Annotated in this window: 32 protein-coding genes (1 of these 32 running past the window's edge); 20 read left to right on the top strand and 12 right to left on the bottom strand. The window is 58.1% G+C overall.

Annotation, left to right across the window (positions count from 1 at the left end):
• Positions 1–67: 67 nt before the first annotated feature.
• The gene (locus H1B37_RS21865) at positions 68–1,312 is read right to left on the bottom strand and encodes a hypothetical protein (RefSeq protein WP_182868796.1); all 1,245 of its coding nucleotides are present in this window, start codon (positions 1,310–1,312) and stop codon (positions 68–70) included.
• Between the two features lie 533 nt (positions 1,313–1,845).
• Here H1B37_RS21865 and H1B37_RS21860 point away from each other — a divergent pair.
• The 5 genes from H1B37_RS21860 to H1B37_RS21840 all read left to right on the top strand — a co-directional run bounded on the left by H1B37_RS21860 (position 1,846) and on the right by H1B37_RS21840 (position 10,772).
• Entirely contained in the window at positions 1,846–2,412 is a 567-nt protein-coding gene (locus tag H1B37_RS21860; RefSeq protein WP_182868795.1) for a sigma-70 family RNA polymerase sigma factor, read from the top strand.
• Positions 2,405–7,351 (top strand): protein kinase domain-containing protein, encoded by a 4,947-nt coding sequence (locus H1B37_RS21855; RefSeq protein WP_182868794.1) that lies wholly within the window; start codon positions 2,405–2,407, stop codon positions 7,349–7,351. The genes H1B37_RS21860 and H1B37_RS21855 overlap by 8 nt, the downstream gene beginning before the upstream one ends.
• A gap of 128 nt (positions 7,352–7,479) precedes the next feature.
• Positions 7,480–7,962 carry a Re/Si-specific NAD(P)(+) transhydrogenase subunit beta gene (locus H1B37_RS21850; RefSeq protein WP_182868793.1) on the top strand — a complete coding sequence of 161 codons (483 nt, stop codon included), beginning with the start codon at positions 7,480–7,482 and terminating at the stop codon, positions 7,960–7,962.
• 198 nt (positions 7,963–8,160) lie between these two features.
• Complete coding sequence (locus tag H1B37_RS21845) at positions 8,161–8,460, top strand: hypothetical protein (protein ID WP_182868792.1); 300 nt, start codon at positions 8,161–8,163, stop codon at positions 8,458–8,460.
• Positions 8,461–8,468: 8 nt separating this feature from the next.
• A complete protein-coding gene (locus tag H1B37_RS21840) occupies positions 8,469–10,772 on the top strand; it encodes a HEAT repeat domain-containing protein (RefSeq protein WP_182868791.1) in 2,304 nt (767 codons plus the stop codon).
• An 18-nt stretch (positions 10,773–10,790) separates the two neighbouring features.
• Here the strand turns inward: H1B37_RS21840 and H1B37_RS21835 are convergent, their stop codons facing one another.
• From H1B37_RS21835 to H1B37_RS21815, 5 genes are all read right to left on the bottom strand, one after another.
• Positions 10,791–12,467 (bottom strand): WD40 repeat domain-containing protein, encoded by a 1,677-nt coding sequence (locus tag H1B37_RS21835; protein ID WP_286178011.1) that lies wholly within the window; start codon positions 12,465–12,467, stop codon positions 10,791–10,793.
• A complete protein-coding gene (locus H1B37_RS33995) occupies positions 12,464–13,162 on the bottom strand; it encodes a hypothetical protein (RefSeq protein ID WP_286178010.1) in 699 nt (232 codons plus the stop codon). Before H1B37_RS33995 ends, H1B37_RS21835 begins: the two co-directional genes overlap by 4 nt.
• Before the next feature lie 1,078 nt (positions 13,163–14,240).
• Entirely contained in the window at positions 14,241–15,518 is a 1,278-nt protein-coding gene (locus H1B37_RS21825; protein ID WP_182868789.1) for a transaldolase family protein, read from the bottom strand.
• 95 nt (positions 15,519–15,613) lie between these two features.
• The gene (locus H1B37_RS21820) at positions 15,614–16,228 is read right to left on the bottom strand and encodes a DedA family protein (RefSeq protein WP_182868788.1); all 615 of its coding nucleotides are present in this window, start codon (positions 16,226–16,228) and stop codon (positions 15,614–15,616) included.
• 318 nt (positions 16,229–16,546) lie between these two features.
• The gene (locus H1B37_RS21815) at positions 16,547–16,735 is read right to left on the bottom strand and encodes a YqaE/Pmp3 family membrane protein (protein WP_182868787.1); all 189 of its coding nucleotides are present in this window, start codon (positions 16,733–16,735) and stop codon (positions 16,547–16,549) included.
• 402 nt (positions 16,736–17,137) lie between these two features.
• On the opposite strand from H1B37_RS21815, the gene H1B37_RS21810 reads away from it, so the two are divergent.
• Positions 17,138–17,935: a secretin GspD/PilQ domain-containing protein gene (locus H1B37_RS21810; RefSeq protein WP_220498312.1), complete on the top strand. Its 798-nt coding sequence runs from the start codon at positions 17,138–17,140 to the stop codon at positions 17,933–17,935.
• 78 nt (positions 17,936–18,013) lie between these two features.
• Positions 18,014–20,173, top strand: a complete 2,160-nt coding sequence (locus H1B37_RS21805; protein WP_182868785.1) for a WD40 repeat domain-containing protein — start codon at positions 18,014–18,016, stop codon at positions 20,171–20,173.
• A 198-nt stretch (positions 20,174–20,371) separates the two neighbouring features.
• Here the strand turns inward: H1B37_RS21805 and H1B37_RS21800 are convergent, their stop codons facing one another.
• Entirely contained in the window at positions 20,372–21,877 is a 1,506-nt protein-coding gene (locus H1B37_RS21800) for a CoA-acylating methylmalonate-semialdehyde dehydrogenase (RefSeq protein ID WP_220498311.1), read from the bottom strand.
• A gap of 282 nt (positions 21,878–22,159) precedes the next feature.
• Here H1B37_RS21800 and H1B37_RS21795 point away from each other — a divergent pair, with 282 nt between their 5' ends.
• From H1B37_RS21795 to preA, 5 genes are all read left to right on the top strand, one after another.
• Positions 22,160–23,032 carry a nitrilase-related carbon-nitrogen hydrolase gene (locus H1B37_RS21795; RefSeq protein ID WP_182868784.1) on the top strand — a complete coding sequence of 291 codons (873 nt, stop codon included), beginning with the start codon at positions 22,160–22,162 and terminating at the stop codon, positions 23,030–23,032.
• 316 nt (positions 23,033–23,348) lie between these two features.
• The gene (locus H1B37_RS21790; RefSeq protein WP_353620884.1) at positions 23,349–23,987 is read left to right on the top strand and encodes a hypothetical protein; all 639 of its coding nucleotides are present in this window, start codon (positions 23,349–23,351) and stop codon (positions 23,985–23,987) included.
• Positions 23,988–24,199: 212 nt separating this feature from the next.
• Positions 24,200–25,609, top strand: coding sequence for a uracil-xanthine permease family protein (locus H1B37_RS21785; protein ID WP_182868782.1), 1,410 nt, complete (start codon positions 24,200–24,202; stop codon positions 25,607–25,609).
• A complete protein-coding gene (locus tag H1B37_RS21780; protein ID WP_182868781.1) occupies positions 25,609–27,000 on the top strand; it encodes an aspartate aminotransferase family protein in 1,392 nt (463 codons plus the stop codon). The genes H1B37_RS21785 and H1B37_RS21780 overlap by 1 nt, the downstream gene beginning before the upstream one ends.
• Positions 27,001–27,081: 81 nt before the next feature.
• Complete coding sequence (preA, locus tag H1B37_RS21775; protein ID WP_182868780.1) at positions 27,082–28,209, top strand: NAD-dependent dihydropyrimidine dehydrogenase subunit PreA; 1,128 nt, start codon at positions 27,082–27,084, stop codon at positions 28,207–28,209.
• On the opposite strand, the gene H1B37_RS21770 is transcribed toward preA, so the two are convergent.
• A complete protein-coding gene (locus H1B37_RS21770) occupies positions 28,181–28,948 on the bottom strand; it encodes a carbon storage regulator (RefSeq protein WP_182868779.1) in 768 nt (255 codons plus the stop codon). The genes preA and H1B37_RS21770 overlap by 29 nt on opposite strands.
• A gap of 210 nt (positions 28,949–29,158) precedes the next feature.
• Between H1B37_RS21770 and H1B37_RS21765 the strand changes: the two genes are divergently transcribed.
• Positions 29,159–29,920 carry a DUF2306 domain-containing protein gene (locus H1B37_RS21765; RefSeq protein ID WP_182868778.1) on the top strand — a complete coding sequence of 254 codons (762 nt, stop codon included), beginning with the start codon at positions 29,159–29,161 and terminating at the stop codon, positions 29,918–29,920.
• An 81-nt stretch (positions 29,921–30,001) separates the two neighbouring features.
• Positions 30,002–31,192: a DUF1559 domain-containing protein gene (locus H1B37_RS21760; protein WP_182868777.1), complete on the top strand. Its 1,191-nt coding sequence runs from the start codon at positions 30,002–30,004 to the stop codon at positions 31,190–31,192.
• Positions 31,193–31,532: 340 nt separating this feature from the next.
• Here the strand turns inward: H1B37_RS21760 and H1B37_RS21755 are convergent, their stop codons facing one another.
• Positions 31,533–32,369, bottom strand: coding sequence for a hypothetical protein (locus H1B37_RS21755; protein ID WP_182868776.1), 837 nt, complete (start codon positions 32,367–32,369; stop codon positions 31,533–31,535).
• Between the two features lie 216 nt (positions 32,370–32,585).
• On the opposite strand from H1B37_RS21755, the gene H1B37_RS21750 reads away from it, so the two are divergent.
• Positions 32,586–34,454: a DUF4139 domain-containing protein gene (locus tag H1B37_RS21750; protein ID WP_182868775.1), complete on the top strand. Its 1,869-nt coding sequence runs from the start codon at positions 32,586–32,588 to the stop codon at positions 34,452–34,454.
• Between the two features lie 105 nt (positions 34,455–34,559).
• Here the strand turns inward: H1B37_RS21750 and H1B37_RS21745 are convergent, their stop codons facing one another.
• The 3 genes from H1B37_RS21745 to H1B37_RS21735 form a co-directional block, all read right to left on the bottom strand.
• Positions 34,560–35,678: a carboxylate-amine ligase gene (locus H1B37_RS21745; RefSeq protein ID WP_182868774.1), complete on the bottom strand. Its 1,119-nt coding sequence runs from the start codon at positions 35,676–35,678 to the stop codon at positions 34,560–34,562.
• Entirely contained in the window at positions 35,675–36,910 is a 1,236-nt protein-coding gene (locus H1B37_RS21740) for an amidohydrolase (RefSeq protein WP_182868773.1), read from the bottom strand. The genes H1B37_RS21745 and H1B37_RS21740 overlap by 4 nt, the downstream gene beginning before the upstream one ends.
• A 493-nt stretch (positions 36,911–37,403) precedes the next feature.
• The gene (locus tag H1B37_RS21735; protein WP_353620883.1) at positions 37,404–38,747 is read right to left on the bottom strand and encodes an NAD(P)/FAD-dependent oxidoreductase; all 1,344 of its coding nucleotides are present in this window, start codon (positions 38,745–38,747) and stop codon (positions 37,404–37,406) included.
• Between the two features lie 346 nt (positions 38,748–39,093).
• Here H1B37_RS21735 and H1B37_RS21730 point away from each other — a divergent pair, with 346 nt between their 5' ends.
• The 5 genes from H1B37_RS21730 to H1B37_RS21710 all read left to right on the top strand — a co-directional run.
• Positions 39,094–40,143, top strand: coding sequence for an NAD-dependent epimerase/dehydratase family protein (locus tag H1B37_RS21730; RefSeq protein ID WP_182868772.1), 1,050 nt, complete (start codon positions 39,094–39,096; stop codon positions 40,141–40,143).
• A 147-nt stretch (positions 40,144–40,290) separates the two neighbouring features.
• Positions 40,291–40,728, top strand: coding sequence for a PilZ domain-containing protein (locus H1B37_RS21725; protein ID WP_182868771.1), 438 nt, complete (start codon positions 40,291–40,293; stop codon positions 40,726–40,728).
• Positions 40,729–40,900: 172 nt separating this feature from the next.
• Positions 40,901–41,608, top strand: coding sequence for a 3-keto-disaccharide hydrolase (locus tag H1B37_RS21720; protein ID WP_182868770.1), 708 nt, complete (start codon positions 40,901–40,903; stop codon positions 41,606–41,608).
• Positions 41,609–41,743: 135 nt separating this feature from the next.
• Positions 41,744–42,454 (top strand): sigma-70 family RNA polymerase sigma factor, encoded by a 711-nt coding sequence (locus H1B37_RS21715; RefSeq protein WP_182868769.1) that lies wholly within the window; start codon positions 41,744–41,746, stop codon positions 42,452–42,454.
• 50 nt (positions 42,455–42,504) lie between these two features.
• Positions 42,505–42,544, top strand: the beginning of a protein-coding gene (locus H1B37_RS21710) for a serine/threonine-protein kinase (protein WP_182868799.1). It continues 1,550 nt past the right edge of the window; 40 of the gene's 1,590 nt are visible here — the first part of the coding sequence; it begins with the start codon at positions 42,505–42,507; its stop codon lies beyond the right edge, outside the window.

Genomic DNA, 42,544 nt, shown 5'->3' with positions numbered 1-42,544 from the left:
TGGAAGAACCCCGCAAAGTAGGGCGAGTTGTTGAAAAGTCATAAAATCAAATTGATTACGAAGATGCTCACAATACAAATCCAAGCAAGAACGTGGTCAAGTTGGCCAGTAGCGACGCCCGTAAGGCGATTGACCATGGCAGCCGCGACGTCCTGTCGGACGTGGTGAGAACGCCGCGATAAAAAACCGCTTCAATCAGGAATGCCATTGCCTCGAGTCCAAGAAATGTAGCGGTCCCCCACCAGAATCCAAACCGAAATATGAACTCACCACCGAAAAACCAAACCAATGGCAGCGTGAGCAGATTCACGAGAAGACACACGCGGATCAATCGAGTTTTGCGGTAGGCGCGCCCGGTCGCTTGCCCGTCATCGGTTGTGCGACTCACACATACGACCCAAATGACGATGAAGCATTCCACCATCAGTGTGATCAGCATCGCCTTCCAAAAATCGAGACGCTGCCAGAACGGGATAAGGAGGCTGTCCAGGATTCCCGATCCGCTAGAGCTTAGCTCGGCTCGCATTAACGCGAGGTGCTGCCCGGGGCTGGCGGGAGATGTCACGTAGAGACGTTCGGTCCGAGGATCGTACACAGCCAATCGAACGATCTTCGGGAGTCCTTGGATCGGTGGATCGCTCAATCTGTAGTCCCAAAAGCCGCTAAATGTCACGCCCCCCTTCTGAACGTCTCCTCCCCAGAGATAAGCGGCGTAGTTCCATTGTTCTCCCTCCTCATCCTGCCAAGGAACGACAAGTCCTGGAACTCGTTCTGCAGCATTGACCGGAGCGTCCGTCGACCAGGGTGAAGGGGCGAGCAAGGCGGCCTTCGCGCCATCGGGCAGCGATCGGCCATCGAGATGTACGTCGATGCGGACATTGGTCATCAATTTCAGCCCGAAGTCTGCGTCGGCAGACTGAGCCGTCCCAAGCAGAACCAGCAAGGGCAGAACAATGACACGACACGCAGCATTAGATCGATTCTCGGAACGGCATCTCTTTTGATGCCGCCGACGACCAATACGAAAACCTGCGATGGCGCCCGTAACGAATCCTGCCAACAGGCAAGGCATCGCATACATCGTCGCGATGACACCGGCGGCCCAAGCATCGATCGGATCGCCAGATCGCTGTGGCTTTGGTCCAGCGAACTGTTCCGCAGGTGCACTCCAACCCTTGTACGCCAACCCAAACAGGATGTACGCCAGGGCCGTTCCCAGGACCGCTCCAGCCGCAGTCCAGATGCCGACCCACAGCAGTGACTTCAGTTTGTCTGCTATCTTCGGCTCGACAGACGTTTGATCAAAAGGCATAAGGGTCTCTCGCTCGCCAACGCTTCCGATTCATTCTGCAACGTTCCAAATGTGCACCTCACCGCCCCTCAAAAAATCGCCTCCACCGGCGACGAGAAGTCGTCCGTTCGGACTGAATTCGATTGCTGGTTCAGCCTATCACGATAAGCGTGAACCAAGCCGACTGATGACGGCGAAATGATTCGTTCGTATGATTCAATTCTTCGTGATGTCCGAGACGAGGCAACGCTAAGCATTATGATGCAGTACCCATGCTCCAAAAGTTGTCAGGGCCAAACCGAAGCTTCGGCTGCTTGTTTGGACGCGATGTCGCATTCTCGATTGTGGTTGCCGTCACGGTTGTCAACGGGATCATGCTGCAACAAGGCAACGGATTTTGACACTTCTCGCTACACGCCATCGGTCGACGCTGTAAGCAACTTGTTCACATGAAGCTGCTGTGGTGATGGCGACTGGCGATAAGTTTTGAAATTTTCTTTTGTTTTTTGCGTCATGTGCCGTTTGCGGGGCCGCTTACTGTCTAGAGGAACCTTATGTCCGACGATCAGGCCGACGACGCTGAACAATACCGCGAATACCTGGGGCTGCTTGGACGTCTACAGTTGGATCAGCAGTTGGTCGGGAAGGTGGATATTTCCGGCGTAGTGCAGGTGACGTTGCTGGAGGCTTGCGAGGCGAATTGGTCCGAGCTTAACGAGAAAGAGCGATTGCCGTGGCTGCGTCGCGTTTTCGCCAACAATTTGCTGGACGAAATTCGCAAGTTCCGCACCCAGGCTCGAGATGTCGGTCGCGAGCAGTCTCTCCGGCAAGCTCTGGAACAGTCGGCTTCGAGGATCAGTTTTTTGCTTGCAGGTGACCAGTCAACGCCCAGCGAAAAGGCGATAAGAGTAGAAGAACAGATGCGGCTTGCGAAAGCGCTTGCCTGTTTGCCTACTGCGCAGCGAGAAGCAATTGAGCTGCATCACTTGCAAGGACAGACTCTCGAGCAGATTGGGGAATCGATGCACAGGACAAAGGGAGCGGTGGCCGCACTCATCTATCGCGGCACAACAAAATTACGTGAATTATTGACGCGAGACGAGGACCCACGGCATGGCTGATGTTCACAAATCGCACCACTCAAAATTTCACGACGACCCGGAGTTTCAATCGCTGCTGGTTCGTTGCCTGGAATCGCTACAGCGGGGCGAGCAAGTCGACGCCGACGCCGTGGCCGCGGATTGCCCGCGGTACACCGATGAGATACGTCGGTTTTTGAATGATCGAGAAATGTTGGAGGCGGTCGCCAGCGAATTCAGCAGTGATAACCTTTCCAAGAAGGATGCATCGGGCTACGAACCGACGATGGATTCAGGTTCAGTGCCACTCCGATGGTCTCCTGGCGATACGGTTCGCTACATCGGTGAATATGAAATCCTGGAAGAGATCGCTCGAGGTGGGATGGGAATTGTGTTCAAGGCACGGCAAGCAAAGCTTCGCCGCATCGTCGCCTTGAAAATGATCCTGGCGGGAAAACTTGCGGACGCCGACGAAGTCGACCGCTTCTGCCGCGAAGCTGAAGCCGCAGGACGTCTGAAGCACCCCAACATTGTTCCTGTCCATGAGATCGGCGAACACGAGGGGCGGCACTATTTCACGATGGACTTCGTCGAAGGACGCAGTCTGGCAGAGATGATTCGCGAGGAGACGTTGGCACCCCGTGACGCCGCGGACATGTTGAGGACGATCGCCGAAGCGGTACATTTCGCTCATCAGCAAGGCACGGTTCACCGCGATTTGAAACCGGCGAATGTGCTGGTCGCTGGCGAGGGTACACCTCACGTGACCGATTTCGGGCTGGCAAAGATGCTCGATGCAGTCGATCATGATTCGCGGGCCGAGTTAACAGCAACCGGCCAGATTCTTGGCACTCCCAGCTATATGTCGCCGGAACAGGCATCGGGCAAACAGGAACTGGTCGGCCCGGCATCCGACATCTACTCGCTCGGCGCGATTCTGTATGCTTGCCTGACGGGCCGGGCGCCGTTCGTTGCCGACTCACCCGTCGACACGCTGCTGCAGGTGATGAGGAAGGAACCTGTATCACCTGGCGAACTCAACCCGTCGGTACCCAAGGATCTGGAAACGATCTGTCTGAAGTGCCTAATCAAGGAGCCGCACAAGCGTTACGGGACGGCGCGGGAATTAGCCGACGATTTGAGTCAGTTCCTCGAAGGTCGCCCGGTCATCGCTCGGCCGGTCGGGCGGATCAACAAGACGATCCGTTGGTGCCGCCGTAACAAGGCGGTGGCAACGCTACTGTGTTTGTTGTTTTTGAGCATGGCCGTTGGCACCTACGTCTCGGCCAGCTACGCGGTTGCAGCCGTTCGTCATGCGAACAATGAAGCGAGACAACGCGCCAGTGCTGAAATGGCTCGCGAAGAGGCGGAGAAGCAGCGACAGAATGCCGAGTCGGCACAACTCGATGCCGAAAAGCAACGTGATCTTGCCACCAAAGCGAAAGCACAAGCCGAATGGTCTTTAAGCCAGGAAGCGGAAGCCCGGCGCGAATCTGAAACGGCGCGGAAGGCTGAAGCGGACGCGCGGCAAGCCGCCGAACAGTCGCTTGCCAATGAAGAAACAGCACGGCGCGAAGCGGAGCAAAGACGGCTCGAAGCACTTTGGCAGACTTACGTCGCGCGACTTCAACCAATGATGTATCGCTTCGAGCAACGCGAGTACGGCCAGTTGGAATCGATGCTTGAACAAGCCCGACCAGAATCACCCGACGAACCAGATTTTCGCGGATGGGAATGGCGCTATTTGAACGGTCTGTGTCGACAGCAAACCAGCAGCGTTGCCGAAGGGGCCGAATTCGAGCAATTCTTCGACTGGCACCCACAGACGAGACGCTTGGCGGCGTTTCGAAATAACGAACTTGAATTATGGGCTGGCGAACCTCTCAAGCTGCAAAAGCGGATCACCACCCATCCACCCGGCCATGTGCGATTTTCGCCAGACGGCACGCACTTGGCCGTCGCAGGGAAGCTGACCGTCAATGTGTTCGAGATTGCGTCTGGCGACGCCAGTTGCACGGTGGACTTAGCCGAACATCAAGGCACCAACCGCAACTCGAATCACATCACGTCAATCGATTGGCGCTCCGATGGCTTGGCACTGGCTACCGGAACAAACATGGGAGCAATCCATTTGTGGAATCCAGCCGATGGCAATCTGATCCAAGCCATTGAGTTGCTTCCCCCCGATTTTCCTTGCAACGAAATGGACTGGCATCCCACCGATCCCGTCCTCGCCATCGCTACGCGGTACGGCTATGTGTTCGCGATCGATACCGAGCAAAACAAAGTTGACTGGCGCAAAAAGATCAATCGCGACTACGTCATGACCGCCCGTTGGAACCCAAGCGGGACACTTGTTGCTGGAGCCACCAGTGGCGGGTCGGATGGTTCAAGGCTCGTCATCTGGAACCGTGGCGGAGAGGAAACGATGCGATCGGCCGGAGGCGCCATCACGGGAACACCCGTGGTCGATTGGCTAAACGATGAGGAACTGCTGGTCGCGACGACGGACCACGACATTCACTTTTTCGATCATGATCAAAACGTTCCAACCAAGACGATTCGCGTTCACGATGGTCCCGTTCATCGCATCGTTAACCACGGCGACGGGCAGCGTGTCCTTTCGTCGAGCGCCAATGAGATCCGGGTGACTCGTGTTCGTGGCGACGTCACTCTAGCCAGCGCTGTGCGCGCCCACAAATTTGGAATCAAAGCCATTTCGTGGTCGCCCGACTCGCAACGCGTGGCAACTGTCTCTTGGGACGGCATCGTTTCGATTACAAATACTCACACAGGTGTATTGATTCACCAACTGGACGGTCATGCAAACGGAGCTGTGAACGACGTCGCCTGGAGCCCCGACGGGCTGCGTGTCGCTTCGTGCGATCATTCCGGGGAGTATCGGATCTGGGATGCAGATGCGGGAGAACTGTTGCTCAAGTTCAAGGGGGGCCGTGATTCAGGCGGCTTCAATTCACTCGCCTGGATCGACGATGACCAAATTGCTGGCTGTGGAACAAGCCTCCGGATTTACGAGGTCAACAGCGGTAAGGTGAGTCGGCAGATCGACGGAACTTTCCGACATTTCGCAAGTCTTGCGTATTGCCCGTCCAGGCAGTTCATCGGTCACCTGGCAAGTGGCCACGTCGCGATCTTTGGTCGCGGCGGTAACGCGATCTACCAAACGGGAGTGGATGCCGACAAGGGATTGGCATGGAGCCCCGATGGCATGCTGTTGATTACCGGCGGAGAGACGGGAATCGGCGTGATCGAATGTGTTAACTTCAAGTTTCTGACGACCATCAAGGGTCATGCCGGTGCCGTTACCGATGTTTGCTTCAGTCCCGACGGCTCGCGGCTCGCCAGTTCCGGTCGCGATGGGACGGTTCGCATTTGGGACCGCGCAACCGGGGCGGAGTTGTTGATTCTGGAGCATGCGGATGTTCGGTCTTTCCAATGCGTCGATTGGAGTCCCGATGGATCAACGATTGCCGCCGGGGCCAATGGATTGGTCGTCGCCTGGCATGCACCTGTGCCCGAGAATGTTCATCCCCCGTCCTGGCTTGCGACCGGCTCGATTGCCTCGGTGAAATCTCGTATTGATGAAATTGCGGAGTTGACTGAGGCGATCAATGCCAACCGGAACGACACGAAGTTCATTCGAAAACGAGCCGACTTGTACGCGTCTCAGCTCATGTGGAAGGAAGCTCTCGCTGATTTCGACCGCATTGCAGAATTGCGACCGAAGAACAACTGGGATCCCGTCTCCGCGGCTCGCGTTGCTCTGATGATGGGTGATCGAGAGGGCTACCAGCGACGCATCGGTCCGCAAGTAAAACGGCTTCTCGATCAACCACCATCAAGCGACACCGTCGTCGGAGACTACGTCGCGACGACGGCGGCACTCGCTCCTTTTGCCGATACAGACCTAACTCCGTTGCTGCCTTTTTCGCAGTCCCATGTGGACGCGAATAGCCGCTGGTGGGCGAGCCGCGGCATGATTTTGCTGCATTTGCGGAGCGGGCACACATCGGAAGTGCTTGCGCTCTTGGATAAGCACGCAGGCAAAACGTCAGACAACTATCGAATCTTTCAGGCCGCAGTCCGCGCGTTGGCCAATCAGCAATTGGGCAACGCGAACGCCGCAAAGGAAGCATTGGCTACTGCTCGGACAATTGCGAACAATGTGTGGTTTGATGCTGTCGATGATATGGCGATCCCCTACAGCAATACAGGTGACTTCATTGACGCAAGCGTGCTGCTGAGGGAGGCGATCGAGGCGGTTGATGTTCAACGAGCACCAGCCACGGAGAAAGATCCGCCAAACGCAACTCGTCCAGGGGGCGATGGTCAAGTTGACGGCGATCTGACAGCGGCAGAGACGAATCGGTTGATCGAGAAATTGCAATCAAACGATTCGACCCAGCGGCTGGATGCCCTGAAGGCAATCCAGAAACTGGGGCCAGACGCGTCGTTCGCTGTCCCGCAACTGGTCAAGCTTCTCGAACAGCCTGACTCCTACGAGAAAACGCAGGTGATCCGTTGCCTTGGTCGAGTCGGCCCCGACGAAGGCGCAGCAATGCCGCAGCTGCTTGAGATCTTTCAGTCCGAAGCGCCCCTGACAGGCTCCCGATTCGAGGCCGCGCAAGCGATCGCACGCATGGGCGAAGTTGGCGAAGTTGCCATTCCAACGCTCATTGCACTCGTTAAAGATCCCGGCGAAAGTGTCAAAAGCTATCTGAGAAAAGCCACCGCACCATCGGCACAGGGTTTGATGGCACCGCTGCTGCGGACCGACGAGAGTGGAACCTACATGGATCAGCGCGACATGATCCTGCTGCAAGTGATCAGCAGCCTCGCCGCGTTCGGAACAGCAGCATCCGGGGCGATCCCAGAGATTGAACGCGTGCGCGATGATCCCGATCCTTTGCCCGCCATTCAACAGGCAGCGGAGAAAGCTCTCGCGAGGATTTCAGGTTAGCCTGGACGTCTGGGAGCTCTTGCTTGCACAACATCGCTCAATCAAGAAGCTTAATCTGAAAAGGACCAAACACGCTTGAGAGAACTGTTGAGCACGGAAGGAGAAGAACGTTCAACATAGTCCGAACCATGAGTCACAATTCCGAAAATCAATCCGAACCCGAAACGCAAGAGAAAGTAGCCGGCATTGCATTCTTGACCGGAGTCATTGCAGGCCTGTTTGTCTTTGCCCTATTTGTCGACGATCGGATCACGGCCTCTTGGGGCGATTGGATTGGACAGGGGCTTGCAATGATCGTGGGAGTGGTCGTGGCCGCTGCATGTTTGCTTCCGATCATGTCTTCCAAACCAGATTCGACGAAGGCACTTCGTCATGCCGTCAACGGAATCTTGCTGATCGCTTCGGTTTGGGGAGCGGCCGCGGCGGCAGCCTACTGGGGCAGCGAACGGCTTTCGTCTGCCGTATGGCTGATGTCTCTGGGGGGTTTCGGCTTTCTGCTCCAAAAACTTTTTGCACCCGATCGGAACTTGGGTTGCTGGGCTGGACTCTATGCCGCGTTCTTCATTGTGGGCACCCTCGCGGCCGCCACTGAGATCATGCGTTGGAGATAATTGGCTTTGAGATCGCTAACCACAGATCCAGATCAGCTAGCAAAAGAGAACCGATAGATTAGACAACTGACCTCCTGCAGTGACCAAGTCAAAACCCCATCGCGTCACAGAATAAAATTGTTCCGCACTCGTCTTCCACCCGTCTACCGCAACCGCATTTCTCAAAAGGCGATTTGGGAACAAGTGCATGGGGATCGAATGCAAGACGTTGACTGGTTGCTTTGCGAGATTTGTGAAGCATTCGGCTTTCCAGCCGACTCACGGTACCAGTTTTCACCTGATGATCAGTTAAATGAAATTTACCGGAGCCGGTATCCCAGATGGAAGTTTTGGGAACTTGGTGATTCACTCGAGCTCGAGACTCTGGCGATGGGACTTGAGAAATGGCTTGGCGACTGCGGCCCTAAACTGTTCGTCATTCCGCTGCGAGAAATCGCTGAACGAGTGACGGCCGGAATTGATGCAACCGTGTCACCGTGCAAGTTCACCGAAGGCTAAGGACAGACATGAAACGCTATCTAGAACTCATTGTCGCCGCGACCGCTTTGGTGATTGTTGCTGTCACCATCGCCGCGGTGTTTCGGTTGGTTGATAAATCGCAACTTCAGCAGGCTAGCCTCGACAGAGAATTTAAGGAGGCGGATTCAGCCACGGTCGCAGATGTGCAGCAGCGACTGAAAGCTCATCTATCGGCTCTGCCAACCGATGATCCAATTGTCGATCGCTTCGGTTCGTTCGTGGCCATCGAAGGGAGAGGCTATTCACGATCGGGTGATCCGCTGGAGAACAGACCGATCACAATGAATCGACAGATCAAATTCCAAAATGCCACCGTCCCTTGCCTGATCACCGTCTCGGCACGGGGGACACTGAAGTTTGATGTTGAAATCGCGTCAGCCGATTCGCGCGACTCGCGAAAGAACGTCGCATCTGGTCCGCCAAAGATGGTCGTCGCGGTGACGCACCCTCGCTACATCGTCAACACTTCCGTCTTTCGCGACACGATCGAGACCACCAACAGTCTTGACGACATCTTTGAAACCTTCGTTCAGGGCGTGGTCGCAGACGACCGGCAGCGATTAAGCACAGTTCGGCAGTGGTACGATGCACAGCGAAAAGAAAAACCGACCGCAGCGTTTGTGCGACGTGCGCTCGTCCATCCTGACGAGGCGGTGCGACTCAAGGCAGTGGAATTTCTTTCAACGCCACTCGACGGCACAAAGGTCCATTTCTCTGATTCCATGATGGGCGAACTGCTGATCGCCGTGGAGGATCGGGATCAGCCTGTTACCGTGCGTCGTGAACTCGTTTTCGCGATTTTACAGGGATACGAAAACGATCGTGCAGAATTGTATGATCTGCTGCGTCAAGCTGGGGACGAAGGACTTTTCGCGGTGAAGCCGATTGCCCAGTTCATGGTGGATCGCTCCCACCGTCACTGGCGGAATGGTGGTGATTTCGACGCACCGATTGGTGCCGCCGAGCTGCTACAGGAATGGGGACCGGACGCGAGTGAAGCGGTCCCGGCCTTGATCGAAGTGCTCAGGGAACATCCAAACCAATACAGTTTCGCGCCCGCGGCCGCAGTCGCCCTGGGTGCAATGGGGCCGGAGGCAAGCGAAGCGGTTGACGCTCTTGAACTCGCGACCACGGCTCGATATGGCGACGTGCGCGAAGCAGCCACGGAAGCGTTGAACAGAATCTCAACCTCAAGAGCTTCTCGTTTTGGGCGGCCACTTCAGTTTTTGACGACCGAAGACAGAGAGCAATTTTATCCTCTCAAGGCGAACAGGCTATTCAGTTGGCTGTCGGCGGACCGGGATAGCCTGATGTTTCTGCGTACCGATGGTGAAAAGCCCTCCTTGCACAAGGTCGATCTGGAAACGGCCGAATGTAAACACCTGATCGATTTGGACGCGACGGGCATCCAGTCCGCAGTGGGGATCGGAGACCAATTCATCGTTTTGCGTCTGGAGGATACCAACGGAAAAAAGACGCTCTTCGCCGATACGTGGTCGTTGAATCGTTTGAAGCGAATCAAGATCACCACGCTCGCGTTTCTGCAACCCGTCAATCCGAATCAAAAGAGCCTGGTCGATCACATTGTGTGGAGCGACGACCGAAGCAAAGTGGCGTTTGTGCAGTCTGTCCGCACACCTCGTGACCGTGGATACACCGAGCGACGTGTACTGCAGGTCAAATCACTTGACCAACCAAACCCCTATCCCGATGACCGGCCGGACGAGTACTTGATGGTACCGATTGGTTTCAACTCGACGAACGATTCACTGATACTGGAGGGATGGTGCTTCCAGGAAAAGGTGAACGGGATCGCTTCGATGAACCTTTCCACGCGTGATGTTGAATTCTTGTCCCCGAACGAGAAAAGTCTGACCACGCTGTCGCGTCACCGTGGTGCTCACGATTGGATTGTTGTCGGCTATCGATCAAACCGGAACGGTTCTACGATCAAGTTGCTCGACCCGAGTACGCAGTCCACGCGTGAATTCGTCGCGGAGCATGGGTTGGCGTACATGGACCAACCGTGGGAGCCCGCCGTCGCCTTCGACGCAAGTGGTCGGTTGATGGCAGTTGCAACACGAAACGGAGTCGATGTCTTCGACACGGAGACTCGCCAGCGTGTCAGTCGTCACGTGCTGACACTCTCCGGCAGTCCTTACAAATTGCGACCGTTGGTGTTCGCCGCTGATCACCGCGGTTTCGTCCTCGCCACCGTCAAAGGAATTCCGCATTCCGATCCCTCGACAAAAAACGACCTGCATCTGATTCGGATCTCCGCGGACCAATAAAACGACGAACCAGTGAAGCTACTCTGGGTCGGCCACTTTGATCCAAACGATGTTGTAGCGAGTCGTTCCTTGTTGGTCGACGAACCACTGGCGCCAGATTTCGCGATAGGCGTGCCTTTGAATCCCAAATATGCGGTTGTCGCTGGGTCGCAGTTGACCTCTACGATTGCGGAATTGTGGTAGGCGAGGAGACGCTTCGGTCGTATCGTGCCGGGCGTAGAACTCCAGATTCTCGGGCAGATCAACGAACCGGGCACGAAATTGGCTTTCGCCATTCTCATTTCTGCCGACGACCTTGAGCGGGTATTTGCCGCTGGCCACCTGTTTCTTGAATTCAGACTCGTAGTCGTTGCTTGACATCCAAGAGGTCCATTCAGCCTGACCTCTCGCCACGGGATTCGTTGCCTGGGCACCCGCCGAGGTCGAATTTTGATTGCTTGTTCCATTTTCGTCGAACGTCATTCGATGCATCCAAAGATCATAATGAGATAGCGATTGGTCACCCGCCAGTGTGGTTCCGACAACGACCAACTCGCCTCTGTTTCGGCCGAGAAAGATAGGCATGATCGGAGCTTGATCATTGGGTGGTACATCCGGAAAACGACTGACCCGATTTCCCGTATCGCTCGCGTAAACGCTTAACGTCCTTGCGTCAGCCACCGCGACAAAATCCCCTCCCGCAAAAAACTCGACTTTCACGACCTCCCAAGGCGATCGGCCATCGCTGCGAACAGGAAGGCTTGCCGTTTTCTCGCCGGTCAGCGTATTCCAGATCTCCACTTTTGAGTGGAACGCAAATGCCATCCGCTCGGCATCGTCGCTAATGGCTAGGGGACGCATCCGCGGAAGTCCAGCGATTGCGATTGACTGAGATTCACCGGACTGCGTATCGAGCACGACAAGAGATGGAGACTCATGCTTCGCCTCCGAAGATGCGGCGAGATGGTAGTGAATCAGGAACAATCGGCTTCCGTCGCTGCTGAAAGCCAATGCCTTCAGATTGTCAAGCAACGGTTCTGACTCAGGCGTCTCGATTGGCAAGCCGGTTTGCAGATCAATGACGAGCGTGCGAGTAGAGCTCTCGTTGTTTGGACCGTATTGAAGCACCGTCATCGACACCAAAGAACCGTCGGGGATCCAAATCCCTTTGGGGGATGGTACGAGCCGCGAAGGAAGTGGTAAATCAAGCAAAGATTGGGTTGCCACCAGCCGATTCTCGGACATCGAATAGATATCGGCGATCAACTGGTACCGACCGCGTGTATCCGTTCGCAGTAAATAAATTCGATCATCGGTACCAAATGCGTCGTGGTACCAACGTTGTTCGATTTCGGCGACTCGAGTGCCTTTCCCGGTCAACACCGACACGCGATCAACGACGACGTCATTCCCCTGCAGGTTCAGCAAATAAATGAATTCGCTGCCAGCCGACCACCACCAACGCATTCTGCTTTCGCCGGGCATCATCGTAGCGGTAACGATGCTCTGACTGCTGTGGCCGGGAAGCTGAATCGCAATCTTACCGGTCGACTGAATATCGGCATCTTTGACATCCCGTGATCGCGTGCTTTGAGTTTGCTGTCGACGAACTCGACCCGCGTTCCAAGCGAGACCGCCAACCGCTGCCCCGATCAAGCAGGAGGTCGCTATCAGAAAAACAACAATATCACGTGAACCACTATTCGTCCCGCTCATGGCGAAGCTCCATCTGCTCGTTGATTTCGCAGCACGGTCAACTGTTTGACCAGGTACGGGGAACGCCAGAACAGCACCAGAGTCGCAGCGAACTGTATCCAAAACAGTGGCCAGACACCCGCTGGCACGCGGATGAAGGGGGCAAACACGTTGCCGCCACGTGGCCAATCGGGCAAGACATAGATCAGGACGATGACAAAAAGCTGAATCAGCCCAAAAACCTGAAAACGACGCGGGAAAAAGGGGAGCAAGACAAATTGGATCCAATAAGCGAGCACGACGGAATCCGGCTCAAGGCTGTAGGGTCCAAAGACATCGCGTCCGACGGGCCACGATTGGCTGGCGACCAAAATCCAGACGAAGAATTGAAATACCAGGTACGCAGGAACTCTCCACCACCAACTCAAGCTTCGCATCGAGGCCAATGTAGTCATCTTTGAGGATTCGTGGGAGTTGGTGTCGGCGAGAGGGGCTGGTGACATTGATTTGGCCTGATGAGTCAACTTTCGAGGCGGTGCACTGCCTTCACCTGCCCGCAAAACGAAACCGCCAACGATGACTCCCACAGCGATCGCAACGCTCAGAACACCAATGACAACTGGGTTGATAAGCGCGAACCCCATCGACGCCGCACCGATCCCGGCCAAAACAATGTTTGCCGTTAGGATGCAGACAGCGATCGCGCTGGCGACCAACAGGACCCGATCGGATTCCCGAACGCATCTTGTGCAGCGAAGAACCAAAACAATGATCCCTGCAAAGAACAATCCGCTGGTGAATCGCCACAGCGTCGCAGCGAATCGGATTTCAATGTTGTGCTCTGCTTCGATCGACGCGAGCGGCCAGCGAACAACCGTGGGAAGACCGCCCGACGAGCGAGGCGGATCCCAAATCGGTGCGAGGCTCGTCATCGGGTTTCCGGATCCAGTGATGCCGAAGGCTCCGCTAGTACGCCACTGCTCACTCCCCTTGTCGTAGAGATAGCTTCTGCCAGTCCAAGTCGGAAACAGCAAGCAAAACAATAGCCACAACCAAACGGAGATTAGATAAGCTCGCCGCACGAGTGGTCCGCTAAGCCATCCTCCCTTCTCGGTTTGAGAAACCGCGGTCATGGAATTTCAGCCTTCACGAATCGGCGACACAGATTTTGGTTCTTGTGCAGAGCCCCAAAGCAGCAGTACGCAGCGCTTTCGCATGAGATTTCTCATAAACCCCCGAACCGAAAGGGTCAAATCTCGTGTACGAACTTGTTGAGCGGCGTATGAGAACTGGCGATGACATTCGTTGCTTTCATGATTTGCAGGACCACCATGTACCGTAGATTCACTCATAGAATTTGCAAGAAGGCCGAAATCAATACCGCGGAAACACATGCGACCGTTGTCAAAGTTCCAGTGCGGGTGTGATTCGGATAAGCAGAAAGCAGGAGACGAAGATGGTCCCCGTCACATTGGTACTGAACAGGGCTCCATAAATGAGCCAAATGTCCGCTAAGGTCGGTGTGACAGACAACCTTGTGCTTGGTCAGATCGATTGCTGGTGTGATTACCTCGTCGCGCACTGGAGGACGATAATCCCGACCGGAGTGCCCTCGGCGTTGGTTGCACCAATCCTGCGACACGTACAGATGAAATCACAGTAGAACCTGATAAAGTCGGCGGGCGTGTTGGCAGGCTGCCGCGTATTGCAACTCGATCGTCGCCCTGCGAGTGCAGATTCTGTCAATCAGCCGCGCCGCGGTGCCCGCCGACGCTCCGCTCGACCGTGGAGCAATCAACCAAGGTGTTCGCGAATCCGCTGGTCAAGTTTTGCCTGGGCGTCCGCGAAGGATGCCAAGCCCGCCAGCGTCATCAGGCTGTCGATCGCCAAGTCGCCGCGAACAATCCGCTCTTTCCAGCGGTCGTGAACGGGGATCTTTCCGTCCTCGGCAATCGTTCGCAGCTCCTCGTCCGCCATCACGGGGAATAAGTCCTCCAAGTCGTGGTCGGTGGTCATCAATCGCAATTCATCCGCACTCGTTGGCGGGGAAAGGATGGCTTGTTGGACGAAGAAACGCTCCGATTTCGTCACGTCCCACAACTTCTCGATTTGCACGGTGTTCGATTCAATCTCGTCCGCGAGTTTGACATCGTGAGGCTCATTGAGTTGAGATTGCCAGGGTTGATCCAACGTCTGTTCGGCCTGCTGGGCAACCTTGGTGGGCATGGTGATCACATCAACTCCGGCGAGATCGGGCAACTGTGACGCGTCGCGGAGACTGGCGGCGATCTGTTGGGTGTCGGTGGTCGGCAATCCGCGAGAGAACGTCGCGACTTCACCCTGGCTGGCCAGCGTCGTCTTTTCGCCGACCAGCTTGCCGTCGCCGAGCTGATTGTCGGCGACGTAGGAGTTCAGCCGCCCCAGAAACACGTTCACAAACGACGGTCGCGACAGTGCGGTGGCCACATAATTCTGCCGAGCACTGAATCCGAGTGTGCAATTAACCCGAATCCTCTCGTCGCGAAGCTGTCGGATCGCGATCAAGCCGGCGGGCGTCAATGGCACCTTGACGACAAAGAATTCGGGACAGATCTGGTGACAGCGTCGCGCATAGGCCAACGTCGCTTCGGTGTCATCGGCCAGATCGGTGTGGAGTTCCACGCTGACGTCGCAACGAAATCGCTGGACCAATCGCAACGCATGCCGCACGTTTAGGATAAATCCGATCTCGCGCACCAAGGCGTGATCGGACAGTTCACCAGCCACCTCACGGGCCTTCGGAACCAGATCATCGTAGGTTCCGTTTTGCACCTCTTTGTTCAACAGGCTGTTGTTGGTCGTCAATCCGCGGAACGATTTGTTCCATGTTGATTCAATCGAGTCGATGTCGCCGCTGTCGATCCAGAGGGATGTTTCGAGACCGTTGATGCGATCCCAGAACGGACTGGGTTGAACCTCGCGGCCGGGGGCATCCAGATTGATGCCTTCATGGACAAAGGCTGCGATGCGGTCTGCCTGGGGAGACTCGGGGTGAATGGTTTCCAGTGGCGTTGCGGTGCTTAGGTTTGACATCTGTATTGGCTCCTCTGTTGATTGACAAGTGATAGAGAGTTCGTCCGATTTGGCGTCATGCCGCTTCGCTTCCCGTGACGTTGGGACTTGGCACGTTAGGACTTGGCCGCATTGCGGATCACGCCGGCTTTGACAAACCGGAACAACCACCACGCGAACATGCCGGCGATGACCGCGGTGCTGACCCAACTGAGCGGCGTGACCAGTTGTTCGTAGCTGTCGGCCAACCACCAACCGAGGGCGGCGAGCAGTGCGGTCCAGAGGACGGTTCCCACGGCGGTGTAGACGCAGAACTTCCCGATGGCCATGTTGGCAAACCCTGCCGGCACACTGATCAGCGTCCGCAAGCCGGGGATCATCCGGCACAGCAGCACGGCCCAATGGCCCCACCGCGCAAACCACGCCTCCATTTGCTCGATGTCGGACGTCGAGATCGTCAACCACCAACCGTGCCGCCGCACCCAGTTCGTCAAGCGGTCTCTTCCGAACCATCTGGCAAATAGATACCAGGCCAGCGCGCCGAGGAATGAACCAACGCTGCCGGCTGCCACCGCACCGAAGAACGACAGATCCCCTTGGCTGACGGCGTAACCGGCCCAGGGCATCACCACCTCCGATGGGATCGGTGGAAAAATATTCTCGATCAGCATCATCATGCCAACGCCGACGACGCCAAATTGATCAAGAATGTCGTGAATCCAATCGCTCATGGAAGTCAGGTCTCGTCGGACGGTAACGATTTAATGTGAAGGAGACGTCGTTCGTTCTCACGCTCGACAACCCGGCGGTTGCACTCGGCATGCCTGATGAAACGATTTGTGAGAATGCGGTTCTGCGAGAAAGCCGTCGGGCGAATTGCAACGGGCAAAAACGGCAACTCACGATCCGACGACCGCAATGCACTGAACATGCGGCAACAGCGCCTCAGCCGACGGCACCGCGCGGCAATCCGACAACCCGGTCACCGACGGGCCAGGGTGGACGCCCAACAGTCACCGCTACATCGACGTCAAATCCATCCAGGCCTGTCACTGCTCGGGCAGCTTCGCAAGCCCAGGCGGGCGGGCCGCCATGATGTAGACCGCGTGCAGCATGCCCGGCACAAAACCGGCCAGTGTTAGGACAAGGTTGATCCAGAAGTGCTTCCCGATGCCGAACTGCATGTAGACAGCGACAGGCGGAACGATAAACGCGATCAGCAGCCGGACGAATTCCATCGTTGGTCTCCACGAGATGCGGGGGCATAGGTTGTGGCCTCAGCGTTCAACACGGCAGGTTGCATCCCGAGGCCGTCACCCACAGTGACGCAAGTCCGATGCCAATGAAGCGGTGCGCCCCACCGGCCGGCGAATGGGGCTTCCCTCCATCGTGGCGTTTTTGGTAGGGGATGGATTGCGGACGTCCTGTGCTTGATTGCCCTCACCACGGAAGAAATGATGCCTTTCGCTCGAATTGCTAGCGTTGTCGCTGTTCTCCTCGTTGCCTCGATCGGGCTGCTTCATGCTGAGCCGCCCCACAGTCCGCCCGAATCCGGATCCGAACCGGCCGTCAACGGTTCGGGCCCCTTTGCAAACGGAAAAGTGATTCAAGCCGTCGGAAGCGGGACGATTGCGTCGCGTATGCTGCAAAAGGCTTCGTTTGAGGCTCCGAAAAATCAAATCAAGTTCGAGGTGCAGATTCTTTCGGTCGACTCGGAAACGCGTGACAAAATCTATGCCCAGCTGGGTGACCAAAAGGTGCAAACACAGATCACCAATGTGACCGACGCGTCCTCGGAATTGATCTCCGACGATGAACTGGCACTGGGCAGCCGGCACACGGTGACGACCAGCAGCATCGTGTCCAGCGCGGTGATCGATCCCGAACAGGCCGAACAGTTGTATGCATTGGCGAAAGAAAGTGAACACAGCAAGGTGATCGCTCGCCCCAATATGATCGCCGGCGATGGACAAACCGCTTCGATCGAACAGCAGGTGCAGCGTCCGTTCTTGTCCGAATTGAAAGAGATCCAGCACGAAGGCGAGACCGCCGTGCAGTCGGGGATTCACGTGCTCAGCGAAGGCACCGACGTCTCGGTCCTGGGCAACGTAGACGGCGACGCCCTGATCGTGCGGACCAAGATTCAACAGGCCCGTGTCGCTGACGTCCAGCAACATCATGTCTACGGCATCGGCGACGGCCAAAAGACGATCCAAGTGCCCAGCCACGAAGTGCGACAGGCAACGGCAACGGCAAAGCTATTGCCGAAACAGATTCTGTTGCTCGACCCGTACTTCCAGTCCACCGAACGGACCGACGTCAGCTCCGGCACACCGATGCTGTCCAACCTGCCGTACTTGAACAAGACGTTCAAGCAAACCAAGCCGAAAGCCGTTACGATGAACACGATCGTGTTGCTGAAAGCGAAACGGTTGTAGCAGAAGTCTTAAGGCGACGAGCGGAAAAACCGTGTCGCGATTGCAAAACGTGGACGGGGATTTGACGGAAACCAGGCCATGTCGCGAATTGGGAAACTGTTGATTTTGTTGGCGGGTTTGCTCGTCGCGTTTCCTTTCTTGTATCCACTGATCCGTACCTTCTTTCGCGGTGACGCGGTCGTCGTGCGACCGCAGTCCGATGCATCGAACCGTGCGGATGGCCCCGGATCGTCCACGACGACGTCTCGCGTTGCCCGGGACGCCGATTCCCGATTGGGGGTCACCGAACCGGATTTGCCGAGCCCTGATCTTGTTGCTCCAGCGATCGAGTTGTCCCAGACGGACGGGCAATCGAACCTACGACTGGTTTTGCACATGGCAGGGGCACCACGAGAATCATTTCAGCTACTCGTCGGTGCCGCTGGACGATCCTCTGTGCATACCGAAAAGCCGATCCTCGCCAGCCCCCGCGGACGCAACGTGCAATTTTGGGATCTGGAAACCGGATCGCTGATCGACACACGGCGGATCGATCCGACGGCAGACCATACGTTTTTCACCAGCGCGAGCTATTCCCCGGATGGTCAGCTGATCGCCCTCGGGTCTCCCTACGGCCCGATGCGATTGTTGCGTCCCGACGACGATTCCCTGGTGCCAATTCCAACCGATCGCAGCATCAATGCGGATCGGATCGCGTTTCACCCCGACGGCCAGCGATTCGTGGCTGTCGGTGAGCGTACCCCGGAAGGACGCAACATTCCCAACGCTCACTGGGTCGATCTCGGCAACGAGCAAGTTCATCAATTGGTGCCCGATGATGTTACGGTGGTCGATGCCAACATCAGTGACGACGGAGCGTCCATCGCGATCGCAGGTATGGAAGCGCTTTCAATTTACGACACGCCGTCGCTGGAACGGCGAGTGCGATTTCCGCTCGCCGAGCAACCGACGTTCGTGACCCCCAGCCCGGACGGAAACTGGATCCTCGGATTGTCCAACGGGAATGTGCGAATCTGGTCCGAAGCAACCGCGGGGTTTGTCGCCGAGGGGAATCTCGACACCGGCCACCGTCCCGTGATCGCCATCGACCGATTCGACGACAGCAATCGGTATTGCGTGTTGACGGGCGAGGAAGAGATCTTGATCTGGGACCGTGATACCGGATCGACGCGTGTGATCGGGCACCACGATACCGCGCACCACGTCCGAGCCCTCGCTGGGCAACAGGGCGTCATCACCGTCGGATACAACAACGGCACACGCATTTGGCCCCTGCCAAGCGTGGAAGCGACGGCCCCGCAGTCCGCTGACGCGACTGCTGACGATGAGATGTTGGCGTGGTCAAGGGGCGCGGTTTCATCCGACGGTTCAACCATCGCGGCGGTCGGTAAGTACGTCCACGTCTGGAATGCCAGCGATGGGAAGTGCTTGGCAACGTTTGAACCCAAAACGCGCTGGATCCACGACGTTCACCTGTCGCCCGATGGATCGTTGATCGCGTTGGTCGGGCAGGGATTGACGACGGAGGTTTGGTCGGTGACCGAGGGACGCCCGTTTGCCGACTATGCCGATCCCACGGGGGAATCTCGATGGCCCGCCAACATCGATCGTCATTCCCGCTGTGTTCGTTTTTCGGATGACGGCCAGCGATTGTTGGTGGCCGAGCAGGACGCACTTCGAATCTACGATGTTCAATCGCGTGAGCGTGTGATCGAATTGGCTGAAGTCGCACGACAAACCGGTACCGTCCGGATCTCGATGATCCAAGCAATGGACGTTCACGAGCAAAGTGGACGGATCGCGTTGGCACAAACCGGCCGCGTGGTGATTTGGGATCCGGAAAACGAGCGTGTCTTGAAAACAGTGCAAACCCGCGGCTCTGTCGACTCGGAACACCCAGGTGTGTTCTTTTCCAAAGACGGAAAACGAATCGCCGTCGGCCATCTGTACCGGCTTGCGGTCTACGACATCGATTCAGGACGCGTCGTCGACGAATTGCGATCACATTGGGTGCACGGCAGATGGGGTGATGACTGGTTGGTCAGCGATCGCGCTGGCCAATTGTCGCGGTGGTCGTCGGCAACCGAACCCGGTGCGGCGTACGAACGGGGACGTCGCAGCCCGAATTTAGAGCCCCTGATGAAAACGCACGGCCAACTCAAGAGCATTGCGTTGACGGACGATGGACTGATGGTGATTGTCGATCAGGGCGAGAGTCCCCTGGTGTATCGCAAGTAGCGCGTGCCGCTGCCCCCTTTTCTGCTCGACAACGTAGCTACCTTCGCCAGAAGGTGGTTCCCGGACATTTCCCACGCTCGCATCGAGCCTAGCGACAAGTAGGGCGTGCCTCTCCAGCTTGGTTTTCCGGTAGTGGACGAGGCGACGAGTCCATTCGGATTGCGCACTGCGAGGACTCGTCGCGTTGTCCACTACCATTTACTTTGATTTCCAAACCGGGTCATGATGCGGCTCGCTGGCGGATTGGAACCAGCGGGTGAGCGTCATTTTTTGGCGGGTGTAAAAGTGGACGCCCTCGGTGCCTTGGATGTGCAGGTCACCGAAAAACGAATCGTTCCAACCGGTGAACGGCAACCAGGCCATCGGCGCGGGCACGCCGACGTTGATCCCGATCATGCCGGCATTGAAGTGACGTTTAAATTCGCGCGCCGAGTACCCGTCACGGGTGAAGATCGACGCGCCGTTGCCGAACGGACACGTCTTTCCGATCGCCAGGGCCTGCTCAAGCGATTCGGCACGGACGACCGACAACAGCGGCCCAAAGATTTCTTCTCTCCACAGCGGCATGTCGGTTGTGACTTGATCGACGATGCTCGGTCCCAGCAGAAAGGATTCTCCGGCGTCGACATCGCGACCGTCCAGAACGACCTTCGCGCCGACCTGCCCGGCGGTGTCTAAATATCCGGCGACGCGATCGCGGTGATCGGCGCTGATCACCGGCCCCATTTCCGACGCATCGTTATTGTCGGTGGGCGCGACGTTCAACCGATCGGCCACGCCCACCAATTGATCCAACAACGGGTCGCCGGCCGAACCGACGGCGATGGCGACCGAACCGGCCATGCAGCGTTGGCCGGCGCACCCGAATGCCGACGCCGCGAGCGCCTGGGCCGATTGTTCGATGTCGGCGTCCGGCATGATGATCAAATGGTTTTTTGCACCGCCGGCCGCTTGAACGCGTTTCCCCGCCGCCGTTCCGGTCTGGTAAACGTGTTTGGCGACCTTGGTCGAACCGACGAAGGAAACGGCGGCGACCTGATCGTGCTGCAGCAATGCATCGACCACCTCCTTTCCACCGTGGACCAGATTGATCACGCCGTCGGGCAGCCCGGCTTCGATCAACAGTTCGACCAATCGAATCGCACTCAGCGGCACCTTCTCGCTGGGCTTGAGTATGAAGGTGTTGCCGCAGGTGATCGCGATCGGAAACATCCACAGCGGGACCATGTTGGGAAAGTTGTAGGGCGTGATGCCCACGCAAACGCCCAGCGGGTGTCGGTTCGTTTCGCCGTCGACATTTTCGGCGATTTGCGGAAACGTGTCTCCAGCCAGCATCACCGGGACGCTGCAAGCGAACTCGACCATCTCCAGGCCCCGCTGGACTTCGGCGCGGGATTCGCCGGCGGTCTTGCCGTGCTCCCGCGTCACCAGCCGGGCCAGTTCGTCGAAGTGCCGGGCGATCAATTCGCGGTAGGCGAACATCACCCGAGCCCGCTCGACGACCGGGGTTTCGGCCCACTGGCCAAAGGCATCCCGCGCCGCGGCGACGGCGGCGTCGACGTCGGCAGCCGAACCGAGGGGCGTCCGGGCGATCGTCTTTCCGGTCGACGGATTGAAAACGGCCGTTGAATCCCTGTCCGTGCTGCTGGGGATCCATTGCGCCCCGACCCGCAGTTTCACCACCGGTGCTTCGCCACTCATCATGACCTCCTGGTTGGTTCCATTGAAATCGCTCGCTGCTGAGCCGGCCTGACTCGCCGACCTGGTGGGGCGGTCGCAAACACGTCTCGGGTAAACGCCCGGACTTTGCTAAGCTTAGCGGCGAGACAATCGAAATGGGATAGGAATCGACAGGCTGGAAGCCTCTCCCACACCGGACGACAGGCTGGCAGCCTCTCCCACACCGGTCGACAGGCTGGAAGCCTATCCCACACCGGATGACAGGCTGGCAGCCTATCCCACGTTTGGCAACAAGGAATTTGACTGATGGCACGAATTGTTCGCGGGGCGTTGATCCAGACCAAGCTTTGTGAACCGGCGACGTCGCCGGTGAAACGGATCAAGGCGTCGATGATCGACCTGCACGTCGATCTGATCGCCCAGGCCGCCGACCAAGGCGCCCAGGTCTGCTGTTTGCAGGAATTGTTTTACGGCCCGTACTTCTGCGCCGAACAGGATGCGAAGTGGTACGAGATGACCGAACGCGTGCCCGATGGCCCGACGACGAAGCTGATGATGCAGTTGGCCAAGAAGCACGAGATGGTGATGATCGTGCCGGTCTATGAAGAAGACCTAACGGGAGTCTATTACAACGCCGCAGCGGTGATCGATGCCGACGGCTCGTACCTGGGCAAATTTCGCAAGATCCATATCCCGCACTGCAGCCCCGGCTTCTGGGAAAAATTCTATTTCCGCCCCGGCAACCTCGGCTATCCGATCTTCGACACCCGGATCGGCAAAGTTGGCGTCTATCTCTGCTATGACCGACACTTTCCCGAAGGCGCCCGATGCCTGGGGCTGGGCGGAGCGGAAGTGGTGTTCAACCCCAGCGCGACGGTGGCCGGGTTGAGTGAGTACTTGTGGAAACTGGAACAACCGGCCCACGCCGTCGCCAACCAATACTTCGTCGGCGCGATCAACCGTCCCGGCACCGAAGCCCCATGGAATATCGGCCAGTTCTACGGACAGAGCTATTTTTGTGACCCGCGCGGACAGTTGTTCGCACAGAGTGAAAAACGCGACGAGACCGACATCGTGATCGGCGAAATGGATTTCGACATGATCCGCGAAGTCCGCAACACCTGGCAGTTCTTCCGCGACCGCCGCCCGGAAACCTACGACGCAATCACAGATCTATAGTGGGATAGGCTTCCAGCCTGTCAAATCCAGTGGGATAGGCTTCCAGCCTGTCAAATCCAGTGGGATAGGCTTCCAGCCTGTCAAATCCAGTGGGATAGGCTTCCAGCCTGTCAAATCCAGCGCATGACAGGCTAGAAGCCTATCCCACAGTGATCCAGCGCATGACAGGCTAGAAGCCTATCCCACAGTGATCCAACGCATGACAGGCTAGAAGCCTATCCCACTTTCGTTCACTTCAGAGGGAATCATGGAATACTCGGGTTTGATTCGCCGACGCCACCTGCCACACATCGACGTCGAAGGCAAGCCGTATTTCGTGACCGCATGTCTCGACGGAAGTCTTCCGGCGGCGGGACTGTCAAAGCTACGCCGATACCGCGAGTGGCTACAGGAGCGTCCGAAACCAGACTCGCTCTCCGAACAGGACTGGGAACTCAAAAAGCATAAACTTGTTTTCAAAATGATGGATGACCTCCTCGACGGACAATGCCCCGTCGAACATCTCAAGGACGAACGATTGGCGAAAATCGTTTGCGACGCGTTCGTTCACTTTTCCGAAGAACGATATTCTCTGATGGCGTACGTTGTCATGCCTAGCCACCACCACTGGATGTTCCTGCCAAAACCTAATTGGGTCGCAGACTTCATCAAAGCTCAACGTTCGAAGAAGAACGACCGAACACCGCGCGAGGCGATCTCACATAGCATCCAGAGTTACACGGGAACGCAATGCAATCGAATGCTGGCGCAGAAGGGTAGTTTTTGGCAAACCGAAACGTTTGACCACTTCGCGAGAGACGAGGCGGAGGCGTCACGTATCATTCACTACATCGAGCAAAATCCTGTCAAAGCTGGGTTGGTGCAGAATGCCGTCGACTGGCCGTTTTCCTCGGCACCTGTTCGAAAGCGATTGTCGATCGAACCGGGTTTTCCCATTCCCAAACTAATGGGATAGGCTTCCAGTGTGGGATAGGCTTCCAGCCTGTCATCCCCAGTGGGATAGGCTTCCAGCCTGTCATCCCCAGTGGGATAGGCTTCCAGCCTGTCAAATCCAGCGCATGACAGGCTAGAAGCCTATCCCACAGTGATCCAGCGCATGACAGGCTGGAAGCCTATCCCACAGTGATCCAGCGCATGACAGGCTGGAAGCCTATCCCACTTTGATCCATGCGAAACAATATCATTTACGGACTGGATGATCGCCCGCCGCTTGGCAAAGCGGTGGTGCTGGCGATGCAGCATGTGCTGACCATGTTCGGTTCGACCGTTGCTGTGCCCTTGTTGCTCGGTCCGGCGATGGGCATGGACACCGCCGCGATCGCGCTGTTGATTTCCAGCGTGATGCTCTGCTCGGGCGTCGCGACGTTGATCCAAGCGACCTTCGGCTCTCGTTTGCCGATCATCCAAGGGGTCAGTTTTTCGTTCCTCGCGGCGTTCTTTATGATCATCGCGACGATCCATCCCGAAGGCGAAACCGTTACGCCGGGGGCGGCGATGCCCTACATTGCCGGCGCGATCATCGTCGGCGCGGCGTTCGAAATCGCGATCGGATTCAGCGGGTTGATGGGCCAGATCCGTAAGGTCCTCTCTCCGGTGGTGGTCGGCCCGGTGATCATGCTGATCGGATTGGCGCTCTACTCAGCCGGCGCGCCGATCGCCGCGGCCCACTGGCCGATCTCGATTTTAACGATGGTCCTGATCACGGTGTTTTCGTTCATCTGGTCGCGCCACCATCTGGTGTTCCAAATGTTCCCGATGCTGTTGGCGATCCTCACCGCGGTTGGGGTCTGTGCCCTGTGCACGTTCCTTGGGGTTTTCGGTCCCGACCATCCGGCGCGGCCGAACCTGGATGCGTTTGAGCATTCGCCTTGGTTTCGCACTCACGACGTGTTCCTGCCTTGGGGGATGCCCAAGTTTAAACTCGGCTTCATCGTCGCCGTGGTTGCGGGGTACTTGGCATCGATGATCGAAAGTTTTGGGGACTACCACGCCTGTAAACAGATGGCCGGCGGGGGAGACCCGACGCCCGAGGAGATCTCCAGGGGGATCGGGTGCGAGGGCATCGGATGCGCGTTGACGGGGGTCTTCGGCGGATTCAGTTCGACGTCCTATTCGGAAAACGTCGGATTGATCGGATTGACCAGGGTCGGGTCACGATATGTCGTTCAGATCGGGGCCATCATCCTGATCTTGCTGGGACTGTTTGGGAAATTCGGGGCGTTGGCCGCCGCGATCCCGCAACCGGTCGTCGGCGGGTTGTATTGTGTGATGTTCGGGTTGATCTCCGCGGTCGGGATCCGCCAATTCGCCAGGGCCGATCTGTCCAGCGACCGCAACCTGTTTATCGGCGGATTTGCATTGTTCATGGGAATCAGCGTGCCGTACTATTTTGCCAATGGCGGATCCGAAACCGTCCAAGCGACGTTCATCGACGGGCTGGACGATGTGATCAACGCGATCGGACAAACGGGGATGGCGGTCGCAGCCATCCTTGGCATTGCGCTCGATAATCTGATTCCCGGGACGCGTCGAGAGCGCGGCCTGGAGCCGCAGGAACCTTTCACGGAGCAATCGTGATGACCGGTGACGACCTGCCCCAAGTTCAATTGCCGCACGTTCAATTGCCTCTTTGCAATCACCAGCCGCGACCGTATGACGGTCCGTCACGCGACCAGGTGCTGGCGATGCGTCATCAATACGTCAATCCCGGCGTTTTGACGTATTATCGCGAACCGCTGATGATCGTCGAAGGCAACATGCAGTACCTGTGGGACGAAACCGGCAAACGCTACTTGGATGCGTTCGCGGGGATCGTCACGGTTAGCGTCGGGCATTGCCATCCGCACGTCGCCGATGCGGTCAAATCTCAAGCGGGCCGGTTGCAGCACACAACGACGATCTATCTGCACCCGACGATCGCCGAATTGGCCGCCAAGCTGGCGTCGAAAATGCCCGCCAACCCCGACGGGCTACCGCTCGATCGCACCTACTTTACCAATTCGGGCAGCGAAGCCAACGAGATCGCGGTGTTGATGTCGCGCGAGTTCACCGGAAACCAAGACGTCATCGCGCTGCGCAACGGCTATCACGGCGGAACCACGACCGCGATGGGCATGACCGCCCACGGGACGTGGAAATTTCCCAGCAATCCGCAATCGGGGATCACCCACAGCGTGCCGGGCTACTGCTATCGATGCCCCCTGGGACTGCGGTATCCCAGTTGCGATGTAAAATGTGCCCACGACATCAAGAACGTCATCGAGTATCAGACGCCGGGGCAAATCGCCTGCTTCATCGGCGAACCGATCCAAGGGGTCGGCGGTGCCGTGGTCCCGCCGCCGGAATTCTTTTCGATCGTGTACGACATCGTGCGGCAGCACGGCGGGCTGTGCATCGCCGATGAAGTCCAAGGCGGTTTTGGACGCACCGGTAAACATTACTGGTCGCACCAAAACTGGGACGTCAAGCCCGACATCATCACGATGGCCAAAGGAATCGGCAACGGCGCGCCGCTGGCCGCAGTGACGTCGAACGCCCCCGTGGCGGCAACCATGACCAATCGAATCCATTTCAACACCTTCGGCGGAAACCCCGTTTCGATGGCCGCCGGATTGGCCACCATGGAAGTGATCGATGCCGAGGGGATCCAGGAAAACGCGGCCGCGATCGGCGACTATCTGATCGATGGCTTGACCGAATTAAAAGACAAACATCCCTTGATCGGAGACGTTCGCGGGCTGGGACTGATGCTGGGCGTCGAACTGGTCAAGGACCGAATGACCAAGGAACCGGCCTCGGACGCCGCCGCCGAACTGATGGAACGGGCCAAACAACGCGGACTGATCCTGGGCAAAGGCGGATTGCACGGCAACACCATGCGGATCAAACCGCCGATGTGCATCGACAAGGACGATGCCCAGTTCCTGTTGGCGACGATCGACGAATGTTTAACCGAAATCGCAGACTAGTGGGATAGGCTTCCAGCCTGTCGACAAGCACACTGCGTGATTATCCGGCCGATCTACAACATTTGATTCAAGACCACACCGATGCCGACACTCGAAACCACCGTCAACGGAATCAAGTTTCCCAATCCCTTCGTGATCGGATCCGGGCCGCCGGGGACGAACGCGCGGGTGATCTGCCGCTCGTTCGCCGACGGCTGGGGCGCGTCGAGCGCCAAAACGGTCAGTTTGGACGCATCCAAGGTCATCAACGTCGCCCCACGCTACGGGCGATTAAAAGACAACTCCGGTGAACCATACGGCTGGGAAAACATCGAACTGATCTCCACCATGTCGTTTGACCAGTGGATCGACGAGTACAAGCGAGTCAAAGATGCCTATCCGGACAACGTCTTGATCGCGTCGATCATGGAAGAGTTCAACAAGGACGCCTGGTTCGAGATCATCCAGCGCTGTGAAGCCGCCGGCGTGGACATGTTCGAATGCAATTTCTCCTGCCCCCACGGATTGCCCGAACGAAAGATGGGCGCCGCGATGGGTGAAGACCCGCACGTTTTGAGTGAGGTTTGTGGGTGGGTCCGTGCCGCAACGAAAAAACCGGTGTGGGCCAAGATGACGCCCAATGTGACCCGGATCGAAGACCCGTCGCGGGCCTGCCTGGCCGCGGGCATCGACGGCATCACCGCGATCAACACGATTCGCAGCGTCATCGGCGTCGACTTGGAAACGCTACGGCCGATGCCCACGGTCGAAGGTTACAGCACGCCGGGAGGCTATTCATGCAAGGCGGTCAAACCGATCGCGCTGCGGATGAACATGGAGATCGCCACGTTGATCCGCGATGAGTTTCCCGGCCGCACTCTCTCGGGGCTCGGTGGCATCGAGACCGGTGAAGACGCCGCGGAGTTTTTCTTACTCGGTGCCGACACCGTTCAAGTCTGTACCGGTGTGATGAAGCACGGCTACAAGCTGGTCGAAACCATGAAGGAACAATTACTGGCCTTCATGGAAAAGCACGGCTTTGAAACGATCGATGATTTCAAAGGGAAAGCGCTGCCCTACTTCACCACCCACGCCGATCTGGTCCGGCGTCAGGCGGAGGCGAAAGCGGAGAAGGCCGAAGCCAAGGCCAAGCAGAACGGCGGAATCACGACCGACGAAAACTGGGACGGCGACGACTTCGTCAAACAGTCCGACGACCTGGTAGGTTAACCCTGCCGTCGCCGCGATCAAGGAACAGGACCGGCACGTGGGGATGCTGGCTGCAATTGCGGATCAGCCGTACAGTCGATTGGCCATCGCAATCGTCTGGCGACGTCGACAACACGACCGCGTCCGGCTTTTCAAAGCGTGACAGCTCGTACAGCACCGTCATCGCATCGGAGGTATGCGTGACTTCAAAACCTTCGGCCGACCATTGGGCCGCATGATCGTCATCGGGTGCGGCGAGGAGGACGACGGAGCGGGAGTGCTGCGTGGCTCGCTGGTCCGCGGAATTGGTGTAATTCACCGTCGCTTCGGCCACCCCACCGGCAACCGCCCGGTCGTCGACACGGTCTACCCGCGATGGCGTTTCACGACGATTCGATTCATGACCCGATGCACCGTAGCGCAGCGCGTCGAGTTCGGCCAGGGCTTCACCGAGGGCGATCAATGCCGGTTCGGTGTGACCGGCGGCAAGCTCTGCTTGCGCGGCCTTCAGCTTTTCAGTCGCCGCGTTGATTTCGTCTTGGATATGCGAAACCACGTCCCGACGTATCTCAGGGGAACCCGGTTCACCGGTCACCGGCGTCGAACCGCCCTTTCCCATTTCGTGACGACAGATCCGGATGTGCCTGGGGGCATCGATGGCCAATGTGGCACGCGAACGTGTCAGTTTCACCACTTCGACCGAAATCCCCAACTCGGGAAAGTCGATGCGATCATTTTCACGACGAGAGAGCACAAGCATGGCAGACTCCATTTACATTTTCACCGCGAAAACGATCCATTCGTCGCCGCAGTGGAACAATGGTGAAGCACCCATGCTTCGGTTTCACGTCAGCATAACGCAACGCCGAAAACCAGAAAACACCAGTATTTTGAACCACATCCGACGATCGGCGTAGAAACAACGGCTTCTCACCAATCCACCATCAATCGGCATCCCCCGAGGAAAGACGTGGAACCTCTCGCCCACACCCATCGACCGGAGCAACTGGCGAAGGTTTTACGCAAGGTCCTGTTTTGGGGTTGCGTGATCGTTTCGGCGAAGGTGTTCTTGGCGATTCTGTATCAGTACCGCTGGTATTTTCCGCCGGATTTTGACGCCTCGCCGTTTCTTGCCGGACGCCGATTCACTTTCGTTGGTCTCTATCGCGGGGCGTTCTATCTGCACTTGGTGGCCGGACCGACGGCCCTGATTCTGGGCACGGTTTTGATTTTCAGCGGCGGCAAGACGCGTTGGCGGCGTCTTCACGCGATGCTCGGTAAAACACAGTTCGTGGTCGTCATCACGATGGTCGTCCCGAGCGGCTTGGTGATGTCGTTACAGGCTTATGCCGGGACCATCGCCGAAACCGGCTTCCTCGTGCAATCAATCCTGACCGGCGTGACGATTGCGGCCGCAGCGTACTTGGCGCGATCGGGCAAGATCGCGGCGCACCGTCGCTGGGCGACGCGTTGCTATCTGCTGCTCTGGTCGCCGTTGCTGTTACGCGTCGCAGCCGGATTGGTGATCGTGTCGAACCTGGAATCCGAGTGGACGTACCGCTTGAACGCATGGCTCAGCTGGCTCGTGCCCCTGGCGGTGTATGAGTTGGCTTGGGTGTCGTCTTCAGCAAAAAATCGGGCTGGGAAAAGAGATATCGCAACCGCTGGTGTTCCGGCGTTCGTCGCCCCCGGGTCGCTGCGAAGCAGCGGCGGGGAATCACCGAAAGGCTAGACACCAACGACCAACGCTTATGCCCGTGCCGTTTGCTCCTGAATCGTTTTGCAAATGAACTCAAGTCGATAGGAGACTCGTATGAACCGACATGCAAGATCAACAGGATTGACGCTGATCGAATTGCTGATTGTAATCGTGGTGATCGGCGTCTTGGTCGGACTGATGCTGCCGGCCGTTCGATCGTCGCGTGAAGCGGCCCGGCGGATGAGTTGTTCCAATAACTTCAAGCAAGTCGGACTGGCCTTTGAAAACTATCATTCCGCTTACAAACAGCTTCCGATGCAGATGGGCGGAACGTTTGATCCGTCGTCTGATTCGCAAGGCACGTCCCCGCCTGGCAACAACCGGTACCGCTTGAGCGCCCTAGTCGCCCTGCTGCCGTTTCTGAACCAACAACAGGCATGGCAGAGAATCGAAACTGGAATCGCGACGAGCGGCGACGTGGTTTACTCGCCGATGGGGCCGGCGCCCTGGACGCGTGACTTTGAACCTTGGCAAACGGATTACCCTGACTTTCGATGCCCCTCGGACCCGGGCGTCGGCTTTCCCGCCCACGGCCGCAGCAACGTTGCAGTCTGTCTGGGAGATGCGACCGACAGCATCGACACCGGGGCGACTCGTTGGAGCCGGCAAACGCAATCCTGGGTCACCGATCGCGGCGATGCGGTTGCCGCGTCCGGCCGCGGAGCGTTCGTCCCCAGGCAGGTGATGCGATGGGGTGACATTCTGGATGGACTCAGCAACACGATTCTGGCCGGGGAGATCAGCACCGACCTTGGCGACGGCGACAAACGCACGACCGGATCGCTATTGAATCCCTGGGACATGATTCATGATTCTCCGACGCTTTGTGAGAACCAGATTGATTCCGGGCGACCGATGTTCTGGAACGATGGTGACGAGGGTCCCGAAAACATTGGAGCTGCGGATCAAAAACGCGGCTTCCGTTGGGCCGATGGGGCGGCGTTGTACACGGGGTTCAATACCGTCCTGCCGCCCAACCGAGAGGTCTGCATGGCCGGCGGTGAGGCCGGGATCGGGATGTTGCCCGCGTCGAGTCGTCACCAAGGCGGGGCGCACGTGTTGATGGCTGACGGAGCGGTGGTGTTCATGACCGAATCGATCGACTGCGGTGATCCGACCGTGGGAACGGTCATCCTGGGCGGCGAGGGTCCACGCGCCCCCGATAGTCCCAGCCCTTACGGTTTGTGGGGTGCTCTGGGCACACGCGGCCAGGGCGAGGTGATCGAGGAACAACTGAATCGGTAACACCGCGTCGACCGTGCATGCACCAGCCTGATCTTGGGGTGCGCTATCGCGCCCCCAAGCTTTGTTGTGACACGCCGCTGGCGTGCAACCGCGACGCGGTTGTGTTGTAATTGCTTCACGCAACGCAACGTGAAATTCACCCGCAATAGATTTCACGGCCCTCCGCGACCCTCCCTGGAAGGGAGGGTGACTTACTTGATGAATGGTTCCATCTCTTAACTTGATCCGTATGCAGGCGAGCGAAGCGAGAGGAGGAGTAAACGGTGAGTTGTGGTACAGAGGTTCGTCCTGCGGTCGCGTCAAATTATTCAAGACCGTATGAATTGCAACCGATACCCGCCTAATGATTCAATCGATCCAGCAATCGCTGAATCTTCCAGTGGGTCATTGTTGTGGTCGAGAAGACCAACCAGTGGCGATCGCGAATCGTCGTTCCGGTGATCGTTGAGTTTCCGCCGAGAGCTTCCCAGGTGTCGGGATCGACGTTGGTTTCGATCAGGTTGACCAGCGTGTCGAAGTCGGCATAGACCTCGTTGTTGCTGGGCAACGATTGGCTCCGTCCCCACGACGCCAGATGCCGCATGTCGACCAGCGGAGTCACGTCATAGATCCGCGTCGCCAAATCCTCCTCGGCTGCCTCCACCGTCGTGAGGACCACTTGGCCGCGCACGATCATCAGCGTTAAATCCAAGTTCCTCAAGTGATTCATTAACGTGGCGATCAAACTGGGGCGACCGTGCAATTCAACTCCTTCGCTCCGGTCCCACCATCGGGCCGGTTTGGATTCTCGCTGTGAAGTGATCCGACTGCCGTTGACCATCACGCCCGCACCGATGGGCGTGTCCACCTCAAGACCGATTTCTTCCAACGCTCGACGATCGAGCATGACGAGGAACAACTCACTCAAGTCCTCCGCAATCTTGCTGATCGGCATATTCGCCCTCCACTGAAACGGCGACTCTTTCATCAACGCGATCGCGATCGCTCGCTCTTGCTTTGCACTCATCAGCGGATCGCAAGGAAACGAAACCACCGCGCCGCCGGCCTTGGTTGTCGAGGATCGAGTGATCTCCTCACTCAGGCCCGGGCTGAGCCAATGGTGCGAGCGATCGGTTGCCTGCGCGAGCAACAGAGTCGGCGACAACGAGAGCAGGATCAAAAACGCGATGAGTCTCATGAAGGTCGTGCTCCACTTGTGGGATAGGCATCTTGCCTGTCATCTCCAACCGGTCGGGAATCAGAAGCGATGGTCTTTCATCACTGCACTTGGCATGCCGAATGCATCACCACCTTGTTGCACGCAAAACCGAAAGTGGAACGTTCGATTTCGCGTCGCAGTCATTCAAACAACTGTAGCGTTTCGCTACAGCCGGCTCCCCAGCGAGGTTCAAACATGCAAGCGATCATCCGATTTCTCAGAACCGCCGTCTTGCTCCGCACGATTGTGTTTGCATCCAGTGTGTCGATGCCGCTTGCCAGTGTTTCCGCTTCTGCTCAAGAGCAGGCTTCTGTGGTCGAGGTGGACAGTCCCATCGCCGCGGTCACCGTCTTTCGCCGCCAAGCCAACGTGGTCCGCGAGATCGAAATTCAACCTTCCAATGCCCCTCAAGTGATTCGCGTCACGGGGTTGCCGAAGACCATCCGCGATCAATCGGTGCGTTGGGAATCCGATGCCGGGATCACGGTGCGTTCGCTGCGTGTCACACCCCACCAGATCAAAGTGGACCAGGCGGCGAAGAAAGCATGGGCGGAGGAAATCGCGAAACAAAACCTGGCGATTCAAGATGCAGCGCACGAAGTTGCCGTCATCGAACAAGACCTCGAGACGATCGAGGACCTGGTGGAGTTTACTGCCGCAAAGACGAACAAGGGGCTCGGCGAATCCAAGCTGGAAGTCGAATCCGTCACGGCAATCGCAGATTTTGTGATGCAGCGTCGACGCATGCTCGCCAAAGAGTTGCACGGTGCACGACAGGAATTGCAATCGCTGCAGGATCAACTTGACGCAAGCATTCAAAAAGCCCAAAGAGAATCGGAGTCCAAGCCCGAGGCTACCTTCGATGCCGTGTTGATGGTCGATTCACCGCGCGGCGGGACGTTGCGATTGAGCTACTGGGTGGACGAAGTGTCCTGGCAACCGCAGTACAGCATTCACGCGACCACGGGCCGGCAGGGCGAAGATTCGTTTGTCGTTCAGCTCGATGGGACCGTCTCGCAGAACAGCGGCGAAGACTGGCGAGGGGTTCGGTTGGCATTTTGCACGGGAGTCCCCAATCTACAGGCGGCTACACCGCTGTTGGTGCCGCTGCGTGTTTCGGTGGATCAAGCGACCGGCGATGGTGACGCCAGGAGCGGGGCTGTCATGTCGCGGCAATCGGCCGCCGCCCCCGCTTGGGAGGACCCCGCGCTTTGGCAGCGGAACCTAGCCCTGAACACCGAAGCGGCTGGCCGCCAAGTGGTCGAAATCAATCGACGTCAAAGCGTGCAGCGTGAACTGGCCGACGATGCCAGCACCAATTTGGCCGACGAAACCTATCGTGTTGCGACGCCGATCGACGTGGCCGACCAGACCGCCGAGCAAGCGATCACGATTCTGCGCTGGGACATCACCAGCCCGATCTATCGCGTTGTCACGCCGCTGTTGAGCAGTTTCGCCTATCGCGAAGCGGCATTGGAAAACCAACTCGGCCAAAGCTTGGTCGGCGGCGAGGCGACGGTCTTCCTGGATGGACGATTTGTCGGCCGGACCACGTTGCCGCCGACGGCCGCTGGCGGCGAATTCGCCGTCGGACTGGGAGTCGATCGGCAAGTCCGTACGCGACGTGAATTGCTCTCACGCGATGAATCGATCCAAGGCGGCAACCGACTGTCGCGACTCGAGTACCGACTGGTCATCAACAATTACCACAACGACGAAATCGACATCCGGTTGTACGATCGCATTCCGATCACCAGCGATTCAGGAACCGTCAACGTCGTCACCGATTCAGGTTCGCTGGGCCAACTCTCCGGCGACGCCAAGTACCTGAGGATGCAGCGCCCGACGGGAATCCTGCGATGGGATTTGACGATCCCCGCCAAGCGATTCGGCAGTAACGCCTACGATCATCACTATCACTACACGATCGAAATGGACCGCACACAATCGATCATCAGCAACGACGTCGTGCAACAAATGCAAAACGACCTGCGTTTCAACCAGTCCGGCGGAGGAGGAATGGGAGGCGGGATGGGAGGTTTCGGCGGCGGCGGTTCTTTTTAGCCCGCGGAATCCCATGCCAGCGGGAAGCGTCAGCGAGCGGCCCGTGGATCCACTCCACCACCATCGCCCGCCACTGGCTCACGCCACGTGCTGGCATGACCACCGCTACTGGATCCGGGATTGCCCGATCAGTTGTTTGACGATTTCGGAGCGCCGGCCGGTCTGTTGCAAAATTTGGCGTTGGCGATCGGCCCAATCCAGTCGGCCGGCGATCTCTCGGACCATCAACAATTCGGATTCGCAGTTCAAGTCTTGCGCGACGCCGCGCAGTTTGCTGAGCAGCCGTTCGACGATTTCCGCGACGGTTCGTTCGGAATAGTCAAACGTGTCGACCAGAGTCGCGGCGACTCCGTAGCGAGCGGCCCGCCATTTATTCTGTCGCACCATCATCGGGTGACAATCGAATTGATAGGTCCCTTCGTCGATACGATCGCTGAGGTATTTGACCAGGCACTGGACCAGTGCGGCCAGCGCGCAAACGTGGTCCATGTTCCCGGGCATGTCGCACATCCGGACTTCGACGGTGCCGAAGTTGTGGTGCGGTCGGACGTCCCACCAGATCTCTCGAATCGTGTTGATGAACCCGGTTTCTTCCATGTGATTGACCAACCACACGTACTCGCTCCAGTTCCGCATCAGCGTCGGCAGACCGGCCGTGGGCAATCCCTCCATGACTTTGCTGCGGTGGGAATGCAGTCCGGTATCGCGGTCTTCCCAATAGGGACTGCTGGCCGACAGAGCCAACAGCAGTGGCAGGTGCTGCATGATGCGATCGCAAATCATCACCGCCTTGTCACCGGAATCGACGCCGACGTGCACGTGCAACCCGAACGTGATCAACCGTCGCGCCATCTCCTGCAGCAACCGAACGAGCCCGCGGTAGCGTTCTTCGTCACTGACGATCTGTTCTTGCCACAGGCTGAAGGGGTGCGTCGCGCCCCACCATAGTCCAAGACCTAGCTGGTCGGCGGATTGCTGGACGGAGCGGAGTTTTCCGGAAAGGTCATCGCGTGTTTCAGCCACCGTGTCACAGACGCCGCTGATCACTTCGATGCACGACTGCATCAACTCGTGCTTGCACGACGCGGCGATATCGCCAGGCAATGTCGCCAACAATTCGTTGCTACGGCTGGCCAGTGCGTACGATTGACAGTCGACGATTCCCAGTTCCAATTCGACGCCGATGGTCTGTGTCGCATTCGAATGGAACTGAAACTTACTCATGACCGATCCGGGTCGAAGTAATTGATGATCGACGCTGCAAATAGTTTAGCGGCGTGTGCGATGGCATGTTCGTCGACGTCGAAATTTCCGGTGTGCAGTGGAGCGCTGCCGACCTGGTCGCCCGCGACCCCCAACCGGAACATCGCACCGGGGGCATGCTCCAGGTAGAACGAAAAGTCTTCGCTTCCCATGCTGGGCTGGTCGATCCAATCGACCGCGGCGGGGTTGAGGACCTGGGCTGCCGAATCGCTCAGCAAACGCACCAGCGCCGGGTCGTTCATGACGCCGGGCGCGGACGATCCGAGTCGCAAGCTGACTCGGCATCCGGTTTCCCGCGCCGTCGCTTCGCCGACGTCCTCCAAAACCTCCAACGTCCGCCGTCGTGCTTGAACGCCCAGCGACCGAAGGGTCCCTTTGATCCTGGCGTGATCGGGAATCACGTTGGGGCTGTGCCCGGCTTCGATCATGCCGATCGACAAGACCACGATGTCGTGCGCGTTGACCGCGCGATGGACGCGGCGGTAGGCGGATTGGACCCAGCGGGTGCAGGCATCGATCGGGTCGTTGGTTAAATGCGGCCGTGCCGCGTGCCCGCCATCACCGTCGAAATTGACCTCCAGCATGTCGCACGCGGCGGTCAGGTCGTGTTCGCGAAGGCCGATACATCCGACTTGACGGGTGGGATCGACGTGCAGGGCCAGGATCGCACCGACGTTGGACACGGCATGATGGTGAATCATGTGCAACGCACCTTCAGCGGTTTCCTCGGCCGGTTGCAAGATCGCCCGCGCCGCGATCGGCCACGGCAACGCACCGCTGCGCTGCAGGTGTGAAAGCAACTGCATCGCGGCGATGATCACGGTGGCGTGGACGTCGTGCCCGCAGGCGTGCATCACCCCGTCGACCGTGCTGTGGTAGGGCACCGATTTTTCGTCCTGGATCGGCAATGCGTCGATGTCACCACGGATGGCGATCCGCGGGTGATCGGCCAGCGACTTGTCGGTTACAAGATCGGCCGTCAATCCGCGTCCTTGGCCGGCGACGCGGACCGGCAAGTCCAGCTTGGTCAGTTCCGCTTTTAGAAACTGAGTCGTCAGCACTTCTTGCCCGGACAGTTCGGGGTGCTGGTGCAGGTGACGACGCATCGCGATCCAGCCGTCGCAAAGGACTTTGGCGGCGTCGTTGATGGCCTGGCCCCAACTGTCACGGTCGGCGGAAAGAAGGTCGGCCATGGTGATGCGAACAAATCCTCGACGACGCGTCCGTAGACGTCCGTCAATCGGAAATCCCGTCCGCCACAACGTTGCGTAAGTAGTCCGTAGAGCAAAATCCGCCCTCAACATAACCACTCCCCCGTCGCCGATCAAACCGAGCCGCTGTCGCCGCCCCGCCTGATTGGTGGGTGGCACGTTTTAGATTACGCACGCTGAATGCTGATTCGTTCGGCGCGGCGGTCGATGCAACCGAGTCAACCTGGTTTTCAATGTGTGTGTTGCACGATTGGGCAACGAACAATAGGCAAAACGATGGGGGCAAACGATCACAGGCTGATATTGTTTTGCCCCCATTGTTTCGCCAATCCTTCGAGAATAGGGCAGCGATCGTGTAATAGGACCAATAGGACGCATAGGACGTATAAGTCCCCTATGTCCTATTGGTCGGGGGCCCCGGTTGGTCGGGGGCCCCGGCGGGGAGGTCGCGAGGAAGGTCGACTGCGGCAATCGCTCACTTCGACTTCGCGTCGAGGATCTCCGCGGCCGCGCGCAGTCCGCTGTTCATCGCGCCCTGGATGCTGGGTGTTTCGCGGTGGTCGCCGCAAACATACAGGCTCGCCGGGGCTTTGACCCCAGAAATCTGATCGGCTCGCACGGGCTGCACCACGGGGTCCAGATCTATCTGCGGCAGTCCGTAGGGCACGCGGATGGTTTGAACCAGTTCCCATCGACTGGCTCCCTCACCGAACCAGCGCCGCGCCTGGTCGCGGACCGCATCGGCCAAATCCTCGGCAGGCCGGTCGGCCATCGAATCCGCGATGCTGATGGAAATCAATGCGCGGCCACCGGACGCGTACTCGGGCGCGATGTCGCTGAGCACGACGGCCGTACGGATCGGGCCTTCTTCGTCGCCACGCAGCATCAGCATTCTGCTCGACTCGGGCGACCGCTCGGCGACGAAGTACAACGTCGTGGCGTGATTCCACTGGGTGACCAACTCGGGGGCGTCGATCAATCGCGCCGCGGCGTTGCTTTCGGTCGCGACGACGACGGTTTCGGCATTGATGCTTGCGCCATCACTCAGGTGAACTCGATGCCGACGGTCGATGTGTTCGATCGACGTCACGGTCGTGTTCAGCCGCAGCGTCCCGCGTGGCAGCCCCTCGGCCAACTGTCGCGGGATGGCGGCCATGCCGTCGGCGGGGATCGCGATGTCGCCGGCGGCAAACATTCGAAACACGAATTCAAACATCCGGCTGGAAGTCGACAAGGATTCATCCAGAAAGACGCCGCCGAGAAACGGTCGAAAGAAGGCTCCGATCATCGCGTCGGAGAAGCCCAAATGACGAAGTCGCTGGTCGGTGGATTCGCCATCGCGGTGATACAGATCCTGCAACGTCCCCCGCCGAGATTGAAGCCGCGCCTTGGCGATCCGCAGTTTGTCCATCAAGGATCCGACGGAACTGGTCGCCGTGGACAGAATCTGGCCTGGGCGACGCCAGGGATCTCCCAGTCGCGTGAAACCGCCGTTCTTTCGAATCAAAGCCCCCGGCTCGAACGCCCGCAACCGCAATCCTTCATAATCCAACAACTCGCGACACGCCGGATAGGCCGTCAACAGGACCTGGAACCCGTGGTCCAATTTCAACCCGTCGACGATGTCGGTCCGGACGCGTCCCCCGACGCGATCGCTGGCTTCCAGCAAGGTGACGTCACGGCCGTGCTGGGTCAACCGTTTCGCGCACGCGAGTCCGGCGAGCCCCCCGCCGACAATCACCGTGCCGGCGTTCACCAAGCCTGCGGGCGAACCATTGGGATTCGGAGTCGTACCACTGTCGGATGGGGGTGTGTTCACGGTTCTTTTGACGGTTTGAAAGCAGGGGTGATCGCCGGACGGCGTTGCTGGACCGTGTCAATTCGATGTGAGCGTTTGCTTGCTGCGCAAACGCCGGCTCTCCCGGAGGGAGAGAATCTGAGTTGGCGGCCAAATCGCTCAGTCACACAAACGGCGTCCAGAGAAAGAGAATCGAATGCCGGTGATTGTCGCGTGATTGGTACATCCCAACCAGCCGGTGCGGTAATGCCGAGGCAATGCAGCGCGGGGAATTCTTCGTTTGCAGTGCACTGATTAAACTATGCGGCCCACCGGAACCTTCGTTACTCCGGCTATTTGAGTCCCCTTTTTCATTGGCCATCGATTCATGCGTGTCATCGTCACCGGGTCCAGCGGATTGATCGGATCAGCAGCCGTGCGTCATTGGGACGCTGCGGGTGACCAAGTCATCGGCATCGACAACGACATGCGTTCGACCTTTTTCGGCCCCGACGGCAGCACCAAGTGGAATCAGTCGCAACTGGAATCGGAAACCCGAAATTTTCGCACCGAAACCATCGACATCCGCGACCGAGACGCGATCCTGGATTTGTTCCAGAACGAACCTCCCGATCTGGTCATCCACTGCGCGGCGCAGCCGTCTCATGATAAGGCGGCGGCAATCCCCTTTTTGGATTTCGAAGTCAACGCGAACGGAACACTGAACCTGCTGGAAGCGACGCGTCGGCATGCGCCCGATGCCGTATTCTGTCACATGAGCACGAACAAGGTGTACGGCGATGCGCCCAACGAGCTGCCGTTGACGGAATTGCCGACGCGTTGGGACTACGCACGAGACGAGGATTACGACGGGATCGATGAAACCTGTCGCATCGACCAGACCATGCATTCGTTATTCGGGGCCAGCAAGACCGCGGCGGATGTGCTGGCCCAGGAATATGGAAAGTACTTCGGGTTAAAGACGGGCGTCTTCCGTGGCGGTTGTTTGACCGGCGCGAGTCACAGTGGCGTGGAATTGCACGGGTTTCTGAGTTACTTGGTGCATGTCGCGGTGACCGGAAAACCGTACACGATCTTCGGTTACAAGGGCAAACAGGTTCGCGACCAAATCGAGTGCAGCGATGTCGTCCGGGCGTTCGAAGCGTTCGCCAGGAACCCCCGCCCCGGCGAGGTCTACAACATCGGCGGCGGGCGTGAAAACGCGGCCAGCGTGCTGGAGTGCATCGCGTTGATCGAAGAGATCAGCGGGCATCGGATCGAGTACACGCTGGGCGATGAGAACCGAAAGGGCGACCACATTTGCTACATCAGCGATCTCGGCAAGCTGTGTCGTGATTACCCCGATTGGAAGATCCGCGTTTCGCTGCGAGAGATCATCACGCAAATGATCGACGCGGCCGAAGCCAAGGCACGGTGAGGGCAATCGGACAATCACGAGACAGCGTCGCGCGAACGTCCTTTTTCGACATAAGGTTCCTTTGGCCCGTCATGCTTTTTTCGGCAGTGGCCGCCCGAAGCCGGCGAGGGTCGCCGGTTGTTCGATTACGAGACGCCCGTGGCAATCATGAATTCATCCCCCACCACCGCGGAAGCCCCCCTCAGCACGGAAACGATCGCCGAGCATGGAGGTTTCGTCGGGACCACGCTCGGTGACGATGTTGCGTCGCTGATTCAATCGGCCGGGGGATACCGAGGCCCGGAGCGGCGTGCCAGCCGCCGGATCCCCCGCACACTTGAGATCACGGTACAACCGCTGGACGTCCAGTTGAACGAGTGGGCGAGTCCGTTTTTCGCGATCACGCGGGACGTCAGCCAGGGGGGGCTGGCCTACCTGAGTTCTCAAAAGGCGGATTTTGAAAAGGCCGTCGTGTCCTTGAACGACGGCATCGCGCCGGGCATCGTCTGCCGGATCTGCAACACGTCGCTGGTGCACCGTTTGGGCAAGGAAGAAGTCTGGCTGACGAACGTGCAATTCCTGCACATCCACCAACGCCGCAAGTAGGCCCCGCCGACACGGCGAGCTTTGCCGGAACGCAGCGGCCCGGTGGGATCCACGATCCCGTCTCGACCGGCGTGGAGATTGATTACAATTTCCGTTCGCCGCCGCCGGCACTGGATGATTGCAGGTGGTCGGCATGCTGCCCCACCCCCCCCCAATCGATACCAGAGCTGACATGCCCCGCATCGCCACCGCGTTTGCCGCCCTCGCCCTCGCCCTCCTCGCCTCCGCCGGTTTCTGCCAGGACGATTCGGCCAGTCCCACAGAATCCGTCTCCTTGTTTAACGGCAAAGACCTGACCGGTTGGATCGGCCGCGCCGATTTGTGGTCGGTCGAAGACGGCCAGATCGTCGGCCGGACCGTGGCCGAAAAGCCCCTGCAACAAAACACGTTTTTGATCTACACCGGCAGCGAGCCGAGTGATTTCGAGCTGACGTTCCAGTTCAAAATCGAAAACACGAATTCGGGCGTGCAGTACCGCAGCAAGATCTTGGACAAAGAAAAGTTCGTCGTCGGGGGCTACCAGGCCGACATCGATTTTTCCAATCGCTATGCCGGGATCCTGTATGAAGAAAAAGGCCGTGGCATCCTGGCCGAACGCGGTCAGTCGGTCACGATCGACGAGAAAGGCAAGAAGACCCGCGAGACGTTTGCCGACGGTGCCAAGCTGGGCAACGGCATTCACCCGGGCCAGTGGAATGAGTATCGCATCGTCGCCAAGGGCAACCACCTGCAACACTTCATCAACGAAACGATGACCGCCGAGGTGATTGACAACCAGGGCGAAAAATCCTCGTCGTCGGGCGTGATCGCGTTTCAATTGCACCGCGGCGACCCGATGGTGGTGCGATTCAAAAACATCGTGCTGCACCCGGCCAAGTAAATCACGTCGCGGCGTGGGATAGGCTTCCAGCCTGTCAACACACCGCTTCTGCCGCGACCACGCCTTGGCGACGCGCAGCGGCGACCTCCGCCCGCCCCGCTTTCCGATCGACTATGATTCGCTGAGGAGAATCCAATGAGCAAGTCGATCTGGGCCAGTGACGATCAAACCGAAACGCTGCTCGTCGCTGCGCGGTCGGGCGATAGTGAGGCCGTCAATCGGTTGCTGGAAAAGCACCGGGCACCGATCCGCCGACTGGTCGAACTGCGGCTGGATCGCAAGGTCCAGCGCCGTGTCGACGTCAGCGATGTGGTTCAAGACGTCATGATCGAAGCCAGCGGTCGGCTGGACAAATACCTGTCCGACCCCGCCATGGCGTTCCATCTCTGGTTGCGCCAGATCGCTTGGGACCGGATCATCGACACCTACCGTCGGCATCGTGTCAGTGCAAAACGGAACATGGACCGCGAGCAGCCGATGACGTCTCCGGCCGGCCCGGATCAGTCGACGATGGAGTTGGCGGTCCAACTGCGCGACCCCGGGCTGACACCCGCGACGGCCGCGACGCAACGCGAGATTGCCGCCAAGGTCGAGCAGGCGATCGAGCGGATGAATGATCAGGATCGCGAAATCATTCTGATGCGTCACTACGAACACCTGTCCAATCTGGAAGTCGCCGAGGTGTTGGGGGTGAATCCGCCCGCGGCCAGCATGCGTTATTTGCGCGCCGTCCGCCGGCTTCGCGAGATGCTTCAAGAGGAAGACGAAGCATCACCGGCCGGCCAGTCAGCTAACAGCCAGTCAGCTAACAGCCAGTCAGCTAACAGCCAGGAGCTGCCGCGGTGAGCGGCCTGTCGGCGGACGCGGAACAGCGGCTGGCGGACCTGTTGGCTGACATGACCGATGCGATCTGCCGCGACCAACCGATCGATTTCG

Source organism: Stieleria mannarensis, assembly GCF_014154935.1.
Classification (GTDB): Bacteria; Planctomycetota; Planctomycetia; order Pirellulales; family Pirellulaceae; genus Stieleria; species Stieleria mannarensis.
The sequence above is the reverse complement of the archived record's forward strand: the minus strand, read 5'-3'. Positions and strand labels throughout refer to the sequence as shown.

Coding starts and splice junctions, on each gene's coding strand:
- H1B37_RS21865 (WP_182868796.1), bottom strand. CDS start 1,312: ATGCCTTTTGATCAAACGTCTGTCGAGCCGAAGATAGCAGACAAACTG.
- H1B37_RS21860 (WP_182868795.1), top strand. CDS start 1,846: ATGTCCGACGATCAGGCCGACGACGCTGAACAATACCGCGAATACCTG.
- H1B37_RS21855 (WP_182868794.1), top strand. CDS start 2,405: ATGGCTGATGTTCACAAATCGCACCACTCAAAATTTCACGACGACCCG.
- H1B37_RS21850 (WP_182868793.1), top strand. CDS start 7,480: ATGAGTCACAATTCCGAAAATCAATCCGAACCCGAAACGCAAGAGAAA.
- H1B37_RS21845 (WP_182868792.1), top strand. CDS start 8,161: ATGCAAGACGTTGACTGGTTGCTTTGCGAGATTTGTGAAGCATTCGGC.
- H1B37_RS21840 (WP_182868791.1), top strand. CDS start 8,469: ATGAAACGCTATCTAGAACTCATTGTCGCCGCGACCGCTTTGGTGATT.
- H1B37_RS21835 (WP_286178011.1), bottom strand. CDS start 12,467: ATGAGCGGGACGAATAGTGGTTCACGTGATATTGTTGTTTTTCTGATA.
- H1B37_RS21825 (WP_182868789.1), bottom strand. CDS start 15,518: ATGTCAAACCTAAGCACCGCAACGCCACTGGAAACCATTCACCCCGAG.
- H1B37_RS21820 (WP_182868788.1), bottom strand. CDS start 16,228: ATGAGCGATTGGATTCACGACATTCTTGATCAATTTGGCGTCGTCGGC.
- H1B37_RS21815 (WP_182868787.1), bottom strand. CDS start 16,735: ATGGAATTCGTCCGGCTGCTGATCGCGTTTATCGTTCCGCCTGTCGCT.
- H1B37_RS21810 (WP_220498312.1), top strand. CDS start 17,138: ATGCTGCAAAAGGCTTCGTTTGAGGCTCCGAAAAATCAAATCAAGTTC.
- H1B37_RS21805 (WP_182868785.1), top strand. CDS start 18,014: ATGTCGCGAATTGGGAAACTGTTGATTTTGTTGGCGGGTTTGCTCGTC.
- H1B37_RS21800 (WP_220498311.1), bottom strand. CDS start 21,877: ATGATGAGTGGCGAAGCACCGGTGGTGAAACTGCGGGTCGGGGCGCAA.
- H1B37_RS21795 (WP_182868784.1), top strand. CDS start 22,160: ATGGCACGAATTGTTCGCGGGGCGTTGATCCAGACCAAGCTTTGTGAA.
- H1B37_RS21785 (WP_182868782.1), top strand. CDS start 24,200: ATGCGAAACAATATCATTTACGGACTGGATGATCGCCCGCCGCTTGGC.
- H1B37_RS21780 (WP_182868781.1), top strand. CDS start 25,609: ATGACCGGTGACGACCTGCCCCAAGTTCAATTGCCGCACGTTCAATTG.
- preA (WP_182868780.1), top strand. CDS start 27,082: ATGCCGACACTCGAAACCACCGTCAACGGAATCAAGTTTCCCAATCCC.
- H1B37_RS21770 (WP_182868779.1), bottom strand. CDS start 28,948: ATGCTTGTGCTCTCTCGTCGTGAAAATGATCGCATCGACTTTCCCGAG.
- H1B37_RS21760 (WP_182868777.1), top strand. CDS start 30,002: ATGAACCGACATGCAAGATCAACAGGATTGACGCTGATCGAATTGCTG.
- H1B37_RS21755 (WP_182868776.1), bottom strand. CDS start 32,369: ATGAGACTCATCGCGTTTTTGATCCTGCTCTCGTTGTCGCCGACTCTG.
- H1B37_RS21750 (WP_182868775.1), top strand. CDS start 32,586: ATGCAAGCGATCATCCGATTTCTCAGAACCGCCGTCTTGCTCCGCACG.
- H1B37_RS21745 (WP_182868774.1), bottom strand. CDS start 35,678: ATGAGTAAGTTTCAGTTCCATTCGAATGCGACACAGACCATCGGCGTC.
- H1B37_RS21740 (WP_182868773.1), bottom strand. CDS start 36,910: ATGGCCGACCTTCTTTCCGCCGACCGTGACAGTTGGGGCCAGGCCATC.
- H1B37_RS21730 (WP_182868772.1), top strand. CDS start 39,094: ATGCGTGTCATCGTCACCGGGTCCAGCGGATTGATCGGATCAGCAGCC.
- H1B37_RS21725 (WP_182868771.1), top strand. CDS start 40,291: ATGAATTCATCCCCCACCACCGCGGAAGCCCCCCTCAGCACGGAAACG.
- H1B37_RS21720 (WP_182868770.1), top strand. CDS start 40,901: ATGCCCCGCATCGCCACCGCGTTTGCCGCCCTCGCCCTCGCCCTCCTC.
- H1B37_RS21715 (WP_182868769.1), top strand. CDS start 41,744: ATGAGCAAGTCGATCTGGGCCAGTGACGATCAAACCGAAACGCTGCTC.